49 protein-coding genes, 2 tRNA genes and 2 pseudogenes (1 of these 53 running past the window's edge) are annotated in these 57,671 nt (G+C 38.2%); 46 read left to right on the top strand and 7 right to left on the bottom strand.

The features are described 5' to 3' along the window. The 17 genes and pseudogenes from cas1 to O3633_RS08640 form a co-directional block, all read left to right on the top strand. Positions 1-1,106: CRISPR-associated endonuclease Cas1 (gene cas1 / locus O3633_RS08560; RefSeq protein ID WP_371621004.1), on the top strand; the 1,106-nt coding region annotated here is incomplete at its 5' end. Beyond that, positions 1,106-1,435, top strand: coding sequence for a CRISPR-associated endonuclease Cas2 (gene cas2, locus O3633_RS08565; RefSeq protein ID WP_371621005.1), 330 nt, complete (start codon positions 1,106-1,108; stop codon positions 1,433-1,435). The genes cas1 and cas2, both read left to right, overlap by 1 nt. A gap of 2,684 nt (positions 1,436-4,119) precedes the next feature. Beyond that, on the top strand, positions 4,120-4,413 hold the full coding sequence (locus O3633_RS08570) for a hypothetical protein (protein ID WP_371621006.1): 294 nt from the start codon (positions 4,120-4,122) through the stop codon (positions 4,411-4,413). Between the two features lie 1,081 nt (positions 4,414-5,494). Further along, positions 5,495-6,226, top strand: a complete 732-nt coding sequence (gene cas6 / locus O3633_RS08575) for a CRISPR-associated endoribonuclease Cas6 (RefSeq protein WP_371621007.1) — start codon at positions 5,495-5,497, stop codon at positions 6,224-6,226. Next, positions 6,207-8,450 carry a type III-A CRISPR-associated protein Cas10/Csm1 gene (gene cas10 / locus O3633_RS08580; protein ID WP_371621008.1) on the top strand — a complete coding sequence of 748 codons (2,244 nt, stop codon included), beginning with the start codon at positions 6,207-6,209 and terminating at the stop codon, positions 8,448-8,450. The genes cas6 and cas10 overlap by 20 nt, the downstream gene beginning before the upstream one ends. Continuing rightward, the gene (csm2, locus tag O3633_RS08585) at positions 8,451-8,831 is read left to right on the top strand and encodes a type III-A CRISPR-associated protein Csm2 (RefSeq protein ID WP_371621009.1); all 381 of its coding nucleotides are present in this window, start codon (positions 8,451-8,453) and stop codon (positions 8,829-8,831) included. It abuts the gene before it with no gap. Further along, positions 8,831-9,493, top strand: a complete 663-nt coding sequence (csm3, locus tag O3633_RS08590; RefSeq protein WP_371621010.1) for a type III-A CRISPR-associated RAMP protein Csm3 — start codon at positions 8,831-8,833, stop codon at positions 9,491-9,493. The genes csm2 and csm3 overlap by 1 nt, the downstream gene beginning before the upstream one ends. 1 nt (position 9,494) lies before the next feature. Then, entirely contained in the window at positions 9,495-10,400 is a 906-nt protein-coding gene (csm4, locus tag O3633_RS08595) for a type III-A CRISPR-associated RAMP protein Csm4 (protein WP_371621011.1), read from the top strand. Continuing rightward, the gene (gene csm5, locus O3633_RS08600; protein ID WP_371621012.1) at positions 10,397-11,476 is read left to right on the top strand and encodes a type III-A CRISPR-associated RAMP protein Csm5; all 1,080 of its coding nucleotides are present in this window, start codon (positions 10,397-10,399) and stop codon (positions 11,474-11,476) included. The genes csm4 and csm5 overlap by 4 nt, the downstream gene beginning before the upstream one ends. After that, a complete protein-coding gene (gene csm6 / locus O3633_RS08605) occupies positions 11,473-12,633 on the top strand; it encodes a type III-A CRISPR-associated CARF protein Csm6 (RefSeq protein ID WP_371621013.1) in 1,161 nt (386 codons plus the stop codon). The genes csm5 and csm6 (O3633_RS08605) overlap by 4 nt, the downstream gene beginning before the upstream one ends. Before the next feature lie 16 nt (positions 12,634-12,649). Next, positions 12,650-13,936 (top strand): type III-A CRISPR-associated CARF protein Csm6, encoded by a 1,287-nt coding sequence (csm6, locus tag O3633_RS08610; RefSeq protein WP_371621014.1) that lies wholly within the window; start codon positions 12,650-12,652, stop codon positions 13,934-13,936. 285 nt (positions 13,937-14,221) lie between these two features. Then, positions 14,222-14,358: pseudogene (locus O3633_RS08615) on the top strand (LURP-one-related/scramblase family protein); the annotation flags it as partial. 22 nt (positions 14,359-14,380) lie between these two features. Continuing rightward, positions 14,381-14,674, top strand: coding sequence for a hypothetical protein (locus tag O3633_RS08620; RefSeq protein ID WP_371621015.1), 294 nt, complete (start codon positions 14,381-14,383; stop codon positions 14,672-14,674). Between the two features lie 404 nt (positions 14,675-15,078). Then, on the top strand, positions 15,079-15,564 hold the full coding sequence (locus O3633_RS08625; RefSeq protein WP_049530882.1) for an LURP-one-related/scramblase family protein: 486 nt from the start codon (positions 15,079-15,081) through the stop codon (positions 15,562-15,564). A 16-nt stretch (positions 15,565-15,580) separates the two neighbouring features. Continuing rightward, entirely contained in the window at positions 15,581-18,199 is a 2,619-nt protein-coding gene (gene alaS / locus O3633_RS08630) for an alanine--tRNA ligase (protein WP_371621016.1), read from the top strand. Positions 18,200-18,336: 137 nt separating this feature from the next. Continuing rightward, positions 18,337-19,341: an NADP-dependent oxidoreductase gene (locus O3633_RS08635; RefSeq protein ID WP_371621017.1), complete on the top strand. Its 1,005-nt coding sequence runs from the start codon at positions 18,337-18,339 to the stop codon at positions 19,339-19,341. Between the two features lie 15 nt (positions 19,342-19,356). Next, the gene (locus O3633_RS08640) at positions 19,357-20,001 is read left to right on the top strand and encodes a TetR/AcrR family transcriptional regulator (protein ID WP_371621018.1); all 645 of its coding nucleotides are present in this window, start codon (positions 19,357-19,359) and stop codon (positions 19,999-20,001) included. Positions 20,002-20,101: 100 nt separating this feature from the next. On the opposite strand, the gene gdhA is transcribed toward O3633_RS08640, so the two are convergent. Continuing rightward, on the bottom strand, positions 20,102-21,448 hold the full coding sequence (gdhA, locus tag O3633_RS08645) for an NADP-specific glutamate dehydrogenase (protein WP_371621019.1): 1,347 nt from the start codon (positions 21,446-21,448) through the stop codon (positions 20,102-20,104). 229 nt (positions 21,449-21,677) lie between these two features. Here gdhA and O3633_RS08650 point away from each other — a divergent pair, with 229 nt between their 5' ends. The 6 genes from O3633_RS08650 to O3633_RS08675 all read left to right on the top strand — a co-directional run bounded on the left by O3633_RS08650 (position 21,678) and on the right by O3633_RS08675 (position 26,779). Next, positions 21,678-22,613, top strand: a complete 936-nt coding sequence (locus tag O3633_RS08650; RefSeq protein ID WP_049508850.1) for a dihydroorotate oxidase — start codon at positions 21,678-21,680, stop codon at positions 22,611-22,613. A gap of 32 nt (positions 22,614-22,645) precedes the next feature. Continuing rightward, positions 22,646-23,674 carry a DNA polymerase III subunit delta gene (gene holA, locus O3633_RS08655; protein WP_371621020.1) on the top strand — a complete coding sequence of 343 codons (1,029 nt, stop codon included), beginning with the start codon at positions 22,646-22,648 and terminating at the stop codon, positions 23,672-23,674. A gap of 101 nt (positions 23,675-23,775) precedes the next feature. Continuing rightward, positions 23,776-24,381: a superoxide dismutase SodA gene (gene sodA / locus O3633_RS08660; RefSeq protein WP_371621021.1), complete on the top strand. Its 606-nt coding sequence runs from the start codon at positions 23,776-23,778 to the stop codon at positions 24,379-24,381. Between the two features lie 151 nt (positions 24,382-24,532). Beyond that, the gene (locus tag O3633_RS08665; protein WP_371621022.1) at positions 24,533-25,441 is read left to right on the top strand and encodes a LysR family transcriptional regulator; all 909 of its coding nucleotides are present in this window, start codon (positions 24,533-24,535) and stop codon (positions 25,439-25,441) included. Beyond that, entirely contained in the window at positions 25,438-25,899 is a 462-nt protein-coding gene (lspA, locus tag O3633_RS08670; protein WP_371621023.1) for a signal peptidase II, read from the top strand. Before O3633_RS08665 ends, lspA begins: the two co-directional genes overlap by 4 nt. Further along, positions 25,889-26,779, top strand: a complete 891-nt coding sequence (locus tag O3633_RS08675; protein ID WP_371621024.1) for an RluA family pseudouridine synthase — start codon at positions 25,889-25,891, stop codon at positions 26,777-26,779. Before lspA ends, O3633_RS08675 begins: the two co-directional genes overlap by 11 nt. A 73-nt stretch (positions 26,780-26,852) precedes the next feature. Here O3633_RS08675 and O3633_RS08680 read toward each other — a convergent pair whose 3' ends face one another. The 4 genes from O3633_RS08680 to O3633_RS08695 form a co-directional block, all read right to left on the bottom strand. After that, entirely contained in the window at positions 26,853-28,109 is a 1,257-nt protein-coding gene (locus tag O3633_RS08680; RefSeq protein WP_371621025.1) for an ISL3 family transposase, read from the bottom strand. A 312-nt stretch (positions 28,110-28,421) separates the two neighbouring features. Then, complete coding sequence (gene ffh, locus O3633_RS08685) at positions 28,422-29,987, bottom strand: signal recognition particle protein (protein ID WP_371621026.1); 1,566 nt, start codon at positions 29,985-29,987, stop codon at positions 28,422-28,424. A 17-nt stretch (positions 29,988-30,004) separates the two neighbouring features. Beyond that, a complete protein-coding gene (locus O3633_RS08690) occupies positions 30,005-30,220 on the bottom strand; it encodes a 2-oxoglutarate:acceptor oxidoreductase (RefSeq protein ID WP_371621027.1) in 216 nt (71 codons plus the stop codon). A gap of 2 nt (positions 30,221-30,222) precedes the next feature. Next, positions 30,223-30,555, bottom strand: coding sequence for a putative DNA-binding protein (locus O3633_RS08695; RefSeq protein WP_000402062.1), 333 nt, complete (start codon positions 30,553-30,555; stop codon positions 30,223-30,225). Between the two features lie 153 nt (positions 30,556-30,708). On the opposite strand from O3633_RS08695, the gene rnc reads away from it, so the two are divergent. The 4 genes from rnc (at position 30,709) to O3633_RS08715 (ending at position 36,437) form a co-directional block, all read left to right on the top strand. Further along, a complete protein-coding gene (gene rnc / locus O3633_RS08700) occupies positions 30,709-31,407 on the top strand; it encodes a ribonuclease III (protein WP_371621028.1) in 699 nt (232 codons plus the stop codon). Then, entirely contained in the window at positions 31,398-34,937 is a 3,540-nt protein-coding gene (gene smc / locus O3633_RS08705; protein ID WP_371621029.1) for a chromosome segregation protein SMC, read from the top strand. Before rnc ends, smc begins: the two co-directional genes overlap by 10 nt. Positions 34,938-35,026: 89 nt before the next feature. Beyond that, positions 35,027-35,686 (top strand): trimeric intracellular cation channel family protein, encoded by a 660-nt coding sequence (locus tag O3633_RS08710; protein WP_049530871.1) that lies wholly within the window; start codon positions 35,027-35,029, stop codon positions 35,684-35,686. A 172-nt stretch (positions 35,687-35,858) separates the two neighbouring features. Continuing rightward, a complete protein-coding gene (locus O3633_RS08715; protein WP_371621030.1) occupies positions 35,859-36,437 on the top strand; it encodes an HD domain-containing protein in 579 nt (192 codons plus the stop codon). A 182-nt stretch (positions 36,438-36,619) separates the two neighbouring features. Here O3633_RS08715 and O3633_RS08720 read toward each other — a convergent pair whose 3' ends face one another. Beyond that, positions 36,620-38,146, bottom strand: a complete 1,527-nt coding sequence (locus O3633_RS08720) for an IS1182 family transposase (protein ID WP_371621031.1) — start codon at positions 38,144-38,146, stop codon at positions 36,620-36,622. Here O3633_RS08720 and O3633_RS08725 point away from each other — a divergent pair. Further along, positions 38,107-38,288, top strand: a pseudogene (locus O3633_RS08725) (hypothetical protein). The gene O3633_RS08720 and the pseudogene O3633_RS08725 sit on opposite strands and share 40 nt — an antisense overlap. Here O3633_RS08725 and plsY read toward each other — a convergent pair. After that, entirely contained in the window at positions 38,270-38,911 is a 642-nt protein-coding gene (gene plsY, locus O3633_RS08730; protein ID WP_248035440.1) for a glycerol-3-phosphate 1-O-acyltransferase PlsY, read from the bottom strand. The pseudogene O3633_RS08725 and the gene plsY sit on opposite strands and share 19 nt — an antisense overlap. A gap of 215 nt (positions 38,912-39,126) precedes the next feature. On the opposite strand from plsY, the gene O3633_RS08735 reads away from it, so the two are divergent. The 18 genes from O3633_RS08735 to rpsA form a co-directional block, all read left to right on the top strand. After that, complete coding sequence (locus tag O3633_RS08735; RefSeq protein WP_371621032.1) at positions 39,127-39,768, top strand: amino acid ABC transporter permease; 642 nt, start codon at positions 39,127-39,129, stop codon at positions 39,766-39,768. 10 nt (positions 39,769-39,778) lie between these two features. Continuing rightward, positions 39,779-40,408, top strand: coding sequence for an amino acid ABC transporter ATP-binding protein (locus O3633_RS08740; protein WP_371621033.1), 630 nt, complete (start codon positions 39,779-39,781; stop codon positions 40,406-40,408). A 9-nt stretch (positions 40,409-40,417) separates the two neighbouring features. Continuing rightward, on the top strand, positions 40,418-41,260 hold the full coding sequence (locus O3633_RS08745) for an amino acid ABC transporter substrate-binding protein (RefSeq protein ID WP_049530419.1): 843 nt from the start codon (positions 40,418-40,420) through the stop codon (positions 41,258-41,260). A 145-nt stretch (positions 41,261-41,405) separates the two neighbouring features. Continuing rightward, positions 41,406-43,355, top strand: coding sequence for a DNA topoisomerase IV subunit B (gene parE / locus O3633_RS08750; RefSeq protein WP_371621034.1), 1,950 nt, complete (start codon positions 41,406-41,408; stop codon positions 43,353-43,355). A 1-nt stretch (position 43,356) separates the two neighbouring features. Further along, positions 43,357-44,283 (top strand): hypothetical protein, encoded by a 927-nt coding sequence (locus O3633_RS08755; protein ID WP_371621035.1) that lies wholly within the window; start codon positions 43,357-43,359, stop codon positions 44,281-44,283. A gap of 81 nt (positions 44,284-44,364) precedes the next feature. After that, on the top strand, positions 44,365-45,048 hold the full coding sequence (locus O3633_RS08760) for a hypothetical protein (RefSeq protein ID WP_049530417.1): 684 nt from the start codon (positions 44,365-44,367) through the stop codon (positions 45,046-45,048). A gap of 115 nt (positions 45,049-45,163) precedes the next feature. Continuing rightward, positions 45,164-45,982 (top strand): aminoglycoside 6-adenylyltransferase, encoded by an 819-nt coding sequence (locus tag O3633_RS08765; RefSeq protein WP_049530416.1) that lies wholly within the window; start codon positions 45,164-45,166, stop codon positions 45,980-45,982. 58 nt (positions 45,983-46,040) lie between these two features. Continuing rightward, the gene (locus O3633_RS08770) at positions 46,041-47,222 is read left to right on the top strand and encodes a hypothetical protein (protein WP_049530415.1); all 1,182 of its coding nucleotides are present in this window, start codon (positions 46,041-46,043) and stop codon (positions 47,220-47,222) included. 610 nt (positions 47,223-47,832) lie between these two features. Beyond that, positions 47,833-50,310, top strand: coding sequence for a DNA topoisomerase IV subunit A (parC, locus tag O3633_RS08775; RefSeq protein WP_371621036.1), 2,478 nt, complete (start codon positions 47,833-47,835; stop codon positions 50,308-50,310). 124 nt (positions 50,311-50,434) lie between these two features. Continuing rightward, positions 50,435-51,457 (top strand): branched-chain amino acid aminotransferase, encoded by a 1,023-nt coding sequence (locus O3633_RS08780; protein WP_371621037.1) that lies wholly within the window; start codon positions 50,435-50,437, stop codon positions 51,455-51,457. A gap of 21 nt (positions 51,458-51,478) precedes the next feature. Further along, entirely contained in the window at positions 51,479-53,446 is a 1,968-nt protein-coding gene (locus tag O3633_RS08785) for a peptide ABC transporter substrate-binding protein (RefSeq protein ID WP_075231267.1), read from the top strand. 34 nt (positions 53,447-53,480) lie between these two features. Beyond that, on the top strand, positions 53,481-54,170 hold the full coding sequence (locus O3633_RS08790; RefSeq protein ID WP_045763732.1) for a DUF969 domain-containing protein: 690 nt from the start codon (positions 53,481-53,483) through the stop codon (positions 54,168-54,170). Beyond that, positions 54,167-55,090 carry a DUF979 domain-containing protein gene (locus O3633_RS08795; protein ID WP_371621038.1) on the top strand — a complete coding sequence of 308 codons (924 nt, stop codon included), beginning with the start codon at positions 54,167-54,169 and terminating at the stop codon, positions 55,088-55,090. Before O3633_RS08790 ends, O3633_RS08795 begins: the two co-directional genes overlap by 4 nt. A gap of 13 nt (positions 55,091-55,103) precedes the next feature. Beyond that, positions 55,104-55,748 carry a pyroglutamyl-peptidase I gene (gene pcp, locus O3633_RS08800; RefSeq protein ID WP_371621039.1) on the top strand — a complete coding sequence of 215 codons (645 nt, stop codon included), beginning with the start codon at positions 55,104-55,106 and terminating at the stop codon, positions 55,746-55,748. Positions 55,749-55,882: 134 nt separating this feature from the next. Further along, positions 55,883-56,113, top strand: a complete 231-nt coding sequence (locus O3633_RS08805) for a DUF2969 domain-containing protein (RefSeq protein ID WP_000037109.1) — start codon at positions 55,883-55,885, stop codon at positions 56,111-56,113. A 49-nt stretch (positions 56,114-56,162) separates the two neighbouring features. Next, positions 56,163-56,243, top strand: a tRNA-Tyr gene (locus O3633_RS08810). A gap of 9 nt (positions 56,244-56,252) precedes the next feature. After that, a tRNA-Gln gene (locus tag O3633_RS08815) sits at positions 56,253-56,324 on the top strand. A gap of 162 nt (positions 56,325-56,486) precedes the next feature. Then, positions 56,487-57,671, top strand: the 5' portion of a protein-coding gene (gene rpsA / locus O3633_RS08820; protein ID WP_001001618.1) for a 30S ribosomal protein S1. The gene runs 18 nt beyond the window's last position; 1,185 of the gene's 1,203 nt are visible here — the first part of the coding sequence; the start codon lies at positions 56,487-56,489; its stop codon lies beyond the right edge, outside the window.

The following is a 57,671-nucleotide window of genomic DNA, read 5'->3' on the forward strand; positions in this document are numbered from 1 at the left end:
TTCGTTTTTTTTGTTTAAAAAAATTAATATTTGGTATTGACAAAAGCAATTTTAATGATAAAATAGTATCCTTTATACATTTAGGAGGTGTATATGAGATGAGTGACCTTTTTGTTCAAAAGTCTGATCATTTTTTAAGTCTCTGTAATCAGATGATTGTCATAAAGAATGGTCAACGCGAGATTGTTAAAGAAATCTCAATCCACTTAGTTGAGAATGTCATAGTATTTGGGCACGCTCAGTTAAGCACACAATTACTAAAGGCTTTAGCAAAGAAGCAAATCAATGTTTATTATTTTTCTGGTGAAGGTAAATTTTTGGCTTGCTTGGATTCCTATCGACAAGAAGACTTTGAGAAGCAAATTATTCAGACGAAAGCTTGTTTTGATAAGGATTTTTGTCTCTCTATATCCAAAAAAATAGTTTCTGCCAAGGTAAATCACCAGCTATCCTTACTTAAAAATTATAATCAAGATGGAATTTTAACACATGAAGATTTTTCGCGCTTTGAAGAAAGTATAGAAAAGATATCTGAAGCTATGTCAATACCAGAAGTGATGGGGTATGAAGGTAGAATTGCCAAGTCTTATTTTTACTATTTGGGCTTGCTAGTACCGGATGAGTTTCGTTTTTATGGGCGAAGTCGTAGGCCTGCTGAGGATTGTTTTAATAGTCTACTAAATTTTGGTTACTCTTTGCTCTATTCTTGCTTTCTAGGTCTGATAAGAAAGAATGGTTTGAGTTATGGTTTTGGAGTTATGCATCAGAGCAAGCAACACCATGCAAGTTTAGCGAGTGACCTCATGGAGGAGTGGCGTCCAATCATCGTTGATAATACTATTTTAGACTTAATCTTTAGTGGTAAATTAACAGTTGAGCATTTTGAAAAGAATGAAGAGGGTGGCTATTTATTGCGAGATGAAGGGAGAAAGGTTTTTATCTGTGCAATGAGGGAACGGATGTTAGAAATCCATCAGTACGTTGAAGTAGATAAAAAACGTTATACTTTTCTATATATGGCAGATCTTCAGATTAAAGGATTTATCCGAGCTTGTGAAAAACTCAAACCCGAACTTTATACCAGTTGCTTTACAGGGGAAATATAATGGGACTTTACTTTAATCTATCTTCTGAGGAGAAGGAATTTGCTAAGAAAAAAAGTTTCTTTTGTATCATTATTTATGATATTGTCAGTAATAAGAGACGCTTAAAACTAGCAAAGTTACTAGAGGGATTTGGTCTACGAGTCCAACGTTCTTGTTTTGAAGTGGATTTGGAGAAGTCAAACTATCAAACCTTAATAAGAGAGTTAGAAGATTTCTACGATCCTGATCAGCTTGATAATATCATCATTTATGTTGGAAGGAGGGAAGAAACGATGCGTTTAAATACAGATGAAGTTGAGGTAGAGAAGGATGATTGTTTGTTCTTTTGATGTGAAAACTCTTTCAAAATATGATATACTAGTTTTAGTTTCCAATAGGTTATATCTAGTGCTTGTTATAGGATTGTATACAAGATATGGGTATAGAAACCTATTTACCTCGAAAGGGGCCGGAAACTAAATGATATAAAGTAGTATAATTTTATTTATTTTTCTATAGAAACCTATTTACCTCGAAAGGGGCCGGAAACTATGTATTAATTTCAACAATCATCTTATTACACCTTTATAGAAACCTATTTACCTCGAAAGGGGCCGGAAACAGTTATTTTCATTATATTTGCTCCTTTTGTTTTTCTATAGAAACCTATTTACCTCGAAAGGGGCCGGAAACGTTGTAAACACCATTGCAAAAACATCTTTTGTATTATAGAAACCTATTTACCTCGAAAGGGGCCGGAAACCATAGCACCTGACCATGGTTTGAATGAAGTAGTAATGATATAGAAACCTATTTACCTCGAAAGGGGCCGGAAACCTGTTTGGTAGTTAGTTAGTTTAAAATAGCTTTCTACTAAGTATAGAAACCTATTTACCTCGAAAGGGGCCGGAAACCTTCAGCCATTGTGAACTTACCAATCTTGTCAGTACGTATAGAAACCTATTTACCTCGAAAGGGGCCGGAAACAATCTGATGGATTTCTTGACTCTCTTAATTCCCTGTATAGAAACCTATTTACCTCGAAAGGGGACGGAAACTGTATTATCTATATCAATTAGTATATTAGTAAACAAGGTATAGAAACCTATTTACCTCGAAAGGGGCCGGAAACTCGGCTGGTATATAATTCAGTATTGTTGTAGTCAAATTTGTATAGAAACCTATTTACCTCGAAAGGGGCCGGAAACAAAAGCTCTTGAAAAGCTTGCACTTCTTACACAGTAAGTATAGAAACCTATTTACCTCGAAAGGGGACGGAAACAAAAGCCCAATAGTCTTGCTCTTCATAGTCAGGGTATAGAAACCTATTTACCTCGAAAGGGGACGGAAACCTTGTACCACAAACAAGAGGCTCACCAATTTGCCTTAGTATAGACACCTATCTACCTCGGGAGGGGCCGGAAACTCGACAAACTCCTTGTAAGTTGTTCCATAAGCAAGTATGGCCACCTATCTACCTCGCGAGGGGCCGGAAACCAGATTGCTATGAATCGTTTCATTCTGTGACCTCTTCGAAAGTAAAGAACCCTATTTACTTCGCGAGGGGCCGGAGACACATCACCATGAGAGCTATTTTTCACCTTGATTTTAGCGTATAGCCACCTATCTACCTCGAGAGGGGCCGGAAACACAGACATAAACGTTTTAGCTCTTTTCTTCGCCCAGTATAGCTACCAATCTACCTCGCGAGGGGCCGGAAACCAAGCACAATAAATTTGCAAGCTATAATCTGCTGTATAGCTACCTATCTACCTCGAAAGGGGCCGGAAACTGACCATAGAATCTTTTAACAATAGGTTTAGAAGAGTAAAGAACCCTATTTACCTCGAAAGGGGCCGGAAACTATCTCAAAGCTTCAATCTCAGTATTGAAAGATTCGGTATAGCCACCTATCTACCTCGGGAGGGACCGGAAACCAGATTGCTATGAATCGTTTCATTCTGTGACCTCTTCGAAAGTAAAGAACCCTATTTACCTCGAAAGGGGCCGGAAACTAACCAACGTATCTGATGACATTCATATCAGGGTTTAGAGTATAGGTATAGATCCCTATCTACCTCGTGAGGAGCTGTAAACTCGGTTTTGCCATCGTATTCTTTGCGATACCTGTACGTCTGTATATCTCCCTATTTACCTCGCGAGGGGCCGGAAACGTAAATTGATAAACTTCTCCGTTAAGATAAAGAGTATAGATACCTATCTACCTCGCGAGGGGACGGAAACATTAAACTAGATGAAAATATTGCTATTTCTAAAAAAGGTAAATACCCGAGATAGAGCGTAAAAAGCTTTTTCTTGAGTATGTAAACACTCAGGAAAACAGTTTATACTTAGTTATCGAGGCTTATAAAAGCGCCTATCATGTAAAGATTGAGGTATCACTTACTGAAGAGATGATAAAATCATTTTTAGAATGGTATAGGAAAGATAAGCCCTTAACTGATACAGTGATTAAAGTTAAGAAAATCACAATTAAAGAAGTTTATTAGTGGTGACTTTACACCGTTAACATTAGATGATAGTAAAGTAAATGAGGTTTATTGTAATAATGACTGTACTTATTCAAACATTCTTGAAAGATATATCACTGAGTCAGAGATTGAAGACGGTGAGTATATTTATTGTGATAATGTTGATGATTGGGATGATAGAGATAATGCTTTCTATTGTGAAGGTTGTGATGAATGATGTAGCCTATCAGGTCATTATGTAGAAACGGAAGATTATGAGAAATTCTGTTCAGTTGAGTGTGCCTCTGATTGTGGGTACACAATTACTGAAAAGGGTGAACTAGTTGATATAGATGAGACTTTCTGTTGTGAAGATTGTTCTTGTACATATCTAGACACAGATTCTTATGAAGGTGTTGATGGTTATCTATACTGTGAAAATTGTATTTGTGACCATGAGGAAGAAGAGGAATAATAAAGGGTTAAATATAGGGCTTTGGGATTGTAACATATCCCAACCTAAACTCTTATAAATAAGGTAACATGGGAAGGAATAATAAAGAATGAAAATGTTTAAATTATGGGGTTACTCAATTGCAATTTTTATGGCAATCTTGCTACTTTGGGTAAATTTTGCACCAAAAGGCAAAGTCGAAGAGGTAAAAACCATAGAAAAATCACAACAAGTCAAAAATGATGATTTGAAAGTAGAGCTAAAAGATGGTATTGTGTTAGGTAAATACTATACTGATAAAGGGTACTATATTATAGTATGGGATGAAGACTATAATAAACCTATTGAGTTTGATGTAGACTTTGGAGAATGGTCTAAAATCCATTTTGGTGACACTTATTAAAGGCCTTTAAATCGTCTGTATTGATATAGAAAACTATTTACCTCGAAAGGGGACGGAAACACTATGATGCTGATTGCTCCGTTCAGTAAAATTTCAGTATAGCCACCTATCTACCTCGAGAGGGGCCGGAAACCCAATTCCAATATAGCGATATGCTCGCCCATTGTTCGCATAGCTACCTATCAACCTCGAGAGGGGACGGAAACCCACGTTGGCTCAAGATTGCACGTTCTTCTGCTGTGAAGTATAGCTCCCTATCTACCTCGGGAGGGGCCGGAAACAATGCCAAAGTGCGAAATCCAATTTCTCTAATTACTGTATAGATACCTATCCACCTCGCGAGGAGGCGGAAACATTTTTATTAAAACAAATATTTAGTTTAAAATTTTCGAATAGCCCCCTATCTACCTCGTTAGGGGGCGGGAACTTAATCTTATTGGCTTTTGCCTCACCATCTGCTTTAGTATAGATACCTATCAACCTAGCGAGGGGCCGGCAATTAATGATGATGGTAGAAATAGTTATATTTCATATTTTTGTAAAGAAATTGCTAGATTCGCAGTGTTTAGGAACATTAAAGAGTCGCATCCTAAGCTTAGAGAAGGATAAGTAACCTCGTAAGGGGCCGAAAACTAGAACGGTAGTTCTTCATCGCTGATGTCAATAGGTATAGCTCCCTATCTACCTCGCGAGGGGCCTTCAACTCGTAGTTTCCAGTTACAGATTCGATAGCACGTTGAACAGCGTATATCTACCTATCTACCTCGGGAGGAGTCGGAAACGCATTTACTGCGTTCTTAGCCAAAATCTCTACGATCGTAGTGAAACCTATTTACCTCGAAAGGGGCCGGAATCTGAAAGAAACTCAAGTACACTTTAATATACATAGCGTATAGAAAGTAATTTACCTCGGAGAGGGGCCGGAAACCTGCGAATAGCTGGTAAGATCTCTGATGTCACCCGTATAGTTACCTATCTACCTCGAGAGGGGACATTTTTATAAGGTCAAAGGATTCCAAAAGTAAATGAAAAAAGCGCTCCTGAGAAACCAAAAGCGCAATTGTATCAATAAAGGAGGCATATGAAACACATCGAACTATCATTTAAGCGGATTGACCAATCACCGAGCGACCTATCGACAAAATTCCAAGGTTTTCTCATGGAAAAGCTAGAACCAGACTATGTGACTTGGCTACATGAGCAGGAGACCAACCCCTACTCACTAAAAATCATCCATCAAAAGGACAAGTCCCTATGGTCCCTTCATCTCCTGACGGATGAGGCTGTCAAGCAGATCTTGCCTGTTCTATTGGAGCTCAAGAAAGTAGAACTTCATGACTTGCCGACTCTCATGGTAGAGTCTTTGTCCGTGCAAGATCTCAGTTCGGAACAACTCTTTGAGTTTTTTAATGAAAACCAAGATCGGTCACTCTTTACCATTCATTTTCAAACTCCGACAGGATTTCGCTCCCAGGGAGAGTACGTGCTCTTTCCGACCATGCGTCTCATCTTTCAGAGTTTGATGATGAAGTATGCACGTCTGGTCGAGAATCGTCAGGAAATCGAAGAGGAAACCCTGGACTACTTGGTCAAGCATAGTAGGATTACCAGCTATCGATTGGAATCTAGCTATTTTAAAGTCCATGGTAAAAGAATCCCTGGTTTCAGGGGGAAATTGACCTTTAAAATTACAGGTCCAAATACCTTGAAAGCATACGCCAATATGCTTCTAAAATTTGGGGAATACTCAGGTCTCGGTATGAAAACTAGCTTAGGGATGGGAGGTTTAGAACTTGAAGAAAGAAAAGATTGATTTAGTTTATGGATCACTTTTGCATGCTATCGGCAAGGTGATTCAAGGTTCCAGATATGATGAGAAGGACCTGGGTACCATTGGGTCCGAATGGTTTAGACGCTTTTCGGATAATGAAAAGATAGCCCAGCAGATAGCCAAGGCGACTTCTAGTGATTTGCCGACGGATTTAGCTCCTGATAGTTTGGTCTATATCACGTCAGTTTCGGCAAAGATTGCTTCAGGTCTAAAAGGGGTAGCAGATACTCATGGAGGAAAAGAAAATTTCCTAAGCAAACAATCGGATATCTTCAATGTATTTTCAGATACCCCTTGTCAGCGTTATCTTGATGCGCGCCTATTAGAGCTTGATGGGAAGCCAAACTATGCAAAAGAATCGAGTGAGCCGTCTGACCAGTCAGACTATGACTTGATAGTAGAGACCTTAGAAAAAGAGTTTGAGAGATTTGAATTTAGCCAATCTGAAATAGATGCCCTTTTGAATCTCCTTGAGTCTACTCTTCCCTATGTACCTGTTTCGACAAGAACCAAGGCTTTATCGGATATTTCTCTAGCAACCTACAGTCGTCTGACAGCAGCTTTTGCCCTAGCCATAGAGGAATATTTAGCAGACAAGAATTGCCGTGACTATGAGAAGGTACTGGGACAAGATTTAGAAGCTTTTTATAGGGAGAAGGCCTTTTTATTAGCAAGTTTTGACTTGTCAGGGATTCAGGACTTTATCTACAATATCGCAACAGCTGGTGCAGCCAAGCAACTAAAAGCACGTTCCTTGTATCTAGATTTTATGGGTGAACATATCGCTGATAGCTTACTGGAGAAGTTAGAGCTGACAAGGGCTAATCTCCTCTACGTCGGTGGTGGTCACGCCTACTTTATCCTTCCAAACACCGAAAAAACTAGAGAAACCTTGGCTAGTTTTGAAGCAGAATTCAATCAGTTTCTGATCAAGCATTTCCAGACAGGTTTATACGTAGCATTTGGTTGGAGTCCATTTTCTGCCAATGATATGACAACGACACTGGCCGACTATCGAAAAGTCTATCAAACAACCAGTCGAATGATTTCTCAAAAGAAAATTTCTCGTTACGATGCCAAAACTCTCCTTGAACTCAACCAAGGAGGAAAAAGTTCTCAGAAAGAATGTGCTATTTGCCACTCAGTCGAAAAGCTTACCAAGTATAAAGATCAAGAGGTCTGCCATATCTGTGCAGGAATGTATCGCTTTGCTAAGGAGATACAAGAAAACTATTATATTGTCACAAAAGAAAAAGGCTTACCGATAGGTCCGGGAGCCTATATTAGAGGTATTTCCAAATCCGACCTCGCTAAAGAAGAGTGGATTCGTGTTTATGTAAAGAATAGCTATAGTACAGATATCCTAAAAGCAACCCATGTCTTTATCGGAGATTACAAGTATGATGAGATTGATAAGTATGCCAAATTATCTCAGGATAGGGAAACTGGACAAGGGATTAAGCGATTAGCAGTTGTTCGACTAGATGTGGATGATCTAGGAGCAGCCTTTATGGCTGGGTTCTCCTATCAAGATGGTGGCAAATATAATACTCTGGCACGTTCGGCAACCTTCTCTAGAAGTATGAGTCTCTTCTTTAAGGTCTATATCAACCAGTTTGCGAAAGAGAAAAAACTATCGATCATTTATGCCGGTGGAGATGATGTATTTGCTATCGGATCCTGGCAGGATGTTATTGAGTTCACTATTTGTCTCCGACAAAACTTTATCAAGTGGACAAATGGCAAATTAACCCTATCAGCAGGGATTGGCCTCTTTCCAGATAAAACTCCAGTTAGCCTGATGGCTGAGGAAACTGGTAAGCTAGAAGGAGAAGCAAAGGATAATGACAAGGACAGTATTTCTCTTTTTGACAAAAACTATACCTTGAAGTTCGACCAATTTATTGACAATGTCTATAGTGGGAAACTGAAGAGCATTCGTTACTACTTTAATATTCAAGATGAGCGAGGAAAGAGTTTTGTATATAGACTTATTGAGCTTCTTCGCAACTACGATCGTATGAATATTGCTCGATTAGCCTATTATTTGACCCGTTTAGAAGATCAAACTTCTAAGGATAAAAAAGAAGGGTTTAAAGAGTTTAAAGATTTATTCTTTTCTTGGTATACAGGTAGCGATAATGAACGTAAGGAAGCAGAGATAGCTTTACTTCTATATATTTATGAGATTAGAAAGGATTCATAGATGGCAATTTTAAGAGATGATAATTATGTAGATAAGGCAGAAAATGTCATTAAATCACTGAATCGAAACACTAGAGATTTTAGGAACCCTGATGCATTTCTTTTAACAACTAGCAAAATTAGAAACCTACTAAGCTTGACGAGTACCCTCTTTGATGAGAGTAAAGTTAGAGAGTACAAGGATTTGGCTGACAAAATTGCTTATTTGAGAGTGCAGTTTGTTTATCAATCGGGCCGAGAAACTGCGGTTAAAGACTTGGTTAAAAAGGCTGAAATTCTAGACATTTTAAAAGAAATAAACAATAAGGAAAGTCTCCAACGTTTTTGTCGCTATATGGAAGCACTAGTAGCTTATTTCAAATTTTATGGAGGAAAAGATTAATGGCATTTGCAAAAATTCAAGTAACAGCACAAATTCGTTTAGAAACAGGACTTCATATTGGGACAAGCAATGCTTTTGCGGCAATTGGGGCTACTGATTCTCCTGTAATCAAGGATCCTATTACTAACTTACCAATTATTCCTAGTTCAAGTATCAAAGGGAAGATGCGCAGTCTCCTTTCAAAAGTTCATAATGAACGACTAGCTAAGAAACCAGGAGAAGATGGCGAACTTCTAAGTCGACTGTTTGGGAACAGTTCAGATAATCGCTATAAAATGGGGCGACTCATTTTTAGAGATGCTTTCTTAATCAATAAGGACGAGTTAGATTCATTAGGGGTCAAGAGCTATACTGAAGTTAAGTTTGAAAATACTATTGACCGTATCACTGCTGAAGCGAATCCGAGACAAATTGAACGTGCCATCCGTAAGAGTGCTTTTGCATTTGAATTAATCTATGAAATCACAGATGACAGTGAAGAACAAGTGGAAGAAGATTTTAAAGTAATTCTTGACGGATTAAAACTCCTGGAACTTGATTATTTAGGTGGATCAGGCTCTCGTGGATATGGTAAAGTTGTTTTTGAGGATCTTAAAGCAAATACAGTTTTCGGAAACTATGATGTTAGTAGATTGAATGAACTTTTAACTACGGAGGTCTAGTATGACCTATAAGATGTATATTATGAACTTTCAGTCTGCTCACTTTGGAGCAGGTACGCTTGATAGTTCTAAAATGACTTTTGCAGCTGGCCGATTATTTTCTGCCTTAGCTATTGAGGCAAAAAAAATGGGTAAAATGGAGGAATTTGTATCATTAGCAGGTCAAGATGAATTTGTTTTGACTGATGCCTTTCCTTATCAGTCAAGTCCATATTTACCGAAGCCGATAGGATTTCCAAAGTTTGAACAGCCGGATTTAAAAACGGATGTCAAAGAAGTAAGACGTCAAGCTAAAATGGCAAAGAAACTTCAGTTTATTCCTTTAGATAAATTTGATTCTTTTGTAAATGGTACTCTTTTTGAAGATGCAGAATATGCAGTAACAAATATTATCACTAAAAACCAACCTCATGTAGATGGGCATCTTTATCAAGTTTCTACCGTTCGATTTGCGGATAAGTCTGCTCTCTATGTGATTGCTACCGAATCAAACCTCTTGAATGAACTCATGACCAGCTTGCAGTATACAGGAATTGGTGGCAAACGTTCCAGCGGTTATGGACGGTTTGATTTAACCATTACAGACATACCTGATGCTCTTAAAAATCGTCTTACTAAGGTCCATCAAGGACCTGTTATGACCTTGACTACTTCTCTACCAGTCGAAAAGGAACTTGAATATGCTATGGAAACTGGTTCCTATTTACTAAGTAAATCAAGTGGTTTTGCTTTTAGTACAGAAACTAATGAAAATTACCGTAAGCAGGATTTATATAAGTTTGCTTCTGGATCTACTTTCTCTGAAACCTTTACAGGACAGATTGTAGATGTAAGACCTCTTGATTTCCCGCATGAAGTATTAAACTATGCTAAGCCACTATTTTTCAAGATGGAGGGAGAAAGATGAAAACAGAATATAGAACCTTTCAATTCAGTCTCCTAGCCATGGCTCCTATCCATATTGGGAATGGTGAAAAATATACTTCTCGAGAATTTATCTATGAAAATGGATACTTTTATTTCCCTGATATGGGTAAGTTTTATAATCGCATGGTGGAGAAAGGATTCGATCAGAAGTTTGAGCGTTTTTTACAGGAGACAAAGCCAAACGCTAGAAATAATCGCTTGATTTCCTTCTTGGATGATAACCGGATATCTAATCGTGATTTCGGTGGTTACCGGATTGTTGAGACTGGTTTGGAAATTGAAAAAAATAATCGCGATTCCAAATTAGGCACGATAAATGAAGTGGCAAAATTTATTAGAGACCCTTTTGGGAGTCCGTATATTCCAGGTAGTTCCTTAAAGGGAGCTATTCGAACTATTATAATGAACACAAATCCTGACTGGAACAATAAGAATGCAGTTGATTTTCGTGGGAGAAGTCCTAAAGAAAACAAAAAGATGATTCCATGGGGTGCCAAAAAGGGTCAAGAATTTAATGACTTGTTTAATGCTATTCGTGTTAGTGATAGTAAGCCATTTAACAATGAGCAGATTATTCTAGTTCAAAAATGGGATTATTCAGCCAAGTCCTTAACTGCCAAGCCTCTTCCTTTATACAGAGAAGCAATCGTACCCTTAACTAGAATCAATTTCACCATTACTACATCCACTAAGGAAGCTGGAATCCTAATTGAGGAATTAGGACAGAGAGCGCAAGCTTTTTACAAAGAATATAAAGAATTTTTCTTATCAGATTTTCCTGAAAATAAGATTCAGCCAAATCTTCAATATCCTATCTATTTGGGAGCTGGAAGTGGAGCCTGGACAAAGACCTTGTTTCAACAAGCGGATGGAATCTTGCAAAAACGGTATAGTCGAATGAAGACAAAGATGGTTGGTAAGGGAGTGTTGAAATTAACAAAAGCACCAATGAAAAGTGTTAAAACAACACAAGCAACTCGAAAACTGATAATGAATGATGAGTCTTTCTATGAAATGGGTAAAGCTAATTTCATAATCAAGGAGATTAGTCGATGAGAATTTTAATATCAGCAGTAGGAGATACAGATCCTATACGAAATTTTCACGATGGAGCCTTAGTTCATATTGCTAGAAAGTACCGCCCAGATAAAATTATTATTATTTTTTCTGAGAGAACTATTGGTAAGAAAGAAAATATTGAAAAAGTACTTCATGCTATCGATCCTGAATATGTTCCAGAGATCGTTATTCATAAACCAATTATTTTGAATGCTGACATTTATGTCTTTGATACAATGTATGATCAGTTTGAATCAATTATTCAGCAGTATTATACGAAGGATGATGAATTACTTTTAAATCTTTCAAGCGCAACACCACAAGTAAAAGCAGCACTTTTTATAATTAATAGACTCAGTGAAATAAACGTTAAAGCTATACAAGTTCCAACTCCCGTAAATGATTCAAATGAGAACGTGCCTCACGACAATGTTGAAGATATAGATATTCTCATTGATACAAATGAAGACAATGTTGAAGATTTTGTAGATCGTACTCTAGAGGATGAGTCTGAAAAATTCTTACACGCTTTGATGAAGAAAACAATTCGTGATTTTATTAAGAAATATGATTATAAAGCTAGTTTAGAGCTATCAAATCAATTGCCTGACTTCCCTGGTTTGAAAGACTGTCGCAAAAAGTTACAAGATATTGTGGATTCATTAGACAGGCAAGATATACCTCAACTCCTCCAAAAGAAAAAATGGAGTGAAGAACAGAAAAAAGTACTAAATGCCTATTTGACCATTGATTTACAAAAAGAACGTGGGAATTTTAGTGAAGGTCTGATTAGAATTAAAAACCTTACAGAGTTTATCTTAGATGACTATATCGAAAATCGTTATCCAGGATTTCTGGATAATTACGCGAACGATTCAGAGAAATATTATATCGGGATTTGGGATTATGGCAAGATCCTTCAAGAAAAAAGAGAGTGGATATTGTATGACAAAATCAAACCGATTTTGAGAATAAACAAAACACGAAATACAGTAGCCCATCGATTAGATTCTATAAAAGCTGAAGACTTAAAACAGTTAGGTCCTGTTCTAAAAACCTTAAAAGGACTAGTCAAGGAACAGTATCAATTCACTGAGAAAGATTTTAATTTTTACAAGGACTTAAATAAGGAATTATTAGAATTACTGAAATAATGAGAGGTAGAATATCTTGGAAATTTTAATTTCAGCAGTTGGAACGACAGATCCGATAAGCAATAATCGAGATGCAGCTTTATTACATATTGCTCGAACTTACAGACCCGAACAGATTGTTTTAGTTTATAGTGAAGAAATGTTGATAAAAAGAGATTTTATTGAGAGGGCATTATTTTCAATCGAAAGTTATCATCCTGAAGTGGTTATTGAACCGATCATATTGAAAAATGATGAGGTCTACCTTTTTGATAAAATGTATGAAGTGATGGGACAGATTATCGAAAAATATTCTGGAACAGACCATCAATTGATCTTAAATCTATCTTCAGGTACACCTCAGATTATTTCTGCTTTATTTGCCTTGAATCGAATTAATGATTATAATACGCAGGCCATACAGGTTGCAACACCTAACAAATCAGCAAATAGGAAGTATGTACCACTTTCAAGTGAAGATGAACAGAAGCTTTTTGATGAGAACGAGGATAATCAAAAGAATTACGAAGATCGTACAATCAAAGATGAAGCTGAAAAATTTAATCAGTCTCTTATCAAGCGACACTTAAGAAATTTAATCTCTTCTTATGATTATCTTGCTGCGGAAGAATTAGTTACTAGAAAAGAATACAATAAATTACTTTCTAAAAAGAAATTAGCTCGTTTAAGAGACATATTAAATGATTTTGTAAAAGTATTTAAAACTCAAGCGATTTTAAAAGATATTCAGGGATATTCACTCACAGAAGTTGAGAAAAAAGCTCTTAATTACTTTTTAATGATTGAAGTTTTGAAAGAGAGAGGGCAGGTTGCTGATGTCTTAATCAAATCAAAGTCTTATGTTGAATTTATCATCGAGGAAAAGATAAAGAAAGATTATCCAGAATTGATCAAATATGATGGGACTTTTCCAAAGTTAAATGAAGAATACAAGGATTTTGAAGCTGTTTTAGATTTCATTGACATAGAATTTAAGAAAGCTAAGGGTATAAAAGATGAGAAGGAAAGAATCTATTCCCCTCAGTCAACCTTAAATCTCTTGTCTTATGAAAATATTCTATCTTATTATGAAGTTTCTCCTGAATTACTTAAGTCGATAAAGCTAATAAATAGCTTAAATGGTGAGAGAAATAAGGTTGCACATGGCTTGTCAGAAATTGATAGTAAACTAGTTAATTCTAGAAAATTGCAACAGACAATAGATGCTTTGCGCTTTATTTTACAGGATACCTTCAATATTGATGATAGCTATCTTACTTGTTATCGGGCTTTGAATCAAGAAATGTTAGATCTACTTCGATAGTAATGATGTACATTTAAAAAATTTTAATTGTAAGTAGCTTATCTCGTTTGTGTGTTTACATAGCTAATTTCACAGTTGACTCAATCTAAAATTAAAAATGTTAAGAATTGATTTTCTCCTTTTCTTATTTTAAAAAATTAACGGTTCTACGAGTCATCTAAGATAGCAAAACATATTACCCAATCTAATAATTGCTAACCACGAAAGAATGACAAGTTCATTGAATGAAGGTGGTATCATGAGTTTTTGATCTTCGTGTGATGAATTTGTTTTTTTGAGTTTCTTATAAGAACATTTCTTGTCAAACAAAAAGTTCTCCTAGGTGGTGAACGCTTCGATATCAAGAATGAGTTGGGTAATAATGCTTATCAGTAGAAGGTTTATTTTTAAAGATTCCAAAGACCTTAATCAGAGAAGATATCAAACAAAAAAATGGAGGAAAAAATGAGGGAATTAAAAATATTGGGTTATGCTACATTAGCTTTTATGATTTTTGTTATCATAGGTGTAAATTTTCATGTTAACGAACCAATTAAAGAGCAGCCACATATAGGACTATCTCAAAGTGTATTAGATACTGAGTTGAAAGTTCAATTAAAAGAGGGTATTGTATTGGGTAAATACTATACCAAAGACGGTTACTATATCATCGTTTGGGATGAGGAGATAAAGAAACCTGTTGTCCATGATTTAGACAAAGTTGAGTGGGAAAGAATAAGATTTGGAGATATAGACTAAATTTGTATGAGACTTGGTAGATTTTCAAAGAGTACCTTGATCACTTTTGGTTTTATCTTACAGGATACCTTCGATATAGATGATAGCTATTTTGCATGTTCTCGAATACATAATTATGAAATACTAGAGTTACTTCGGCAGTAATTATGTGCATTTATATAGCTTAATTTTCCAGTTGACGCAAACTTAAAAAAACGATATAATAAGAAAGTTGAGAATTGATTTTCTCTCCATCTTAGTTCAGAGAATTGGCGGTGCTGCGAGCCATCTAAGATAGAAAATCATGCTACTCAATCCAACAATTGCATAAGAACGAAAGAATGACAAGTTCATTGAATGAAGGTGGTACCGCGGTTTTTCGCCCTTCGTGATATGAGCTTGTCTTTTGATTTTTGGAGGTGTTTATGAGAACATTTCTTGTCAAACAAAAATTTCGCCTAGGTGGTGAACGTTTTGATATCAAGGATGAGTTGGGCAATGTCGCCTATCAGGTTGAAGGTTCATTTTTTAAGATTCCTAAAACCTTTACCATCTATGATGTTGCTGGTGAACAGGTCAGTGAGATTAGTAAGGAAGTCTTAACTTTCCTACCTCGTTTTGAAATTCAACTCAGTAACGGCGATAGTTTTTATATCCGCAAGAAGTTGACGTTCTTTAGAGATAAGTATGAATTTGACAATCTCGGTCTTCGTATCGAAGGAAATGTCTGGGATTTGAATTTTAAATTGCTAGATGACCGCGATCAAGTAATTGCAGAGATTGCTAAGGAACTTTTCCATTTAACCTCTACCTATACCGTAACCGTTTATGACGAATCTTATGCAGACCTAGTCATTTCCCTCTGTGTCGCTATCGACTATGTGGAAATGCTAGAAAGCCAATCAAATTAGTAAAAAGGAGATACATATGAAACAATTATCTAGTGCACAAGTCCGCCAAATGTGGCTTGATTTCTGGGCTACAAAAGGCCACTCAGTAGAACCATCCGTTAGCTTGGTTCCAGTAAACGACCCAACACTTTTGTGGATCAACTCAGGGGTTGCCACTCTTAAAAAATACTTTGATGGAACTATTATCCCTGAAAACCCACGGATTACCAATGCGCAAAAAGCCATCCGTACAAACGATATCGAAAACGTAGGGAAGACTGCTCGTCACCATACTATGTTTGAAATGTTGGGAAACTTCTCAATCGGGGATTACTTCCGTGACGAAGCAATTACATGGGCATATGAGCTTTTAACAAGTCCTGAGTGGTTTGACTTCCCTAAAGACAAACTTTACATGACTTATTATCCAGATGACAAAGATTCATACAACCGCTGGATTGAAGTGGGAGTGGATCCAAGTCATTTGATCCCAATTGAAGACAACTTCTGGGAAATCGGTGCAGGACCTTCTGGACCTGATACAGAAATCTTCTTCGACCGTGGAGAAGCCTTTGACCCAGAAAACATCGGTCTTCGTCTTCTTGCAGAAGATATCGAAAATGACCGTTACATCGAAATCTGGAACATTGTATTGTCACAATTTAACGCAGACCCTGCGGTTCCTCGTAGCGAGTACAAAGAATTGCCACACAAAAACATTGATACGGGCGCTGGTTTGGAGCGTTTGGTGGCGGTTATCCAAGGGGCTAAGACAAACTTTGAAACAGACCTCTTCATGCCGATCATTCGTGAAGTTGAGAAATTATCTGGTAAGGTTTACGACCAAGATGGCGACAACATGAGCTTCAAGGTTATTGCAGACCACATCCGTTCTCTTTCATTTGCTATCGGTGATGGTGCCCTTCCTGGAAATGAAGGTCGTGGTTATGTCCTCCGCCGTTTGCTCCGTCGTGCTTCTATGCATGGTCAAAAATTGGGTATCAACGAGCCTTTCCTTTACAAACTTGTTCCAACTGTTGGAAAAATCATGGAAAGCTACTACCCAGAAGTTCTTGAAAAACGTGACTTTATTGAGAAAATCGTTAAGAGCGAAGAAGAGTCATTTGCTCGTACTCTTCACTCAGGTCAACACTTTGCCCAAGGCATCGTAACAGACTTGAAAGAAAAAGGTCAAACGGTCATCGCTGGTCAAGATGTCTTCAAACTCTATGACACTTATGGATTCCCAGTTGAATTGACGGAAGAAATCGCTGATGAAGCTGGGATGACTGTAGACCGTGAAGGTTTTGAAGCAGCCATGAAAGAGCAGCAAGAACGTGCGCGTGCGTCAGCTGTCAAAGGCGGCTCAATGGGGATGCAAAATGAAACCCTTCAAAATATCACAGTGGAAAGTGTCTTCAACTACAATGCCAGTCAATTGCCTTCTAAGTTGGTGGCTATCGTAGCGGACAATGCTGAAGTAGAAGCTGTTTCTGAAGGAACTGCCTCTCTTATCTTTGCGGAAACACCATTCTACGCTGAAATGGGTGGACAGGTAGCTGACCATGGTCAAATCTTGGATGCTGCAGGAAAACTTGTGGCTACTGTGACAGATGTTCAAAAAGCGCCAAACGGACAAGCTCTTCATACGGTTGAAGTTGTTGCACCGCTTGCTTTGAATCAGGAATCCACCTTGGCAATTGATACCAATCGTCGTCACCGTGTCATGAAAAACCACACAGCAACTCACTTGCTCCATGCAGCCCTTCACAATATCCTTGGAAACCATGCGACACAAGCAGGATCCCTTAACGAAGTCGAATTCCTTCGCTTTGACTTCACACACTTCCAAGCAGTAACTCCTGAAGAATTGCGCGCCATTGAACAACAGGTCAATGAGAAAATCTGGGAAGCAATTGCAGTAGAAACTGTTGAGACAGATATTGACACTGCTAAAGAAATGGGAGCTATGGCCCTCTTTGGTGAGAAGTATGGTAAGGAAGTTCGTGTTGTTACGATTGGTGACTACTCAGTGGAACTTTGTGGTGGTACCCACGTAGGTAATACTTCTGAAATTGGTCTCTTCAAGATTGTCAAAGAAGAAGGGATTGGATCAGGAACTCGCCGTATCTTGGCAGTGACTGGTAAGGAAGCTTTTGAAGCCTACCGCGAACAAGAAGACGCTCTGAAAGCTGTCGCAGCAACCTTGAAAGCCCCTCAACTCAAGGAAGTACCTCATAAGATTGAAGGACTTCAAGAACAACTCCGTCAATTACAAAAAGAAAATGCAGAATTGAAGGAAAAAGCGGCAGCAGCAGCGGCAGGTGATGTCTTCAAGAATGTTCAAGAAGCAAACGGACACCGTTACATTGCTAGTCAAGTTTCTGTATCAGATGCAGGTGCCCTTCGTACCTTTGCAGATAACTGGAAGCAAAAAGACTACTCTGATGTGCTTGTTCTTGTCGCAGCCATTGGTGACAAGGTGAATGTCCTTGTAGCCAGCAAGACAAAAGATGTGCACGCAGGTAATGTCATCAAAGAATTGGCTCCAATCGTTGATGGACGTGGTGGTGGTAAACCAGACATGGCCATGGCAGGAGGAAGCAACCAAGCAAAAATTCAAGAATTGTTGGATGCCGTAGCAGGCAAATTGTAAGAAAAAATCTACCATTTTTGGTAGATTTTTTTGTTTAAAGTCATAGAGCAGTTGATTTCTTTGAAGAATAAGCGTATAATATATAAAAATTAATTGAGTGCTCACTCAATTTTGTTAGGGATTAGGAGAACTAGATAATGGTAATTGAAGCAATACAGTATAATCATTTTGGTGATGATAAAGTTCTAGAATTAGTAAATATTATATCTGAATCATTAGGAATGAATCAAGTTAGAGTAAAAGTATTTGCTGTTGGTTTAAATCCTATTGATTACAAAACTTTCGAGGGGGCGAAGCCACTTCGTTTTTTGAGTTTTTTGACAAAATTAAAACAACCAGGTCGTTGGTTTGAATCAAAATCATCTTTATTTCCAAGAGGTGTCGCTAGGGATTTTGCTGGTGTTATCACAGAAATTGGTGAAGGAGTGAGCCGTTTTTCAGTAGGTAACAAGGTTTTTGGAACAATAATAAGTGATCCTGGACTTGGTACTAAGAGGGGTGCGTTAGCAACAGAAATTTGTGTTAGCGAATCAGAAATTGCATTGAAACCAGACAATATTGATATGTATCATGCTGCTACTATGGGGGTGGCTTCTTTAACGGTCGGTGGTGCTTTTAGAAGAATTAATTTAAATTCTAAAGATGTTGTAGTTATTTCAGCAGCTTCAGGTGGCATTGGTAGCATTGCAGTACAGTATGCGGTTGCTAAGGGCGCAACTGTTATTGGTATTGCGAGCAAGAATAATGCAGAATATTTAGAGTCTTTAGGAGCTATACCAGTATCTTATGAAGAGGATGTCCAAAAGTCTCTTTTATTAGTAGCTCCAAAACCTATTACAAAATTCTTGGATTGCTATGGTGGTGATTACGTTAAATTAGCTTTCCATCTTGGATTGAACGGAACTGATATTGGAACTTTAGTACCTTCACCATTTGTTATGATAAAAGGGGTCCAGTTCACTGGGCCAAGACATTCCACTTATGATGATTTTAAAATTCTAGAGGAGATGGTCTCAGATGGAAAAGTTCAGCTGAATATTGAGAAAGAGTATAGTTTTTCTCTGGAGTCAGTTAGAGAGGCATATCGTAGTCTGAAATTAGGACATACTCGTGGTAAAAGAATTATTAAAATAAGAGAGTAGATAGAGGGGGCAGGAATGGAAAGTATAGAATATAAGTTTGCTGAGACATTAAAAAGCAGTAACTTAAGTTTAAAACAACGTAAAGTTTTAATTTCAAGTCTAAAATTATTTTCAGAGATTGGGTTTGAAAATACAACTTCTCATCTTATTGCTGAACACGCTGGAGTCTCAGAAGGAACAGTTTTTAGTTATTTTAAAACCAAGGAAGGTATCCTAGATGCTATTTTATCTAGATTTCTAAAACAAGTCATTCCAGAGGTCATTGCTGATTTTTCAGATAAGAGATTTACAATAGGGCAAGAAACCTTTTCACTTTTTCTAAGAAGCATCGTTCAGGATAGGTTAGTCTTTATTCATAACAATAAAATGCAAGTTAAAATCCTTTTGAGTCGTTCACTGATTGATAAATCTATTTCTGAAGAGTTAGGAAATATTATTGTTCATTCTATCATTAATCCAATTACACCAGTTTTGAATCAGTTTAAAAAAAATGGTGTTATTCGAGATTGGTCAAATGAAAGAATCGTTCGCTATATTTTAGCTTTAAGTCTTTCTTATATTGTTCCTATAATTATAAATGACAAAGAAGATATAAACATTGATAAAGTAACAAATGAAATTGTCGAATGTCTTTCTTTTGCCTTAGTTATCGTAAAATAACTATTAATTTTAAGTTCACTAAAAAATTTAGTGAGTTATTTTTAAAACCAAAATAAAAATCCCCAATCGAAGTGATTGAGGATTTTTGTGTTGATTTATCTTACACGATCCCTTGGGCAATCATAGCATTTGCTACGTTTTCAAAGGCTGCAATATTTGCACCTGCAAGGTAGTCAGTACCAAGACCGTATGTTTCTGCAGTTGTTTTAGCAGTGTTGAAGATGTTTGTCATGATGCCTTTGAGACGTCCGTCAACTTCTTCACGTGTCCATGAAAGGCGAAGGCTGTTTTGGCTCATTTCAAGCGCTGATACAGCTACCCCACCAGCATTGGCAGCTTTAGCAGGTCCGTAAAGGATTCCATTTTCTTTGTAGACTTTGATAGCTTCAAGGTCGCTAGGCATGTTAGCACCTTCAGAGACACAGATAACGCCTTGAGCAACCAAGCGTTTCGCAGCCTCACCGTTGATCTCGTTTTGAGTCGCACATGGAAGAGCGATATCGTAGTTTCCAGTGTAAGTCCATACAGAACCTTCGTAGTAAGTAGCAGTTGGTTTTTCTGCAGCGTACTCAGTCAAACGAGCACGACGTTTTTCTTTAACATCTGTAAGAAGGTCAAAGTCGATACCATTTTCATCAATGACATAACCATTTGAGTCAGATACAGAGATAACAGTTGCACCAAGTTCAGTTGCTTTTTGAAGCGCGTATTGAGCTACGTTACCAGAACCTGAAATCACAACTTTCTTACCAGCAAAGCTGTTGTCGTTAGCTTTAAGCATTTCTTCAGTGTAGTAAACCAAACCGTAACCAGTTGCTTCTGGACGGATCAAGCTACCACCAAATCCAAGAGGTTTACCAGTCAAGACACCAGCATCAAATTGGTTGAGGCGTTTGTATTGTCCGTAAAGGTAACCAATCTCACGTCCACCAACACCGATATCACCAGCAGGTACGTCAAGAGATGGTCCGATGTATTTTTGCAATTCAGTCATGAAGCTTTGGCAGAAGCGCATCACTTCAGCATCAGTTTTGCCTTTAGGATCGAAGTCTGATCCACCTTTACCACCACCGATTGGAAGTCCAGTCAAAACGTTTTTAAAGATTTGTTCGAATCCGAGGAATTTCAAGATCCCTTGGTTTACAGTTGGGTGGAAACGAAGTCCGCCTTTATATGGTCCAACAGCTGAGTTAAATTGAACACGGTAACCACGGTTAACTTGAACTTTTCCATCACGGTCAACCCAAGGAACACGGAAAGAAATCACGCGCTCAGGTTCTGTGATACGTGCCAAGATATTTTCTTCAATATACTCAGGGTGTTTTTCAAAGACAGGCTCCAAAGTGCTGAAGAATTCTTCAACCGCCTGGAGAAATTCAGCCTCGTGCCCGTTACGAGCTTTTACAGTTTCAAACACGCTTTGGATATATTCTTTAGCAGATGTCATATCGTTCTCCTTTTTGTTGTCATATTTTATTACATGAGACATTATAGCAGAAAATTTTTTCAGTGTAAAGAAAAAAACATAAATTTTCTAAAAATTCTTTCAATTTAAAATGACTGATTCAAAACATGCTAAAAAACGAACCTTTTCTATAGAAATGGTTTTATTGAAAAGCAAAAGTCAAAGTATGGTATAATAATAGACATAAAAAGGAATCTGGAGGAACAGAATCATGGTATCAACTAAAACACAGATTGCTGGTTTTGAGTTTGACAATTGCTTGATGAATGCAGCAGGAGTTGCTTGTATGACAGTTGAGGAGTTGGAAGGTGTCAAAAACTCAGCAGCAGGAACCTTTGTCACTAAAACAGCAACCTTGGAATTTCGTCAGGGAAATCCGGAACCACGTTATCAAGATGTTCCACTCGGTTCTATCAACTCCATGGGCTTACCAAATAATGGCTTAGACTACTATCTGGACTATCTTTTGGACTTGCAGGAAAAAGAGCCAAACCGTACTTTCTTCCTATCTCTAGTTGGCATGTCTCCAGAGGAAACTCATACCATTTTGAAAAAGGTTCAAGAAAGTGATTTTCGAGGTCTAACTGAACTCAATCTCTCATGTCCAAATGTTCCTGGTAAACCTCAGATTGCCTATGACTTTGAAACTACAGATCGTATTTTGTCAGAAGTCTTTGAGTATTTTACAAAACCATTAGGAATTAAGCTTCCACCTTATTTTGATATTGTTCATTTTGACCAGGCTGCAGCGATCTTTAACAAATATCCGCTCAAGTTTGTCAATTGTGTCAACTCTATTGGAAATGGTCTTTATATAGAAGACGAGTCTGTCGTGATTCGTCCAAAGAATGGCTTTGGTGGTATTGGTGGAGAATACATCAAACCAACAGCTCTTGCAAATGTCCATGCTTTCTATCAACGCTTGAATCCAGAAATTCAGATCATCGGAACTGGTGGAGTATTAACAGGACGTGATGCCTTTGAACATATCCTATGTGGTGCCAGTATGGTGCAGGTAGGAACTACCCTGCACAAAGAAGGTGTAGGTGCTTTTGATCGCATTACAAACGAACTCAAAGAAATTATGACGGAAAAAGGTTATGAAAGCCTTGAAGATTTCCGTGGTAAATTGAATTATATTGATTAAATAAAAGCGAAACTAAAAAGAAAGGAGAAATGATGCTAGCAATAGAAGAAAGCCAAAAGCTATCTTTATCAAACTTACCTAGTTTGACCTTGTTTACAGGCGCTGATCAAGGACAGTATGAAGTCATGAAAACTCAGGTGCTAAAGCAAATCGGCTACGATTCTGCTGATTTGAACTTTGCTTATTTTGATATGAAAGAAGTAGACTACAAAAGCTTGGAACTAGAGCTGGTCAGTCTTCCTTTCTTTGCGGATGAAAAAATTATTATTTTAGATCATTTTCTTGATATAACAACAGCTAAAAAACGCTATCTATCTGATGATGAGCTTAAGGCTTTTGAAGAATATTTGGAAAACCCTTCTCCGACGAGTAAATTAGTTGTTTTTGCTGAAGGTAAACTAGACAGCAAGCGACGTCTAGTTAAAATTCTAAAGAGAGATGCCAAGATTTTTGAAGCCCTTGAACCAAAAGAGCAAGAGATGCGATCCTATTTTCAAAAGTGGTCTCAAGAACAAGGACTGACCTTTGACGGGAAATCCTTTGAACAGTTACTTATCAAATCTAGTTTTCAATTCAGTGAAATTCAGAAAAATCTACTCTTCTTACAGTCTTATAAGGATGATGACCGGATTACCGAAGAAGACATTGTTGAAGCCATTCCAAAGACTTTGCAGGATAATATCTTTGATTTAACTCAGTTAATATTGACTAAGAAGATTGATCAGGCACGTGATTTAGTCAAAGATTTGACTTTGCAGGGAGAAGATGAGATTAAACTGATTGCCATTATGTTGGGGCAGTTCAGACTCTATACACAAGTGAAAATTTTGCAAGAATCTGGTCAGACAGAGTCTCAGATGGTCAGCAGTTTGGGTCACTATCTTGGTCGCAATCCGAATCCCTATCAAATCAAGTTTGCCCTTCGTGATTCTCGAAGACTATCCCTTGATTTTCTCCAGAATTCTATTCGTTATCTCATCCAAGCTGATTACCAAATTAAGACAGGAGTTTATGAGAAAGGCTACCTGTTTGAGAAGGCTCTATTACAGATTGCCAGCTAGTCAAATTGAGCAAATAACTTGAAAAAATAGGATGATTGCGTTATCATCATTATGATGATTGCGTTATCATCATTATATAGAAAGAAAAAGAGGTATTACAGATGGCTATTATCTTACCAGATCTTCCATACGCTTACGATGCATTAGAACCATACATCGATGCTGAAACAATGCACTTGCACCATGACAAACACCACCAAACTTACGTTAACAATGCAAATGCAGCTCTTGAAAAACACCCTGAAATCGGTGAAGACCTTGAAGCTTTGCTTGCTGACGTAGAAGCTATCCCAGCTGATATCCGTCAAGCGCTTATCAACAATGGTGGTGGACACTTGAACCACGCTCTTTTCTGGGAATTGATGACTCCTGAAAAAACAGCTCCTTCAGCAGAACTTGCAGCAGCAATCGATGAAACTTTCGGTTCATTCGAAGAATTCCAAGCAGCCTTCACTGCAGCAGCAACAACTCGTTTTGGTTCTGGATGGGCATGGTTGGTCGTTAACAAAGAAGGTAAGCTTGAAGTAACTTCAACAGCAAACCAAGACACACCAATCTCAGAAGGTAAAAAACCAATCTTGGGCTTGGACGTTTGGGAACATGCATACTATGTGAAATACCGTAACGTTCGTCCTGACTATATCAAAGCTTTCTTCTCCGTTATTAACTGGAATAAAGTAGACGAACTCTACGCAGCAGCTAAATGATCTTAATAACGACACCTTTGGGTTAGAATTCAATCTTACTTGAAAGGTGTTTTTTGTTTGCTTTTCTTAGAAGTAACTGTCTTATGATTTTCCTTTGTTGGATAGGCTTGATTTATGGTATAATGATAAGATAGAAATCGAAGGAGAAATCATGAATATTCAACAATTACGCTACGTTGTAGCTATTGCTAATAGTGGTACTTTTCGTGAAGCGGCTGAGAAGATGTACGTTAGCCAGCCGAGTCTATCTATTTCTGTAAGAGACTTGGAAAAAGAGCTTGGCTTCAAGATTTTTCGTAGAACCAGTTCAGGAACTTTTCTTACACGTCGCGGGATGGAATTTTATGAAAAGGCACAAGAGCTGGTTAAAGGATTTGATGTTTTCCAGAACCAGTATGCCAATCCTGAAGAGGAGAAGGATGAGTTTTCAATAGCCAGCCAGCACTATGATTTCTTGCCACCAACCATTACAGCTTTTTCGCAACAATATCCTGACTATAAAAATTTCCGTATTTTTGAATCTACAACTGTTCAGATTTTGGACGAAGTAGCCCAAGGACATAGTGAGATTGGAATTATCTACCTCAACAATCAAAACCAAAAGGGTATCATGCAACGGATTGAAAAATTAGGACTTGAAGTGATTGAGTTGATTCCTTTCCAGACCCATATCTATCTACGTGAAGGTCATCCTTTAGCCAAGAAAAAAGAGTTGGTTATGGAGGATTTGGCAGATTTGCCAACAGTTCGATTCACGCAGGAAAAAGATGAATATCTTTATTACTCAGAGAACTTTGTGGATACAAGTGCTAGCTCTCAAATGTTTAATGTAACTGACCGCGCTACCTTAAATGGAATCCTTGAAAGAACAAATGCTTATGCGACTGGATCTGGATTCTTAGATAGCGATAGTGTGAACGGGATCACTGTTATTCCGCTAAATGATAATCTCAATAATCGCATGGTTTATGTGAAACGCGAGGAAGTAGACTTGAGCCAAGCAGGGACTTTATTTGTAGAGGTCATGCAAGAGTATTTTGATCAGAAGAGGAAAGCATGAAAAAAAGAGGAATTATTGCAGGGATTATAGTAGCCTTGATTGCATTAGACCAAGTGGTAAAGGCTTATGTCGTTCAGAATATTGCTCTTGGTGAAATCAAATCATGGATCCCAAATCTAGTTAGTTTAACTTATCTGCAAAATAGGGGGGCAGCCTTTTCCATGCTCCAAGATCAACAGTGGTTTTTTGCTGTAATTACTCTGGTAGTTATGGTAGGAGCCATCTGGTATCTACACAAGCACATGGAGGATTCCTTCTGGACAGTCTTTGGTTTAGTCTTAATCATTGCTGGTGGTCTGGGAAACTTTATCGATCGCGTTAGTCAAGGCTTCGTGGTGGATATGTTTCACTTAGACTTTGTTAATTTTGCCATATTTAATGTGGCTGATAGCTATCTGACAGTCGGAGTGATTGTTTTATTGCTTGCAATGCTAAAAGAGGAAATGAATGGAAATTAAAATTGAAAGAGGCGGACTACGCTTAGACAAGGCTTTGTCAGATTTGACAGAATTGTCCCGTAGTCTCGCCAATGAACAAATCAAATCAGGCCAAGTCTTGGTCAATGGTCAGGTCAAAAAAGCCAAGTATACGGTCCAAGAGGGCGATGTCGTTACTTATCAGGTGCCAGAACCAGAAGTTTTGGAGTATGTAGCTGAAGGTATTCCTCTAGAAATCATTTATCAAGATGAGGATGTAGCAGTAGTCAATAAACCTCAAGGGATGGTTGTTCATCCAAGTGTTGGTCATACCAGTGGTACCTTGGTTAATGCCCTCATGTACCATATCAAGGATCTCTCTGGAATCAACGGTGTGTTGCGTCCAGGGATTGTCCATCGTATTGATAAGGATACTTCAGGTCTCTTGATGATTGCAAAAAACGATGATGCCCATTTAGCACTAGCTCAAGAATTGAAGGACAAGAAGTCTCTTCGTAAATATTGGGCCATCGTTCATGGGAATCTTCCCAACGACCGTGGAGTCATTGAGGCACCGATTGGTCGTAGCGAAAAAGACCGTAAGAAGCAAGCTGTGACTGCAAAAGGGAAACCAGCAGTGACACGTTTCCAAGTCTTGGAACGTTTCGGTGATTATACCTTGCTGGAATTGCAACTGGAAACTGGAAGAACTCATCAAATCCGTGTGCACATGGCTTATATCGGCCATCCAGTCGCTGGTGATGAGGTTTATGGCCCTCGTAAAACCTTGAAAGGACATGGGCAATTTCTTCATGCCAAAACTCTAGGTTTTACCCATCCTAGAACCGGTGAAACTATGGAATTTACTTCCGAAATCCCAGATATCTTTAAAGAGACTCTGGAAAAACTTCGAAATAACTAAAAAAAGGACTCAAGCGAGTCCCCAGACTGAAGAAAAAGTGGCTCTCTGTCAACTGTAGTGTGTTGAATAAAAGCTAACATCTGGAGAGGACAAGCGTTGTCCTCTCCATTTTTATATTCAGAGCGATGAAAATTCGTTTCTTAAAGTTATCAAAGTTCCGAAATCCAAAGGCATTTCGTTTGATGAGTTTAATGAGATTATTAGTCGCTTCCAATTTGGCGTTGGAATAGGGCAATTGAAGGGCGTTGACGATTTTCTCCCTGTCCTTTAGAAATGTCTTAAAGACAGTCTGAAAAAGAGGATGAACCTTCTTTAGATTGTCCTCAATGAGTCCGAAAAATTTCTCGGGCTCTTTATTCTGAAAGTGAAAAAGCAAGAGCTGATAGAGATTATAGTGGTGTTTCAACTCTTCTGAATAGCTCAAAAGCTTGTCTAGAATTTCTTTATTCGTTAAGTGCATGCGAAAAGTAGGACGATAAAATCGCTTATCGCTGAGTTTACGACTATCTTGCTGGATGAGCTTCCAGTAGCGCTTGATGGCCTTGTATTGATGGGATTTTCTATCGAATTGGTTCATAATTTGAATACGAACTCGACTCATAGCACGGCTGAGATGTTGGATAATGTGAAAGCGATCTAGAACGATTTTAGCACATGGAAAAAGCTGTTTAGCTAAGTCATAGTAAGGGCTAAACATATCCATAGTAATGATTTTCACTCGACATCGGACGGCTCTATCATATTTAAGAAAGTGATCTCGGATGACAGCTTGTGTTCTTCCTTCAAGGACAGTGAGGATATTGAGTTTTTCAAAGTCTTGAGCAATGAAGCTCATCTTTCCCTTAGTGAAGGCATACTCGTCCCAGGACATAATCTCAGGAAGTCGGCTAAAGTCATGCTTAAAATGAAAATCATTGAGCTTACGAATGACAGTTGAAGTTGAAATGGCCAGCTGATGGGCAATATCGGTCATAGAAGTCTTTTCAACCAACTTTTGAGCAATCTTTTGATTGATGATGCGAGGAATTTGATGATTCTTTTTGACGATAGAAGTCTCAGCGACCATCAATTTAGAGCAATGATAGCACTTAAAACGGCGTTTTTTAAGGAGAATTCTAGTAGGCATACCAGTTGTTTCAAGGTAAGGAATCTTAGAAGTCTTTTGAAAATCATATTTCTTCATTTGATTTCCGCAATCAGGACAAGATGGAGCCTCATAATCCAGTTTAGCGATGATTTCCTTGTGTGTATCCCTATTGATGACATCTAGAATCTGGATATTAGGGTCTTTAATATCGAGTAGTTTTGTGATAAAATGTAATTGTTCCATATGAATCTTTCTAATGAGTTGTTTAGTCGCTTTTCATTATAGGTCATATGGGACTTTTTTTCTATACAAAAATAGGCTCCATAATATCCATAGGGGATTTACCCACTACAAATATTATAGAGCCGAAAAAGTCCATTTTGGACAATTTTCTTCAGTCTTTTTCTTTCATTATAGAAACTAAAAAACTCTTGAGAATAGCGCTATATCAACATTCCTAAGAGCTTTTACAATATAGTATCCAACCTACAATATGGCAATTTTTCTATTGCTGGTAGGGTTTGTCTACGTTCTGAGGACTCAAGCGAGTCCCTTTTATTTGCGTTTTTTCTTAGCTTTTTTCATTTTATTGGCCATGCGTTTCATGGATTGCTTCATGGCAAATTCACCGATTTTACCCTTGAGACCTCCACCAAACATCTGGCTCATATCAGGCATTCCTGCTCCACCAAGAGCTGAAAGGTCAGGTATACCACCTTGTCCCATCATACCTTCAAGGGCAGACATATCCATACCACCAGGCATATTTTTAGGAAGGTTGTTAGGGTTGATGCCCATCTGCTTCATCATCTTGTTCATGTCACCAGACATGACACCTTGCATGAGTTGTTTAGCTTGGTTGAAGTCCTTGATGAACTTGTTGACTTCGATAAAGGTATTCCCAGAACCAGCAGCGATACGGCGACGGCGACTTGGAGTAAGCAAGTCTGGATTTTCACGTTCTTCTGGAGTCATAGATGAGACGATGGCACGTTTGCGAGCAATTTGTTTTTCATCCACCTTCATATTTTGAAGGGCAGGATTGTTGGCCATACCTGGAATCATCTTGAGCAAATCTTCCATTGGCCCCATATTTTGTACCTGATCCAACTGATCGATGAAATCGTTGAAATCAAAGGTATTTTCTCGCATCTTTTCAGCCATTTCAAGGGCTTTTTGCTCGTCGTATTCTTGGGAAGCTTTCTCAATAAGAGTCAGCATATCCCCCATACCGAGAATACGGCTAGCCATACGGTCTGGGTGGAAGGTTTCAATGTCGGTAATCTTTTCACCAGTACCAGTGAATTTGATTGGTTTTCCAGTGATGTGACGAACAGAAAGGGCAGCACCACCACGAGTATCACCATCAATCTTGGTAAGGATGACACCAGTCACTTCCAACTGAGCGTTAAATTCACGAGCAACGTTTGCAGCTTCCTGACCGATCATGGCATCGATGACCAAGAGAATCTCATTTGGTTGAGCAAGTGCTTTTACATCACGGAGCTCATTCATGAGAAGTTCGTCAATTTGCAAACGACCGGCCGTATCAATCAAGACATAGTCGTTATGGTTAGCTTTCGCTTGCTCCAAACCTTGGCGAACAATCTCAACTGCAGGAACTTCAGTACCAAGAGCAAAGACAGGTACATCAATTTGTTGTCCCAGTGTTTTAAGCTGGTCAATAGCCGCAGGACGATAGATATCAGCCGCAATCATCAAAGGACGAGCATCCTCTTCCTTTTTAAGTTTGTTAGCAAGTTTACCTGCAAAAGTTGTTTTACCAGCCCCTTGCAAACCGACCATCATGATAATAGTTGGGATTTTTGGTGACTTGATAATCTCAGCAGTGTCTGAACCAAGGACTTCTGTCAATTCTTCATTGACAATCTTGATGATTTGTTGGGCTGGATTGAGGGTATCAATCACTTCATGTCCGATTGCACGTTCACGAACCTTCTTGATAAAATCCTTGACAACTGGCAGAGCAACATCGGCTTCTAAAAGAGCTAGACGAATTTCCTTGGTTGCTTCTTGGATATCGCTCTCTGTAATTTTTCCTTTTTTACGTAGGTTTTTAAAGACGTTCTGCAAACGTTCTGTTAAATTTTCAAATGCCATTATTTTCTCCTATTTTTTCAATTCAGTGGAAATCGTCCGAAATGTTGCAAACTCTCTAGTTCTTCGGTTGTGACTTCTTTCATGATTTCATTTGGATATCCCCAACAGCCAAATCCTTCTTTAAGGACTTGAGGAATAGAATCAGGTGAGAGAATTTGTAGCCTTGTAGGAAATGGTTCCTCTGCAGCTAATAGTTTGCAAGGGATTCCTTTATAGACAACAAGATTTTCCATGATTACTCCCTATTATCAATACTGGTCAAAATCTCAATTTGCTCTTGTAGAAAAGCATCCTCTGGATAACGCTCTAAGATCTGATCAAAAATCTGACTGCGAACAATGTAGTCAGAGTACATATGGAGCTTCATCTCATAGTCTTCCAGGATCTTTTCAGTTCGTTTGATATTATCATAAACGGCCTGGCGACTGACACCGAATTCTTCAGCGATTTCAGCTAAACTATAGTCGTCTGCATAGTAGAGTTCGATATAGTTCATCTGCTTATCAGTTAAAAGGGCTGCATAAAATTCAAACAGAGCATTCATTCGATTGGTTTTTTCAATTTCCATAAGATTTATTATACCAAAAAAAAGCCCAATTCGCTAGCTGGGGGCTGATTTTAGCTAGAAGTTAGAAAATGAGCTTTTCACTGTTCTTTTCTGACTATGAAGCCTTTTTTTGATATAATGGATAGGATTATAATGATTTAGAAAGAGGTAGTCATGAAAGAATTAGAATCAGTGTTACAAGATAGTTTTGATCTTGTTTTTACAGATAAAAGCTTACTTGAAACAGCTTTTACCCATACCAGTTATGCCAATGAGCACCGCCTCTTAAAAATTTCACACAATGAACGCTTGGAATTTTTAGGAGACGCTGTTCTGCAATTATTGATTTCAGAATATCTGTTTAAAAAATACCCTAAAAAACCAGAAGGGGACTTGTCAAAACTCCGTGCTATGATTGTCCGTGAGGAGAGTTTGGCTGGTTTTGCCCGTGATTGTCAGTTTGACCAGTTTATCAAGCTTGGTAAGGGGGAGGAAAAGTCTGGTGGTCGTAATCGAGACACGATCTTGGGCGACGCTTTTGAAGCCTTTTTGGGTGCTCTGCTTTTAGACAAGGATATAAAGACTGTAAAAACCTTTATCTACCAAGTCATGATTCCTAAGGTTGAAGCTGGTGATTTTGAGATGATCAAGGACTATAAGACTCACCTTCAAGAATTGCTCCAAGTTAATGGAGATGTTGATATTCGTTATCAGGTGATTTCAGAGATTGGGCCAGCCCATGATAAGATGTTTGAGGTTGAAGTCCTTGTTGAGGGGCAAAGTCTAGGTTCAGGTAAAGGACGCTCTAAAAAATTGGCCGAGCAGGAAGCCGCTAAAAATGCAGTTGAGAAAGGGCTGGATTCATGTATTTAAAGGAAATTGAGATCCAAGGGTTTAAGTCCTTTGCTGACAAGACCAAGGTTGTTTTTGACCAAGGGGTGACGGCGGTTGTAGGACCAAATGGCTCTGGGAAATCAAATATCACTGAAAGCCTCCGTTGGGCACTTGGTGAATCTAGTGTCAAGAGTCTTCGTGGCGGGAAGATGCCTGATGTCATCTTTGCAGGAACAGAAAGTCGGAAGCCTCTAAACTACGCTTCTGTTATTGTTACTTTGGATAACCAAGATGGCTTTATCAAGGATGCAGGCCAGGAAATCAAAGTTGAACGTCATATCTATCGTACTGGAGATAGTGAGTATAAGATTGATGGTAAAAAAGTTCGTCTTCGTGATATTCATGACCTCTTCTTAGATACTGGACTTGGACGTGATTCCTTCTCTATTATTTCCCAAGGGAAAGTTGAAGAGATTTTTAACTCTAAGCCTGAGGAACGCCGCGCTATTTTTGAAGAAGCGGCGGGAGTCTTGAAGTATAAAACCCGTCGAAAAGAGACAGAAAGCAAACTCCAACAAACTCAAGATAATCTAGATCGTTTGGAAGATATCATTTATGAGCTTGATAATCAAATCAAGCCTTTGGAGAAGCAAGCAGCTACGGCTCGTGAATTTATGGACTTGGACGGTCAGCGTAAAGCCATCTACTTGGATGTTTTAGTTGCACAAATTCAAGCCAATAAGGCTGAATTGGATGTAACAGAAGGAGAATTAAACCAAGTCCAAGAACTTTTGACCAGTTATTATCAAAAACGCGAGTCACTAGAACTTGAAAATCAATCTCTCAAGAAGCAGAGACAAGATTTACAGTCAGAGATGGCTAAAGATCAAACTAGTTTGATGGATTTGACTAGTTTAATCAGTGATTTAGAACGTAAGTTAGCTTTGTCTAAACTAGAAACTGAGCAGGTTGCTCTCAATCAACAAGAAGCGCAGGCTCGTTTGGCTAGTTTGGATGAAAAGAGAAATGCTCTTATTCAAGAGAGGGAAGAAAAAGAAGCAAGTCTGAGTCAGCTAGAAGAAAATTTAGCTGTCAATACTAAGGAAGTCAATCGTTTAGAAGCTGAGTTATTAGCTTTTTCTGATGATCCAGACCAAATGATTGAGCAATTGCGTGAACGTTTCGTTGCCTTTTTACATGAAGAAGCTGATGTGTCTAACCAGCTGACACGTATTGAAAATGACCTTGAAAATAGTCGCCAACAGACTCAAAAGCAAGAAGAACAATTGGAGTCCTTGAAGGAACAATTAACTTCTGCCAAGTCTAAGGCAAGTGAACAAGAGGCTGATCTAAAATCAGCAAAAGAAAAAGTACAGACCTTGCTTGCTGACTATCAGACGAATGCTGAACAGGAAGAAGAACAAAAGCAGGCTTATCAAAGCCAGCAAAATCAACTCTTTGACCGATTGGATAGTCTGAAAAACAAGCAGGCCAAGGCGCAAAGTTTGGAAAACATTCTTAAAAACCATAGTAATTTCTATGCAGGTGTTAAGAGTGTTTTACAAGAGAAAAATCGCCTAGGAGGTATTGTTGGAGCTGTTAGTGAACATTTAACCTTTGATGTTCGTTATCAGACAGCACTTGAAATTGCTCTTGGTGCAAGTAGCCAACATATCATCGTTGAAGATGAACAGGCAGCAACAAAGGCCATCGATTTTCTTAAAAGAAACCGAGCTGGTCGCGCTACCTTTCTACCTTTGACAACGATTAAGGCACGTAGCATTTCTGGGCAGAATCAAGATGTGATTGCCTCAAGTCCAGGTTTTCTTGGTATGGCAGATGAACTGGTTACCTTTGATGCCAAACATGAAGCAATATTTAAAAACTTGCTAGCTACGACAGTTATCTTTGATACAGTGGAGCATGCGCGTGATGCAGCTCGTAAGGTGCGTTATCAAGTTCGGATGGTAACCCTCGATGGTACAGAATTGCGAACAGGTGGTTCTTATGCTGGTGGTGCCAATCGTCAAAATAACAGCATTTTCATCAAGCCTGAATTGGAGCAGTTACAAAAAGAAATTGCTCAAGAAGAAAAGCTCCTTAGTCAGGAAGAAGAAAAACTGAAATCACTTCAAGAAAACTTGACTGCTCTCGCTCAAACTTTGGAGACCATTAAGTCTCAAGGAGAGCAAGCTCGTATAGAGGAGCAGGGCTTATATCTTGCTTATCAACAAACTTGCCAGCAAGTTGAAGAACTCGAAACACTTCTAGAACTTCAGGAAAAAGAATTAAACAATCTAAGAGGTGGAGATTGGCAAGCTGAAAAAGAAAAATGCCAAGAACGTCTTTCGATCATTGCAACTGAAAAGCAAAAGCTTGAATCAGAAATTGAAGAAATCAAGTCCAATAAAAATGCTATCCAGGAACGTTACCAAAACTTGCAGGATAAACTTTCTCAAGAACGTCTGCTCAAAACAGAAATGATAGGACAAAAACGTTACGAAGTTGCAGATATTGAACGGATTAACAAAGAACTTGAGAACCTCAATATCGAGCAAGATGAAATCGAACGTCTTCTCCAAGAAAAGGTAGACAATCTTGAAAAAGTTGATACAGAACTTTTGGCCAAGCAGGAAGCAGAAGCCAAGAGTCAGAAGGAAGAAATTCAACAAGGGCTCATTCGTAAGCAGTTTGAACTGGATGATATTGAAGGTAAATTGGATGATATTGCTAGTCATTTAGAACAAGCTCGCCAGCAAAATGAAGAATGGATTCGTAAGCAAACACGTGCAGAAGCAAGCAAAGAGAAGATTACGGACCGCCTTCGCTATCTTCAAGGTCAACTGACTGAAGAATACCAGATTAGTTATACGGAAGCTTTAGAACAAGCCAATCCGTTAGAAGATTTGGCTGTCGCTGAACAAGAGGTCAAGGATTTAGAAAAATCTATTCGTTCACTTGGTCCAGTCAATTTGGATGCCATTGAACAGTTTGACGAAGTTCACGAACGCTTGGAATTCTTAAATAGTCAACGTGATGACATTCTTTCTGCCAAAAATCTTCTTCTTGAAACCATTACAGAGATGAATGATGAAGTGAAAGAACGCTTTAAGTCAACATTCGAAGCTATTCGTGAGTCCTTTAAGGTGACCTTCAAGCAGATGTTTGGTGGTGGCCAAGCAGACCTAATTCTGACAGAAGGTGATTTATTGACAGCAGGTGTCGAAATCTCTGTGCAACCACCGGGCAAGAAAATCCAATCACTCAATCTCATGAGTGGTGGAGAGAAGGCCTTGTCAGCTCTTGCTTTGCTTTTCTCAATCATTCGGGTCAAGACCATTCCATTTGTTATTTTGGATGAAGTAGAGGCTGCACTCGATGAAGCTAACGTTAAACGCTTTGGGGATTATCTTAACCGATTTGACAAGGATAGCCAGTTTATCGTTGTTACCCACCGTAAGGGAACCATGGCAGCAGCAGACTCTATTTATGGGGTAACCATGCAAGAATCTGGTGTTTCTAAGATTGTCTCTGTTAAACTAAAAGATTTAGAAAATATGGATGCTTAGTTTGTTTTCAATATAACATTTCAAGCTAAAGTATTTTGAATAACCTTCAAGAAGTCGGAAAGGTTACAAAAATAAATTGAGGAGCTTACATGGATTTTGACCTATTCCTAATGATCTGTAATTATATTGGGACTATAGCCTTCGCGGCTTCAGGAGCCATCAAAGGATTTGGTAAACGATTAGATATTTTTGGAATTAGTTTATTGGCAATTGTAACGGCAGTAGGCGGAGGGATTTTGAGAGATTCTATTATCAGTCGTTTTCCTTCCTCTCTTGCTGATCCCAGCCCGATTTATGTCTCTATCCTTGTAGCGGTTATCATGTATGTCTTTGTAACTTCAAAACAAGCCAATGCTAGTCATGAAAAAAAGTTCTATAAGTGGCTGAGAGAAGCCTATCTCATCTTTGACTCCATTGGGCTGATTATCTTTTCCTTGATTGGAGCGACAGCCCTAGTGGATAGTAAGCTAAATTTGATGTCTGCAGGTCTTTTAGCCTGTTTAACGGGTGCTGGTGGAGGTATTATCCGAGACCTCCTGATCAATGAAGTACCAAGTGTTCTAAAAGAAGATATTTATGCCCTTCTATCTTTCGTAATTGGAGTTATTTATTATTGGTTGGCCTTTGTCCTTCACTTTCCAAGAATCACTGTCTTTATCATTGTTTCTATTGTTGGTTTTGTGATTCGACTCTGCATCATTAAATTCCGACTCTCTTTGCCAAATATGGATAAGAGAACCTTGAATTGATGAATGGCTGAAAGTTTAATTCTAAACCCGTAAATAAGTTTAAAATAGTCATTTTATCAGCGTCTAATCTCATGTGGATTAGGCGTTATTTTTTTGCAAATACGGGAAATTAATGATGTAAAGATTAATTTTTGCTATTATATTTGTAATTTAGAATAAAGTAGGAATAGCAATGAGTAATTTGAAACATTCTGTTGATTTTATTAAAGAAATAGAGAAATTAAAGTCAGTGACAAGATTTAATAGAACTCTTGATGGCAGATTTGAAAATAGTGCCGAGCATTCCTGGCAGGGTGCCATAGCTGCAATGGTTCTTCAAGATTATTATCCTAAAAAATTGAATATGGAAAAAGTGATTCCTATGTTATTGATTCATGATTTAGGTGAGATTTATGCCGGAGATACTTGGGTTTTTGATGATGAAAAAAAGCATCATTCTCATGATAGAGAACTAGCATCTATAGAAAAAACAATGAGCCTCCTTCCAGAAGAGAAATATTTGAATATGAAAAATTTGTGGTTGGAATTTGAAAAAGGGCAGAGTGCTGAAGCAAGATATGCAAGAGTGATCGATGCATTGGTACCACTGATAAATCACTTGGAAGTGTCAGAATTAAATTATAACCCTGATAATATCAGTGCAGACATGGTATTAGAAAAGAAAAAGTTCATAAAAAGTGAATCAGAAGAATTATGGAAACTGATAGAAGACTTGATTCAGGAAAGTGTAGAAAAGGGCTTATATTTTTAATAACAATTGACCCAATAGAAGATAGATTTTTAACTGGAGAATGGAAATATATTTGATTAAACTTGTCATAACTGAAATCGGAATAAGGAAATTGATACAATAGAATATAGAGAAGAGCCTGGGACAAAATAGTTCTCAGCCACAAAAAAGCTAGAGGTTCCCAATTGCGGAACTCTAGCTTTTTAATTTTGAGTCGTTCTCTTATTGTATTTTAAGAGGTTATTGGCCATGAGTATCAATCCCATGTCAATTTTCACTTGACGCTTACCTCGCAAGTTACATCTCTTGTAACCCAAACAAGCCTTTATCTGCCCAAAGACAGGTTCCACATCAATCTTACGTTGAGCGAAAATCTGTCTACCTTCGGGAGATAAAAGCGCCTGACATTCTTTAGTTTTTAAGTGCTGATAGCGTTCGTTCATATACAGTCTCTTTTGAGGGGTTGATTCAAGTTCATCAGCGTAGTAAACCTTGATTTCCTGTTGAAAGTTCGTCTGTGTTTTCTGATGTTTGATATGATGAAAACGATAGCACCAACCGTCAGGATGTGTGTAGCTATCCTCCTTGTCATTATAGTGCCAATTCGCTAAGTTTTTAGCCGACTGTGTATACCCTCTTTTCTGTTCCTTGTCAAACATGGCATATTTAATCAGATGGTTCACCCCCTTTTCATCTAAACGAAGGAGATTCTCTTCACTTCCATATCCAGCATCTGCGACAACTGTCTTTACGTCATGTGGATAGGTTTCAAGGAATGGCAGAAGAGTCTTGGTATCTGTCGGATTTGAGAAGACATCATAGTGAAGAACAAATTGGTTTTCAGTAGCGATTTGAAGATTATAAGCAGCCTTGAGTTGACCATTTTTCATATGGTCTTCTTTCATCCGCATAAAAGTGGCATCTGTATCTGTTTTTGAAAAGCTATTACGCCCCTCAAATGTCCCCTGATACTTCTCATATTTTTCAGCACGTACTGAAAAATCCTCCTTGACTTTACGCAAGACTTTCTTGAGTCTCCGACGTTGAGTTTTACGTTCATCCTTCCCTTTAACGGGTGTCTCCTCAATGTCTTGGTTCAGTTTTGCCAATTCTTCTTCAAGGACTTGAGAGAATGCAAGCAACTGCTCTGAGGAGATAGGCTCTTGTGTATCCAGTTCGATAGCTTGATGGATAAGGGGAGTGATTTCTTCCTGAAAATAGACCTGTATCTGTTCTTGAAGTTTGGCGGAGAATTTCTCTGTCGCTTTCTTCCACACGAAACTATACTTGTTGGCATTGGCTTCAATCTTAGTCCCGTCAATAAACAAGCAATCTAAGGTCACTAACTCTTCCATTTTTAAACGAAGATTGAGGTCGATGAAAAGATTACGAATGAGTTCTTCCATCCCTTCAGCGACTCGAAAACGATTGATAGTGCGATAGCTGACAACTAACTGTTCTGTTAGGTACTGCATGGCGAGATTTTCAATCATCATTTTTTCAATTTTTCGTCCAGAGAAAATCCCTTGTGAATAGGCGAATAGAAGAGTAGCTACAAGCATTTTAGGGTGATAAGACGGGCGACCAAATTCATGATAGAAGGCGTGGAAGTGACGATCCTCCAAGGAATTCACCACTTTTTCAATTGTAAAAACGAGATGGTCTTGTGGCAAGAAAGAACTGATTTCCAGTGGTAAAGTTGTTTGATTTGTGTTATAGTGAATATGCATGGGATAGCCTTTCTAAATGGTTTATTGTGCAATTCTATTTTACCAAGACTATCGCAACCATGCAAAAAGCAACGGCAAATCCGTTGCTTTTTTTGGTACTAAGAGACTATTGTTCCAGACTCTTTATTTTTTTGGTTTTTGATGGGTGAGATTTAGTCCCCAAGGAACTAGGTTCTCAGTTTTGTTTTGAATGCGATTGATATTATCCTTGTGGCGAATGATAATTAAGCTTGCGAGGGCTAGGATAATCACTACAAATAATAAATCGTAACTTGGCAGTAGGAAACCGATAAGTGGAAAGAGGATAACCCCAAGTACAGCAGCAAGGGCAGCAGTAACACTAGAGAGAGAAATCATACTTCCTAGATAAAGAGTGCCGAAGAAAACAACTGCTAGATAGAGGCAAAATAGAGGAGCAAATCCGAAAATGACTCCAGCACTAGTTGCGACAGCCTTTCCTCCTTTAAAGCCTGCAAATACTGGGAAGGTATGCCCAATCACAGCTAAAAGGCCAAAGACTAGAGGTGAAACTCCTTGAACATGAAAGATAAGTGGGAGCAAGGTTGCGATGGTTCCTTTGAAAAAGTCAATCACGAAGGTTGCCATACCCGCTTTCTTACCTAGGATTCGAAAGGTATTGGTCGTTCCAGTATTACCAGAACCATGTTCTCTTAGATTAATCTTAAAGAAGATTTGACCGATCCACAGTCCTGAAGGGATAGAACCCAATAAATAAGCTAAAATTAATAATACTATTGTCATCATGCTTCTATTATACCATGAAATAGGAGAGAAACGGAAAGGAATCTTTTCTCAAATTGTGACATCTGATACTTTATGTAAGTAGAAAAATTTTCTCATGAACACTATTGTTCGGAAATTAAGGCTAAAGTTTTAAAAATTCATGGAAATTTCTGAAAATCCTTGATTTTGTGTTTATTTATGCTATAATAGGAACAATTATTTTTAGGAGGTGGAATATGTCTTACTTATTCGAGATATTACCAAGTTTATTGAGCGGTGCGACAATGACTTTACAAGTTTTTGCACTGGTCTTACTTTTTTCAATCCCTTTAGGCATTTTTGTTGCCTTTTGCTTACAGGTCCATTGGAAACCCCTCCATTACATAATTGATGTTTATATCTGGGTGATGCGCGGGACACCCTTGCTCTTGCAACTAATTTTTATTTATTATGTCCTACCAAGTATCGGAATTCGACTCGACCGTGTGCCTGCAGCGATTATTGCCTTCACGCTTAATTATGCAGCCTACTTTGCTGAAATTTTCCGTGGAGGAATTGCAACCATTCCTCAGGGGCAGTACGAAGCAGCTAAGGTTCTGAAATTTAATCCTATTGATACCGTTCGCTATATCATTTTGCCACAGGTGACCAAGATTGTCCTACCAAGTGTATTTAACGAGGTTATGAGTTTGGTTAAGGATACTTCTCTGGTCTATGCGCTCGGTATTTCAGATTTAATCCTAGCCAGTCGTACTGCGGCCAATCGTGATGCTAGCTTGATCCCAATGTTTCTAGCAGGGGCTATTTATCTGCTTATGATTGGTGTTGTTACAATTTTAGCTAAGAAACTTGAGAAAAAATTCAGCTACTATAGATAGGAGGTTATCCATGTTAGAGTTAAGAAATATCAGTAAAAAATATGGAAAAAAAGAAATTTTATCCAATTTCAGTTTAACAATTCCTGAAAAGCAGATTTTAGCTATTGTTGGTCCATCTGGTGGTGGGAAGACTACCTTGCTCAGAATGTTAGCTGGACTTGAAACTATTGATTCAGGAGAGATCTTTTATAATGGAGCATCCCTACCATTGGATGAACTTGAAAAGCGCCACTTGTTAGGTTTTGTTTTTCAAGATTTTCAGCTTTTTCCTCACTTATCCGTTATGGAAAACTTGATTTTGTCACCTATCAATACTATGGGGATGTCTGAAGCAGATGCTAAGAAGAAGGGAATCGACTTACTCACTCGTCTGGGACTCGAAGCTCATGCAGACGCTTATCCATACTCATTATCTGGTGGTCAGAAGCAACGGGTTGCCTTAGCACGCGCTATGATGATAGATCCTGAAGTGATTGGATATGATGAACCAACTTCTGCCCTTGATCCAGAGTTGCGTCTCGAAGTTGAAAAACTGATTTTACAAAATCGAGACTTAGGCATGACGCAGATTGTCGTGACCCACGACCTCCAGTTTGCAGAGAATATTGCTGACCAGATTCTCAAAGTAGAGCCTAAGTAGGAGGTGTCTATGAATCTAAAGAAAATCAGTCTTGTTTTGGTATTCTTTCTAGCTTTTTTCCTAGTAGGATGTACGCAAAAAGCTAGTGATCCCAAAGTCGATAATTGGGACAAATACCAACAACAAGGAAGCATTACTATTGGATTTGACAATACCTTTGTTCCTATGGGGTTTGAAGAAAAGAATGGCCAATATGTCGGATTTGATATTGACTTAGCCCAGGCTGTTTCTGAGAAACTGGGGTTCAAGGTACAGTTTCAACCCATTGATTGGGATATGAAGGAAACAGAACTTCAAAACGGTACTATTGATGCTATCTGGAATGGATATTCCGCAACAGATGAACGCCGTGAGAAGGTAGCTTTTACAATTCCCTACATGGAAAATCAACAAGTTCTAGTCTCTAAAAAATCGCAAAATATCCAATCTGTGTCTGATATGGCAGGTAAGATTTTGGGAGCCCAAGCAGGTTCCTCTGGTTATATAGATTTCGAAGCTCAGCCAGAACTCTTGAAAAACATTGTAAAAGATCAAAAAGCCAACCAATATCAGAGTTTTAATGAAGCCTTGATTGACCTGCAAAATGACCGGATTGATGCTCTTTTAATTGACCGTGTTTATGCCAATTATTATCTTGAAACTGAAGGAATCTTAGACCAGTATGAGATTTTCCCAGCTGGTTTTGAGAGTGAATCCTTTGCAGTTGGAGTTAGACCGGCTGATAAGACCTTGCTAGAAAATTTAAATAAAGCTTTTAAGGAACTTTATCAAGAAGGAAAATTCCAAGAAATCAGCCAGAAATGGTTTGGTGAAGACGTGGCTACAAGCCAAATTAAAGGAAAAGAAAACTAAGATGTATATCTTGGTTTCTTTTTTTGGTGAAGATGGACGATTTTTTGCTAAAAAGGACTTGTGAATAGGCTTTTTAACTAGAAAATTTTGCAAAATCCTTCGAAAACCTGTAAAATAGAAAAGATGAACAAATAGGAGGTTCCTTGTGTCAAAAAAGGAAATCAATATTAACAATTATAATGATGATGCCATTCAAGTGCTAGAAGGGTTGGATGCGGTCCGTAAACGTCCAGGGATGTATATCGGATCGACTGACGGTGCTGGTCTCCACCACCTTGTCTGGGAAATCGTCGATAATGCTGTCGATGAGGCCTTGTCTGGATTTGGTGACCGGATCGATGTGACAATCAATAAAGATGGAAGTTTAACGGTTCAAGACCACGGACGTGGAATGCCGACTGGAATGCACGCTATGGGAATTCCAACGGTTGAGGTTATCTTTACCATTCTTCACGCAGGAGGAAAATTTGGTCAGGGTGGTTATAAGACATCAGGAGGTCTCCACGGGGTTGGATCTTCTGTCGTCAATGCCCTCTCTAGTTGGTTAGAGGTAGAAATTACTCGTGATGGAGCAGTTTATAGACAACGTTTTGAAAATGGAGGCAAGCCAGTCACCACTCTTGAAAAGGTGGGGACAGCACCCAAGTCTAAGACAGGTACCAAAGTGATCTTCATGCCAGATGCCAGTATCTTTTCTACGACAGACTTTAAGTACAATACTATTTCAGAGCGTCTCAATGAGTCAGCTTTTCTCTTGAAGAATGTAACCTTGTCATTAACGGACAAGCGAACAGATGAAGCAATTGAGTTCCATTATGAGAATGGTGTGCAGGATTTTGTTTCTTACCTCAATGAAGACAAGGAAACCTTGACGCCTGTCCTATACTTTGAAGGCGAAGACAATGGATTCCAAGTAGAAGTAGCCCTCCAGTATAATGATGGATTTTCAGATAACATCTTGTCCTTTGTTAATAACGTTCGTACCAAGGACGGTGGGACGCATGAGACGGGACTCAAGTCTGCCATTACAAAGGTCATGAACGACTATGCGCGTAAGACGGGACTTCTCAAGGAAAAAGATAAAAACCTAGAAGGTTCAGATTATCGTGAGGGACTAGCAGCTGTTCTTTCTATCCTAGTTCCGGAAGAACACCTCCAATTTGAGGGACAGACCAAGGACAAACTTGGAAGCCCTCTGGCTCGTCCTGTTGTGGATGGCATAGTATCTGATAAGTTGACCTTCTTCCTCATGGAAAATGGAGAATTAGCTTCAAATCTTATTCGCAAGGCTATCAAGGCTCGTGACGCTCGTGAAGCAGCGCGTAAGGCGCGTGATGAGAGCCGAAATGGCAAGAAAAACAAAAAAGATAAGGGCTTGCTTTCTGGTAAATTAACGCCAGCCCAGTCTAAAAATCCAGCTAAGAACGAACTCTATCTGGTCGAGGGTGACTCTGCCGGCGGTTCTGCTAAGCAAGGTCGTGATCGCAAGTTCCAGGCTATTTTGCCTCTTCGTGGTAAGGTGATCAATACAGCCAAGGCCAAGATGGCAGATATCCTCAAAAACGAAGAAATCAACACCATGATTTATACCATAGGTGCTGGTGTTGGGGCAGATTTCTCCCTTGAAGATGCCAACTATGACAAGATCATTATCATGACCGATGCGGACACCGATGGTGCCCACATTCAAACCCTTCTCTTAACCTTCTTTTATCGCTACATGCGTCCTTTAGTCGAGGCAGGACATGTCTATATCGCCCTTCCTCCTCTTTACAAGATGTCCAAAGGTAAAGGAAAGAAAGAAGAAGTGGCTTATGCTTGGACAGACGGAGAACTGGAAGAACTCCGTAAGCAGTTTGGCAAAGGAGTCACACTCCAACGCTACAAGGGGCTTGGTGAGATGAATGCGGACCAACTCTGGGAAACAACCATGAATCCAGAAACTCGAACTCTCATCCGTGTTACGATTGAAGACCTAGCACGCGCAGAACGTCGCGTTAATGTCCTCATGGGTGACAAGGTTGAACCACGTCGTAAGTGGATCGAAGACAATGTCAAGTTTACGCTGGAAGAAAGTGGGGAGATGGTGATTTGAGATGAAAAGCATGAGTGCTTTGTCACAAAGAGAGAAAGAGACATTAATAAATAATATAAAAAATTATCAAGATTTGAGAGTTTTATCATTTGATAAAGATTTTAAAAATAGAGAAAAGTTGATTTATGATAGTTCAATAACATCAGTTTTTGGAATTTTTGTTTGCTTAGTTGTTTTTATATTACTTAGTCATATTTTTGAATGGTTTGAAAATGAGATTACAAAAAATATTTTCTTCATATTTGTATTAATAGTTATACTTGTCTTTTTTTACTTCGTTTTTGAATTTCTTAATAAATTTTTTCTAGCTAAAATTAAGAAATTTATTTTTATTGTAATCCCATTTGAATTTTGGATGTTTTTTAGCTCATTATGGTTATTTCCATATCTGAAAAATGGAAACTGGATGTATTTTAATGCTAGACTGAATATGGTTGTGTTTATATTTAGTAGGGTATTTACAGGTCTTCAGTTTTGGAGACTATTTAAACATTTCCCAAATTATTTGATTGAATCACTAAATACTCTTATTGTTCCTTTACTTGCAATAACTTCAATTCTAACATTGATTTTTAGTCCAGAAATTATTAAACCTGAAGGTATGCTAGAGCTTGTTGTTAGCTGGGGGATAATTCTATTTACTTTGACGGTAACTTTACTGCAAATAAATTTTGAAGTTAAGAGTTCTAAAAACAAAGAAATAGCACAACAAATTTTCCAAGAGCAGCTTCTTAAAAATGAAGATGGTATTGATTACAATAGGCTAGTAGAATGTTATTATTATGGTGGTGAGAAATATAAAAAGAAGTTGCTGAGTACGGAGAAATTTTTAGTTATTATTGTTAAAAATGAGTTGAAATCACTAAAAGATTTGAAAACTTATGATAATTATCGACTTTATAAAGCAATTAGAGCAAGAAATATATAAAGTCAATTTCTACAGTTAAACAACTCGGTTATCGATGAACCATATTTTAAATTTAATCATAGTATTCACAAGGATTATAATATGAATGTTGAAATGTTTGAGGAATTGATTAAAGCCATTGATTCAACTGATTGGATTTCCAATTGGATTCAAATAGGTATAGGTGGTTTTTCAATTCTAATACCTATAATTTACGCAACTTGGATTTCAAAAAAAGATACTAAAGAAATTGATGAACGACAACGAAAGCTAGAAATTATTCAATCTTCAATCGCGAAAAATATAGTAGAACTGACAACTCAACAAAAGCAACTATCTGAAACTCAAAAAAAGGTTGAAGAGAGTTTAAGAGAACTTAAAGAAATGGCTCGACAATCAAGGAAGTCAAATCTATTAAAATTACAAAGTGATTTCCCAATATTCTATAGAGCACTAGATGATTTTGAATGGGAATATAACAAACTTTTGAATTCTATTAATGATTTTAATTCTAAAAAGAATTTATCTTCTAATATTGAAGATGAAATAGGTGAAATATTCGCAGCAATTGAGGATTTAATTGAATCAGAAATTAATCATCTGAATACTGAAGAAGTTCCGCCGTTGGCTCTAGCTTATTTTAACAAACTATTAAGAGCAGTAAACTCTTTATCAAAATATTTTTCGACAAACTTTGACGATGTTCAATGTACTAATTTTATAATTGATGATTTTTTAAGAATAAAGATAGCTAGAGAAGAATTACTTTTTTTTGTATATAATTGAAAATATTTAGAAATTTAGTTTTATAGAGCTTGTATAGTTTTTCTAACTTTTTAAATCTTAAGAAACTGTTCGACATAATAAATATGTTACCTTATAGAAAAAGAGGGAGAAACACATGAGAACAGAAACAGAAATGCTTGATGTGATTTCACAAACAGCTAAAACTTTACAAGTTGAGGCTGTCGCTCTATCTGGTTCACGAACGGATACAAAAGCTCCAAAAGATGAGTTTCAAGATTACGATGTTATCTATGTTGTAGAGGATTTGGATAATCTGACGAGTGACCTTTCTTGGTTGGATCGATTTGGCAATCGCATCATAAAACAAGAAGTTACTATCGGTCATCGTTATCTCTATCTTATGCTCTTTGAAGATGGCAATCGGATTGATTTGACTCTTTGCCCCAAAGACCACATTCAAGAGTGGGTGGATAGTGAGGCAGAATTCACAGTTTTAGAAGATAGGAAGGAATTGTTTGAACCTTATTCCCCGAGTCCAGAGCGTTTCTGGACAAGCCCAGCTAGCGCGATAGATTTTGAAAATGCCTGCAACGAATTTTGGTGGGTGTCAGCCTACGTGGTCAAGGGAATCTGTCGCAAGCAAGTTCTCTATGCCACTGATCATCTCTATGGGATTTGTCAACAAGAACTCTTGAAGGTCTTAACTTGGCAGGTAGCCAGTGATAGGGGAAGAATCGACATCGGTAAGAACTACAAGTATCTCTTTAACTATTTACCTGCTGAGAAAGAGAAGGAATTCTCGAATCTACTGAATTTTTCAAATATAGAAAAACTTACTCAGTCTTTATTTGCTACCATGGAACTTTTCCATCAAGAGGCTCAGTCCCTTGCCCAAAAGATGGGCTTTGATTATGATATGGAAGTGGCTGAGAAGATGATTCAGTATGCTGAGGAAAGAAGATGCTTAAAGTAGTAGATTAGAATTCCATTGATAAGGATGAAGCCTTTTAGTAACAATTCGGAGGATTATAATGTTTTTAGATTTAGGAATTACTTCATATTTGTTTGGTAAAATAGCGGATTTTTCTTGGAATCAATTTTATGATTCACTAGGTTTGCAAGAGAAGGCTGATAAAAAGAGTTTAAAAAAATTTATCGAAGATTATCGAGATTATATGATAGACCGTCATAAAGATAATCCGTATTTTGAAGATGTTTTAAGATTTTGGGAAACAAACCATATCGTTGAAGAAATTTTGATGATTGAATATCACTTGAAAAGTAAGTTTGCGACTTATGATGATTTTAAAAACGCTTTGGAGGATCAGTATCCTCAGATTTTCAATAAAAGTTTTTCAATTAGTTTGATGGATGAACTGGATACAAAATTGATTGACATAGTTAGAGAAATGTCTCAATTTTCTCAGTTAGATATTGCTGTTATAACAAATGTTTTTAATACATTAAACAAAGAGTCGAATTCTGAAATAGTATCCTCAATAGAGGAACTCTTAAAACAATTGCAAGAATTTGGTTTTAAAAATAATATTAAATATGATACTCAACTAGCATATATTCAAAAATCAAAAATAAACAATTTGGTATTTACTCACCCTGTGATTTATAAAATGACTATTACTTCAAGAAATGACTATAAATATAATTATTATTTGTTTCAGTCTTTTGAATTTGAAGGTGATTTTGGAGATGATCCAACGGTCTATTTGATTTATTCAGAGGATGATAATAAGATTGAGTTAAATACCTCTAGTCATGGTTTGCAACCTGAAAATTTAAGGGTTCTAAAATTTAAATCAACAGAAATTGAAGGTGATAAGTATAAATATAATATTTCCAGAGAGTACTGTTATTATTCTAATAAAGGAAGTGAATATGATATTAGGCCATTCATTGTTGTTGTGTTAGGTGATGATGTCATGGGATTCGCTACTTTAACAGTGATTAATAAATCATTTAAAAAAGGCCAAAGTTTTATTTTGCCGTTCACTGGACATAACCAATTCGTTCCAAAAGGAAGAGTTTTAATTTGGCCAAATAAAAAAGATTTATTAAAAAAACTTCATGAACCACAGACGGGTAGAGTTTTATTTTTAGACGATTCTGTTGTAGATGAAGTAATTAAAATTAAAAATTATTTTTTAAATTCGTTAAAAGAGGAAGTTAAGACTGCATTGAAAAAGGAATATGAATAGTCGATTTTTAAATCTATTTTCTATTATACAAACATGTTTATTTACATGAGATTATTCTTCACCTTGTATGTGAAACCTGAATACGGGACTGATTTCCGTAAAAAAACTTTACTGTATAAAACGTATTTTAAACTACAGAAAGGATAGTTTGGTTACTAGAGGTAACTGAACACGGGACTAAGACTTAGGAAAAAAGATAAATCGCCTTGGGTTCATCGAACCCTGCATCGATTTCCTATTTTTCTACAGAAATTTCCGGCAAGCCGAAACGTCCCTTTGTATCTTAAATGAATAAAGGACTAATTTCTGTAAAGTATCCTTCACTGTATAAAAATCTACTCTACATTCTTTGAAAGGAGTTGAACACGCCCTAAATGCTGTGTGGAAACTCCTGACGCATCTTTTAAAACGTATTTTAAACTACAGCAAGGATAGTTTGGTTATTTATAGTAACTGAACACCTTTGTCTATAAAAAAACTACTCTACATTCTTTGAAAGGAGTTGAACACGCCCTATATGCTGTGTGAAAAAGATAAATTCTCTTGTGAGCATCGCTCACTGTATGAATTTCCTATTTTCACTTTGCATTTTACGGGCTTTGTATCCTATATGAGTAATATCCAAAATATGTCCTTGGAGGACATCATGGGAGAGCGCTTTGGTCGCTACTCCAAGTACATCATTCAAGACCGGGCTTTGCCAGACATTCGGGATGGATTGAAGCCGGTTCAACGCCGTATTCTTTATTCTATGAATAAGGATGGCAATACCTTTGACAAGAGCTACCGTAAGTCGGCCAAGTCTGTCGGTAACATTATGGGGAATTTCCACCCACACGGGGATTCTTCGATCTATGACGCCATGGTTCGTATGTCTCAGGACTGGAAAAACCGTGAGATTCTAGTTGAAATGCACGGAAATAACGGTTCAATGGACGGAGATCCACCTGCGGCTATGCGTTATACGGAAGCTCGTTTATCAGAGATTGCAGGCTACCTTCTTCAAGATATCGATAAAAAGACAGTTCCCTTTGCTTGGAACTTTGACGATACGGAGAAAGAGCCAACTGTCTTACCAGCAGCCTTTCCGAATCTTTTGGTCAATGGTTCGACCGGGATTTCAGCTGGTTATGCCACAGATATTCCACCGCATAATTTGGCTGAAGTTATCGATGCGACAGTCTACATGATTGATCACCCAAGTGCCAAGGTCGATAAGTTGATGGAATTCTTGCCTGGGCCAGACTTTCCTACAGGAGCTATCATCCAAGGTCGTGACGAGATCAAAAAGGCCTATGAAACTGGTAAGGGGCGCGTGGTTGTTCGTTCCAAGACTGAAATCGAGAAACTGAAAGGTGGTAAGGAGCAAATCGTTATCACTGAGATTCCCTATGAGATTAATAAGGCTAATTTGGTCAAGAAAATTGATGAAGTTCGTGTCAATAACAAGGTAGCAGGTATCGCTGAGGTTCGTGATGAGTCCGACCGTGACGGTCTTCGCATTGCAATCGAACTTAAGAAAGATGCAAACACCGAGCTTGTTCTCAACTATCTTTTTAAGTACACTGACTTGCAAATCAACTATAACTTTAACATGGTGGCGATTGACAATTTCACCCCTCGTCAGGTTGGGATTGTGCCAATCTTGTCGAGTTATATTGCCCACCGTCGTGAAGTCATCTTGGCACGTTCTCGCTTTGACAAGGAAAAGGCTGAAAAACGTCTCCATATTGTGGAAGGTTTGATTCGTGTCATCTCTATTTTAGATGAAGTCATTGCTCTTATCCGTGCTTCTGAGAACAAGGCTGATGCCAAGGAAAACCTCAAGGTCAGTTATGATTTTACTGAAGAGCAGGCTGAAGCTATTGTTACCTTGCAGCTATACCGTTTGACAAATACAGACGTAGTTGTCTTGCAGGAAGAAGAAGCAGAACTTCGCGAAAAAATTGCTATGCTTGCGGCTATCATCGGTGACGAACGAACCATGTACAATCTCATGAAGAAAGAACTCCGTGAAGTCAAGAAGAAATTTGCGACTCCACGTTTGAGTACTTTAGAAGATACAGCAAAAGTGATTGAGATTGATACAGCTAGTCTTATCGCTGAAGAAGATACTTACGTCAGCGTGACTAAGGCGGGCTATATCAAACGTACTAGCCCTCGTTCCTTTGCAGCTTCAACACTTGAAGAAATTGGTAAACGGGACGACGACCGATTGCTATTCGTTCAAAATGTGAAAACTACCCAGCATCTTTTAATCTTTACAACGCTTGGGAACGTCATTTACCGACCAGTCCATGAGTTAGCAGATATTCGTTGGAAGGATATCGGAGAGCATTTAAGCCAGTCTATTACAAACTTTGAAACCAATGAAGAAGTGATCTATGTAGAAGTTGTGGATCAGTTTGATGATGCGACAACTTACTTTGCAGCGACTCGCCTTGGTCAAATCAAACGTGTCGAACGCAAAGAATTCTCTCCATGGAGAACCTATCGCTCTAAGTCTGTCAAATATGCTAAGTTGAAAGATGATACTGACCAGATTGTAGCAGTAGCTCCGATTAAACTGGATGATGTTCTCTTGATTAGTCGAAACGGTTATGCCCTCCGATTTAACATCGAAGAAGTGCCAGTTATCGGTGCCAAAGCTGCAGGGGTGAAAGCCATGAATCTAAAAGCAGATGATGTGATACAAGCAGCCTTTATCTGCAACACTTCATCTTTCTATCTTTTGACGCATCGTGGAAGTCTTAAGCGCGTTTCGATCGAGGAAATTCCAGCAACTAGTCGTGCCAATCGCGGTCTTCAAGTTCTTAGAGAATTGAAGAGTAAACCACATCGTGTCTTCCTTGCTGGTGCAGTTTCTGAACAAGGATTTGTTGGAGATCTCTTTAGTACAGAAGTAGAAGATGGAGAGCAAACGCTTGTCATCCAATCAAATAATGGAACGATTTACGAATCAATCCTACAAGATTTGAATCTATCAGAACGTACAAGCAATGGAAGCTTTATCTCAGATACTATTTCTGATGAAGAAGTTTTTGATGCTTATCTCAAAGAAATCTTTAAAGAAATCAAAGAAAATTAAAAATCGGTCCTAGTGACTGATTTTTTATAAGTAAAATTTTCAGAAAATTACAAATAATACTTGAATTTTTAGGAGAATAGTGTAGAATAGAACACAAAGCTTGATTAGAATAAAGGAGATTGTCATGACAGTTACGATCGATTGGGAAAATCTCGGTTTTTCCTATATGAAACTACCTTATCGTTATATCGCTTATTTTAAAGATGGACAATGGACTCAAGGAGAATTAACAGAAGATGCGACCTTGCATATTTCAGAATCATCTCCAAGTCTTCACTATGGACAGCAAGCATTTGAAGGATTGAAAGCCTATCGTACAAAGGATGGTAGCGTACAACTCTTCCGTCCAGATGAAAATGCTAAACGTCTACAACGTACCTGTGATCGTCTCTTGATGCCACAAGTTCCAACAGAAATGTTTGTAGAGGCTTGTAAAGCCGTTGTTCGTGCTAATGAGGAATACGTACCACCTTATGGAACTGGTGGAACCCTCTACCTCCGTCCACTCTTGATTGGTGTTGGAGATATCATTGGGGTAAAACCAGCTGAGGAGTATATTTTTACCATCTTTGCTATGCCAGTTGGAAATTACTTTAAGGGTGGATTGGTTCCAACAAACTTCTTGATTCAAGATGAGTATGACCGTGCTGCACCAAATGGAACAGGGGCTGCCAAGGTCGGTGGGAACTATGCAGCTAGTCTTTTGCCAGGAAAAATGGCTAAATCCCGTCATTTCTCAGATGTTATTTATCTTGACCCATCAACACACACTAAGATTGAAGAAGTCGGTTCAGCAAACTTCTTTGGGATTACATCTGATAATGAGTTTGTAACGCCATTGAGCCCATCAATCTTGCCATCAATTACCAAGTACTCATTGCTTTACTTGGCGGAGCATCGTTTGGGCTTGAAACCTGTTGAGGGGGATGTACCAATTGATAGTTTGGATCGATTTGTAGAAGCAGGTGCCTGCGGTACTGCGGCAGTTATCTCACCAATTGGGGGAATCCAACACGGTGATGACTTCCATGTGTTCTACAGTGAGACAGAGGTTGGTCCAGTGACTCGTAAACTATACGATGAATTGACAGGTATCCAATTTGGTGATATTGAAGCACCAGAAGGTTGGATTGTAAAAGTAGATTAAAAATTATTAAAGGAGATCTTTATGAAAACGAAAAAGTGGATGTTAACAGCAGGAGTGGTCCTGAGTACAGCAGTTCTTCTTGTAGCTTGTGGGAAAGCTGACAAGGAAGCAGATGCGCCTACAACTTTCTCTTATGTCTATGGAGTAGACCCATCATCTTTGGACTACAGTATCGCAACTCGAACTTCAACAACGGATATCATCGGTAACGTCGTTGATGGTTTGTTGGAAAACGATGAATATGGGAATTTGATTCCTTCCCTCGCTGAGGATTGGAGTGTCTCACAAGACGGTTTGACATATACTTATAAACTTCGTAAAGGGGTTAAATGGTATACTTCAGAAGGTGAAGAATACGCTGAAGTAACTGCGCATGACTTTGTTACAGGGTTGAAACACGTAGCAGATGGTAAATCAGACGGTGTCACTCTTATTCAAAACTCAATCAAGGGCTTGAATGAATATATGACTGGTGAGACTAACGATTTCTCTACAGTCGGTGTTAAGGCAGTGGATGATTATACTGTTGAGTACACTCTAAACGCACCTGAAACTTTCTGGAATTCAAAAGTAACTTCAGCAACTATGTTGCCAGTAAATGAAGAATTCCTCAAAGCATCAGGTAAGAATTACGGAACGGTCAGCCCAGCTGGTATTCTTTATAACGGTCCATATATCTTGAAGACATTGACTTCAAAATCTTTAATCGAATATGAAAAGAACCCAAATTATTGGGATAAAGAGAAGGTTAAAATCGAGAAAGTTAAATTAACTTACTATGATGGTTCAGACCAAGAATCCTTGATCCGTAGCTTCTCTTCAGGTGTTTACACAACAGCTCGCCTCTTCCCAAGTAGCTCAAACTTTGCTTCTACTTTGGAACAATACGGAGATAAAATTACTTACAGCCCACAAGATTCAACTAGTTACTACTTTACCTTTAACGTAAACCGTCAATCTTTCAATAAGACAGCGAAAACAAGTGAAGAACAGAAAACTTCTACAAAAGAAGCAATGTTGAACAAAGACTTCCGTCAAGCAATCAATTTTGCCTTCAACCGTCATTCTTATGCTGCCCAGCTCAATGGTGAAGATGGTGCGGATAAGATTATTCGTAATAGCTTAGTACCAGACAATTTCGTTCAATCTGGTGGTAAAAACTTTGGTGATATCGCTCAAAAAGAATTGGTCAACTATGGAGACCAATGGAAAGGTGTTGAGCTTGTAGACGGAAAAGATACTATCTACAATCCTGATAAAGCCAAAGCTTCATTTGAAAAAGCTAAGAAAGAATTGGAAGCAAAAGGTGTAACCTTCCCAATTCACTTGGATGTCCCAGTTGAGCAAACAGATACAATTGCTGTTCAACAAAGCAATTCCTTTAAACAATCAATCGAGTCAACTCTTGGTTCAGAAAATGTCGTGATCGATGTCCTTCAGATGACTGATAACGAGAAGGAAAGCATTACATCTCAAGCACGTGTTCCTGCTCAAAAAGACTATGACTTAAACAGTACTGGATGGGCTCCAAGCTATCAAGACCCAGCAAGTTATCTCAATATCATGGATCCTAAGACCGGTTCTGCTATGAAACACCTTGGTATCACTAAAGGAAAAGACAAGGAAGTAGTAGCTCAACTAGGTTTGGACGAATACAAGAAACTCTTGGATGATGCGGTTTCTGAGACAAACGACTTGGATAAGAGATATGAAAAATATGCTAAAGCTCAAGCGTGGCTCACTGATAGTTCTCTCTTGATGCCAACAGCTTCATCAGGTGGTTCACCAGTTGTCAGCAACATTGTTCCTTTCTCTAAACCATACTCACAAGTTGGTATTAAGGGTGATCCATACATCTTCAAGGGAATGAAATTGCAAAAAGAGATTGTATCTGCTAAAGAATACCAAGCAGCTCTTGAAAAATGGCAAAAAGAAAAATTGGAATCAAACAATAAATACCAAAAAGAATTAGAAAGTCATGTCAAATAAAACAGACTAGTACTTTTGGAATAAAGGGGCCTATATGGAATGGATTAAACTAATAGGGATAGTTATCATTGTGATTGGTTTTATCTATAAGTTAGATACCATTGCAACGGTAGTCTTAGCTAGTTTAGTTACCGCTCTAGTTTCTGGCGTTTCTCTTGTTGAGTTCTTGGAAATTTTGGGAAAAGAATTTAGTAATCAACGAGTTCTGACGATTTTTATGGTAACCTTGCCACTAGTTGGTTTATCTGAAACTTTTGGCCTCAAGCAACGTTCGATTGACTTGATTCAAAAGATAAAGGGACTAACAGTTGGAAGTTTTTATACAGTGTATTTCTTTTTTCGGGAACTTGATGGTTTCTTTGCCATTCGTCTAGGAGGACATCCGCAGTTTGTAAGGCCTTTGGTTCAACCCATGGGACAAGCGGCAGCAGAGTCACAATTAGGCAGAAAATTAACGGAGCAAGAGAGTGAAGCGCTAAAAGCGCGTGCAGCAGCAAATGATAATTTTGCAAATTTCTTTGCTCAAAACACTTTCGTTGGTGCAGGTGGTGTCCTCTTGATAGGGGGCACACTGGACCAATTAGGTTACGAAAGTAATTATGCAGGAATTGCTTCAGCTTCGCTTATAGTTGCAGGAATTGCCCTATTTATAGTTGGGATTTACAATTACTTGTTTGATAGAAAACTGCTAGCAAATAAGGTTAGTAAAGGAAAAGAAGAATGACCAATCTAGCAAGACAGTTATTAGAGTTGACCTATATTGTGATTGGTTGTCAATTCCTTCATACGGCTTATTGTAGCTATAAAGATAAAACAAACCCAGTTCGCTTTGGAACGGCTGGGTTTTGGGCTTTATTGGGCATCAGTTTTATCGGTGGTTCCTATCTACCTTCTGTCTGTATTGGAGTTATCGTAGTGCTCTTAGCCCTGCTAACTCTCTTTAAACAGGTTCGTATCGGAACCTTACCGTCTCTGGATGAAGTCAAGGCAAACATTGAAGCTAAACGACTAAAGAATAAAATTTTTATTCCGGTCATGCTGATGGCTTTGATTGCTTTAGTATTAGCAAAAATAATTCCTGAGTTTAGTAAGATTGCTATCAGTCTTGCTGCATTTTTCGCAACCATCTCTCTTTTATTGATTACTAAGAGTTCTCCTAGAAGTTTGTTAGCAGAAAACAATCGCATGGTTCAGCAAGTCTCAACTAGTGGGATTGTGCCTCAACTTTTAGGGGCTTTGGGAGCAATTTTTACCGTTGCGGGCGTTGGAGACTTGATTTCGCATTTAATCAGCGGTCTAGTTCCTTCGGGTAGTCGTTTTATGGGTGTAGTGGCTTATGTCCTTGGGATGGTTCTATTCTCCATGATAATGGGGAATGCATTTGCTGCCTTCACGGTTATTACTGCTGGAATTGGTGTTCCCTTTGTATTTGCCTTGGGAGCTGATCCAATCGTGGCTACAGCTCTAGCAATGACTGCAGGTTGCTGTGGAACCTTATTGACTCCAATGGCGGCTAACTTTAATGCTCTACCGGCAGCTCTCCTGGATATGAAAGATCCAAATGGGGTTATCAAAGCGCAGGTAGGAGTAGCTATTGTCATGATTATCATTCATGTATTTTTGATGTACTTTTTGGCATTTTAGTAAAGGAAATAAAATGAAAATATTAGTAACAGGTTTTGATCCTTTCGGTGGTGAAAAGGTCAATCCAGCCTTGGAAGCTGTTAAATCATTACCGTCAGAGATTCATGGCGCAGAGGTTCATTGGGTAGCAATCCCAACGGTCTTTTATCAATCAGCAGAGGTTTTAGAAGCAGAAATAAATCGATACCATCCAGATGCTGTGCTTTGCATCGGACAGGCAGGAGGAAGAGCTAGTCTAACTCCTGAGCGAGTTGCTATCAACCAAGATGATGCTAGAATTCCTGATAACCAAGGAAATCAGCCGATTGACACTCCTATACGCCTAGACGGACAAGCAGCCTATTTTAGCACACTACCTATTAAGGCAATGGTTCAAGCGATTAAAGAAGAAGGGTTACCAGCTACAGTGTCCAATACAGCAGGAACCTTTGTTTGCAATCATTTGATGTATCAGGCTCTCTATTTAGCGGATAAAAAGTTTCCCAATATGAGAGCAGGTTTTATGCATATTCCTTATATGACAAAACAAGTGGTAAATAAGCCTAATACAGCATCTATGAATTTAACTGATATCGTCAGAGGTATCGAAGCTGCGATTGGTGCTATCGTAGATTATAAAGATAAGGACATAAAATTAGTGGGTGGGACAACCCACTAACAATGAGTCTTCCCTAGATTAAAAAATTAGATTCTCTCACAAAAACTCTTTATCAGGGCTGCCCTTATAAAGAGTTTTTTCTTGCCAGTTTTTTAAATTTCTTGTACAATAGGAAGAGTGAAAAGAGGTATGGTATGAGTAAAAAAGATAAAAAAATTGAAATTCAATTAACAGACGCAACTGTTTTAGTTGGTCAGGAAAAGTTTGAAGGTTACACTTTAACCATTGGCAAAAAGATTATCGGTGAAATTGCTGAACTAGATAATCAATTCGCAATTATAAAGAATGGAAATGTCGATAGTTTTTATAAAAAACTTGAAAAAGCTGTGGAAATTTTGATTGAAAACTATAATTTAGCAAAATAAAGCTTGTTTTTTGTAAATTTTCATGATATAATAGTTTTTGTTGAACATTGGAGAGATAGCGAAGAGGCTAAACGCGGCGGACTGTAAATCCGCTCCTTCGGGTTCGGGGGTTCGAATCCCTCTCTCTCCATTTCACTTTTGGGGTATAGCCAAGCGGTAAGGCAAGGGACTTTGACTCCCTCATGCGTTGGTTCGAATCCAGCTACCCCAGTTCTTAGGTAATAAATTCAAGGATAAAAAGAAAAATATCTTAGGGTATTTTATTTTTATAATTGAAGGACGTGAACGATATAACATGTCTTTGCGGGTGCTTAGGAAAAAATTATAAGTATGTCAAGTTTAAGAAAAACTTGATTGTTGGAGGATTTTTTAGATGAACGAATTTGAAGATTTGCTAAATAGCGTTAGCCAAGTTGAGCCAGGTGATGTTGTTAGTGCTGAAGTATTGACAGTTGATGCTACTCAAGCTAACGTTGCAATCTCTGGAACTGGTGTTGAAGGTGTCTTGACTCTTCGCGAATTGACAAACGATCGCGATGCAGATATCAATGACTTTGTAAAAGTAGGTGAAGTATTGGATGTTCTTGTACTTCGTCAAGTAGTTGGTAAAGATACTGATACAGTAACATACCTTGTATCTAAAAAACGCCTTGAAGCTCGCAAAGCATGGGACAAACTTGTAGGACGCGAAGAAGAAGTTGTTACAGTTAAAGGAACTCGCGCTGTTAAGGGTGGACTTTCAGTAGAATTTGAAGGTGTACGTGGATTTATCCCAGCTTCAATGTTGGATACTCGTTTTGTACGTAACACTGAGCGTTTTGTAGGTCAAGAGTTTGATGCTAAAATCAAAGAAGTTGATCCTAAAGAAAACCGCTTCATCCTTTCACGTCGTGAAGTTGTAGAAGCAGCTACAGCAGCAGCTCGTGCTGAAGTATTTGGTAAATTGGCTGTTGGTGATGTTGTAACTGGTAAAGTTGCACGTATCACAAGCTTCGGTGCTTTCATCGACCTTGGTGGTGTTGACGGATTGGTTCACTTGACTGAATTGTCACACGAACGTAACGTTTCACCAAAATCAGTTGTAACTGTTGGTGAAGAAGTTGAAGTGAAAATCCTTGATCTTAACGAAGAAGAAGGACGTGTATCACTTTCACTTAAAGCTACAACACCTGGACCATGGGATGGCGTTGAGCAAAAATTGGCTAAAGGTGATGTTGTAGAAGGTACAGTTAAACGTTTGACTGACTTCGGTGCATTTGTTGAAGTATTGCCAGGTATCGATGGACTTGTTCACGTATCACAAATTTCACACAAACGTATTGAAAATCCAAAAGAAGCTCTTAAAGTTGGTCAAGAAGTTACTGTTAAAGTTCTTGAAGTTAATGCTGATGCAGAACGTGTATCTCTTTCTATCAAAGCTCTTGAAGAACGTCCAGCTCAAGAAGAAGGACAAAAAGAAGAAAAACGCGCTCCACGTCCACGTCGTCCAAAACGTCAAGAAAAACGTGATTTTGAACTTCCTGAAACTCAAACAGGATTCTCAATGGCTGACTTGTTC

Source organism: Streptococcus sp. 27098_8_22, assembly GCF_041432415.1.
GTDB classification, from domain to species: domain Bacteria; phylum Bacillota; class Bacilli; order Lactobacillales; family Streptococcaceae; genus Streptococcus; species Streptococcus pseudopneumoniae_M.

Coding starts and splice junctions, on each gene's coding strand:
- cas2 (WP_371621005.1), top strand. CDS start 1,106: ATGGGACTTTACTTTAATCTATCTTCTGAGGAGAAGGAATTTGCTAAG.
- O3633_RS08570 (WP_371621006.1), top strand. CDS start 4,120: ATGAAAATGTTTAAATTATGGGGTTACTCAATTGCAATTTTTATGGCA.
- cas6 (WP_371621007.1), top strand. CDS start 5,495: ATGAAACACATCGAACTATCATTTAAGCGGATTGACCAATCACCGAGC.
- csm2 (WP_371621009.1), top strand. CDS start 8,451: ATGGCAATTTTAAGAGATGATAATTATGTAGATAAGGCAGAAAATGTC.
- csm3 (WP_371621010.1), top strand. CDS start 8,831: ATGGCATTTGCAAAAATTCAAGTAACAGCACAAATTCGTTTAGAAACA.
- csm4 (WP_371621011.1), top strand. CDS start 9,495: ATGACCTATAAGATGTATATTATGAACTTTCAGTCTGCTCACTTTGGA.
- csm5 (WP_371621012.1), top strand. CDS start 10,397: ATGAAAACAGAATATAGAACCTTTCAATTCAGTCTCCTAGCCATGGCT.
- csm6 (WP_371621013.1), top strand. CDS start 11,473: ATGAGAATTTTAATATCAGCAGTAGGAGATACAGATCCTATACGAAAT.
- O3633_RS08620 (WP_371621015.1), top strand. CDS start 14,381: ATGAGGGAATTAAAAATATTGGGTTATGCTACATTAGCTTTTATGATT.
- O3633_RS08625 (WP_049530882.1), top strand. CDS start 15,079: ATGAGAACATTTCTTGTCAAACAAAAATTTCGCCTAGGTGGTGAACGT.
- alaS (WP_371621016.1), top strand. CDS start 15,581: ATGAAACAATTATCTAGTGCACAAGTCCGCCAAATGTGGCTTGATTTC.
- O3633_RS08635 (WP_371621017.1), top strand. CDS start 18,337: ATGGTAATTGAAGCAATACAGTATAATCATTTTGGTGATGATAAAGTT.
- O3633_RS08640 (WP_371621018.1), top strand. CDS start 19,357: ATGGAAAGTATAGAATATAAGTTTGCTGAGACATTAAAAAGCAGTAAC.
- gdhA (WP_371621019.1), bottom strand. CDS start 21,448: ATGACATCTGCTAAAGAATATATCCAAAGCGTGTTTGAAACTGTAAAA.
- O3633_RS08650 (WP_049508850.1), top strand. CDS start 21,678: ATGGTATCAACTAAAACACAGATTGCTGGTTTTGAGTTTGACAATTGC.
- holA (WP_371621020.1), top strand. CDS start 22,646: ATGCTAGCAATAGAAGAAAGCCAAAAGCTATCTTTATCAAACTTACCT.
- sodA (WP_371621021.1), top strand. CDS start 23,776: ATGGCTATTATCTTACCAGATCTTCCATACGCTTACGATGCATTAGAA.
- O3633_RS08665 (WP_371621022.1), top strand. CDS start 24,533: ATGAATATTCAACAATTACGCTACGTTGTAGCTATTGCTAATAGTGGT.
- lspA (WP_371621023.1), top strand. CDS start 25,438: ATGAAAAAAAGAGGAATTATTGCAGGGATTATAGTAGCCTTGATTGCA.
- O3633_RS08675 (WP_371621024.1), top strand. CDS start 25,889: ATGGAAATTAAAATTGAAAGAGGCGGACTACGCTTAGACAAGGCTTTG.
- O3633_RS08680 (WP_371621025.1), bottom strand. CDS start 28,109: ATGGAACAATTACATTTTATCACAAAACTACTCGATATTAAAGACCCT.
- ffh (WP_371621026.1), bottom strand. CDS start 29,987: ATGGCATTTGAAAATTTAACAGAACGTTTGCAGAACGTCTTTAAAAAC.
- O3633_RS08690 (WP_371621027.1), bottom strand. CDS start 30,220: ATGGAAAATCTTGTTGTCTATAAAGGAATCCCTTGCAAACTATTAGCT.
- O3633_RS08695 (WP_000402062.1), bottom strand. CDS start 30,555: ATGGAAATTGAAAAAACCAATCGAATGAATGCTCTGTTTGAATTTTAT.
- rnc (WP_371621028.1), top strand. CDS start 30,709: ATGAAAGAATTAGAATCAGTGTTACAAGATAGTTTTGATCTTGTTTTT.
- smc (WP_371621029.1), top strand. CDS start 31,398: ATGTATTTAAAGGAAATTGAGATCCAAGGGTTTAAGTCCTTTGCTGAC.
- O3633_RS08710 (WP_049530871.1), top strand. CDS start 35,027: ATGGATTTTGACCTATTCCTAATGATCTGTAATTATATTGGGACTATA.
- O3633_RS08715 (WP_371621030.1), top strand. CDS start 35,859: ATGAGTAATTTGAAACATTCTGTTGATTTTATTAAAGAAATAGAGAAA.
- O3633_RS08720 (WP_371621031.1), bottom strand. CDS start 38,146: ATGCATATTCACTATAACACAAATCAAACAACTTTACCACTGGAAATC.
- plsY (WP_248035440.1), bottom strand. CDS start 38,911: ATGATGACAATAGTATTATTAATTTTAGCTTATTTATTGGGTTCTATC.
- O3633_RS08735 (WP_371621032.1), top strand. CDS start 39,127: ATGTCTTACTTATTCGAGATATTACCAAGTTTATTGAGCGGTGCGACA.
- O3633_RS08740 (WP_371621033.1), top strand. CDS start 39,779: ATGTTAGAGTTAAGAAATATCAGTAAAAAATATGGAAAAAAAGAAATT.
- O3633_RS08745 (WP_049530419.1), top strand. CDS start 40,418: ATGAATCTAAAGAAAATCAGTCTTGTTTTGGTATTCTTTCTAGCTTTT.
- O3633_RS08755 (WP_371621035.1), top strand. CDS start 43,357: ATGAAAAGCATGAGTGCTTTGTCACAAAGAGAGAAAGAGACATTAATA.
- O3633_RS08760 (WP_049530417.1), top strand. CDS start 44,365: ATGAATGTTGAAATGTTTGAGGAATTGATTAAAGCCATTGATTCAACT.
- O3633_RS08765 (WP_049530416.1), top strand. CDS start 45,164: ATGAGAACAGAAACAGAAATGCTTGATGTGATTTCACAAACAGCTAAA.
- O3633_RS08770 (WP_049530415.1), top strand. CDS start 46,041: ATGTTTTTAGATTTAGGAATTACTTCATATTTGTTTGGTAAAATAGCG.
- parC (WP_371621036.1), top strand. CDS start 47,833: ATGAGTAATATCCAAAATATGTCCTTGGAGGACATCATGGGAGAGCGC.
- O3633_RS08780 (WP_371621037.1), top strand. CDS start 50,435: ATGACAGTTACGATCGATTGGGAAAATCTCGGTTTTTCCTATATGAAA.
- O3633_RS08785 (WP_075231267.1), top strand. CDS start 51,479: ATGAAAACGAAAAAGTGGATGTTAACAGCAGGAGTGGTCCTGAGTACA.
- O3633_RS08790 (WP_045763732.1), top strand. CDS start 53,481: ATGGAATGGATTAAACTAATAGGGATAGTTATCATTGTGATTGGTTTT.
- O3633_RS08795 (WP_371621038.1), top strand. CDS start 54,167: ATGACCAATCTAGCAAGACAGTTATTAGAGTTGACCTATATTGTGATT.
- pcp (WP_371621039.1), top strand. CDS start 55,104: ATGAAAATATTAGTAACAGGTTTTGATCCTTTCGGTGGTGAAAAGGTC.
- O3633_RS08805 (WP_000037109.1), top strand. CDS start 55,883: ATGAGTAAAAAAGATAAAAAAATTGAAATTCAATTAACAGACGCAACT.